Source organism: Neotabrizicola sp. VNH66 (assembly GCF_049445895.1).
In the GTDB taxonomy this organism is placed as follows: Bacteria; Pseudomonadota; Alphaproteobacteria; order Rhodobacterales; family Rhodobacteraceae; genus Pseudogemmobacter.
In genome coordinates, this window is record NZ_JBMSDW010000024.1 from 1 (window position 1) to 52,565 (window position 52,565).

The following is a 52,565-nucleotide window of genomic DNA, read 5'->3' on the forward strand; positions in this document are numbered from 1 at the left end:
CTTACGATACTCATATCATCCCGATCGCAATATAGCCCTCGGGAAACGGCCGCGGGGTGGAGCAGCCCGGTAGCTCGTCAGGCTCATAACCTGAAGGCCGCAGGTTCAAATCCTGCCCCCGCAACCATAATATCCAAACTTATCAAAGACTTAAAAGCCGAGCACAACGCTCGGCTTTTGTCATTCCAAATTCTTGTCAACACCTGGTCAACGTTTTACGAGGCCCCCTTCGACGGTGCGGATAATCGTCGTCTCGACCCTCACAGCACCAACTCATAGTGCGTGCTGCGGCCGCCGCCTTCGCCCTTCCGCAGCAGCCCGAGGTCCAGCAACGCTGCGATGTCGCGGTTCGCGGTGTCCTGTGAGCACTTGGCGATAATGGCCCACTTCGAAGAGGTCATCTTGCCCTCGAACCCATCAAGCAGGCGGTTCAGTACCTTGATCTGGCGTTCGTTCAGCGCCAGTGCCGCTGCGCGTTCCCAGAACTGTCCCTTGGCGACGACTGCCGCCAAGACGCTGTCGGCACCGTGAATCGCGCGGCCGAGGCAGTCGAGGAACCACAGGATCCACGACGTGACGTCCGTGCCACCCTTCTGGGTGCGCTCAAGCTGGTCGTAGTACGCGTTCCGCTCGGTCCTGATCTGCGCGGACATGCTGTAGAACCGCCGCGAGCTTCCCTCCGACCGGGCAAGCGCCAGGTCAGCGATGGCGCGGGCGATGCGGCCATTGCCGTCCTCGAAGGGGTGGATCGTCACAAACCAGAGGTGCGCAAGCGCCGCCTTGATCACAGGGTCGGTGGCCAGGGGCGCGTTGAACCATGTGAGGAAGGCTTCCATCTCCGCCGCGACTCGCGGTGCCGGAGGAGCAGAGTAGTGAACCTTCTCCCGGCCATAGGGCCCGGAAACAACCTGCATCGGGCCGGTGCTGTCATCCCGCCAGTCTCCGACGATGATCTTCGTCATGCCGCTGCGACCGGTGGGGAACAAGGCCGCATGCCATCCGAAAAGGCGCTCTGCAGTGAGCGGGGCCTGAAAGTTTCGCGTTGCGTCCAGCATCACCTCGACGATGCCTTCCACATTGCGATCGGTCGGGGGCAGGGCGCCGATGTCGATGCCAAGCCGTCGGGCGAGGGATGACCGCACCTGATTGGCATCCAGCTGCTCGCCCTCGATCTCGCTTGTCTTGACGACATCCTGCGTCAGAGTCTGCAGGACCGCCTCCTCGCACAGCTTGAAGCCCAGCGCCTCCATCCGGCCGATCAGTCGCCCCTGGTCGTGACGAACAGCTGCCAGGGGCGCAGCAATGCTGCCATCCTGCCACGTCAGCTTCGGCCAGTCTGGTTGCTCCCAGATATACACAACATTCTCCGCGCTAGATGCGGTGATTGTGAGCCGCATTCTCCGCAAGCGCAAGGAAAAACACCGCACAATATGCGGCGAATGTGGGAGCTAATCTCCGCATCTCCGATTTTCCCTGACCATAGGGTGCACTTAACACTGTGATGATCCCTCGGACACTGAGTCATTCTGTCCGAGGTTTTGTAACACAAGGAGCCGTTCCGGACAGCTTGGACATCTGAGCGGCTGCTTCTCCGACAGTCGCCCTGCCATGGTGAGGGTGGTGATCAGCACTGCGTCTGAATGCTGCGCGAGCCGGATCAGATGCTCTCCGCTCGGCCCGCGGTCGCCAGACAGCCAATACTTGGCCGTCCGCTCACTCGCTCCGGTCCAGCGCATCACCGTCTTGATGGCCTGATGCGTCGGTCCCAGTTCGCGGCGCAGGGCATCGGCAATGGCCTTGCGATAGGCGGTCTGATCGGCGTCCAGGTGCACAGTTGTGCCCATTTTCGGCACAGATGTGCCCATCTTGATCCGCATCGCGGCGTCCTCCTCCGTTAAACCTGTGGAGAAGACAACACAGCGGCAGATTCCATTTTGCGCCCCAGCCAATACCCCGGGTCCGACCAGACGGAGACGCCTGCATGAACTGATCGGGAGACGGGAATGGCATGCAGAGAGCTGCCCTCAAGAAAAGAACCGGCGAACTCCCCGCCAAAGCGCCGTGCGGCTGAATATGTCCGCATGTCAACAGATCATCAGAAATACTCGACCGAAAACCAATCGGACGCGATCCGGAAATACGCAGAGGAACGCGGCTTTGAATTGGTCCGCTCCTATGCCGATGCCGGAAAGAGCGGGCTGAGGATCGAGGGTCGCGAGGCGCTGCAACAGCTGATCCAGGATGTGCAGGACGGCACCGCGGATTTCGAGGTGATCCTGGTCTATGACGTCAGCCGATGGGGGCGGTTTCAGGATGCCGATGAATCCGCCTATTACGAATACATCTGCCGTCGCGCCAACAAGCAGGTCGAGTATTGCGCCGAGCAATTCGAAAATGATGGCGGTCCTGTCGCCACGATCGTCAAGAGCGTCAAGCGCGCGATGGCGGGGGAATACAGCCGGGAACTTTCCAACAAGGTCTTCATCGGACAGTGCCGCCTGATCGAACGCGGCTTCCGTCAGGGCGGCGCGGCGGGATTTGGCCTTCGCCGGGTCCTGCTTGACGAACGCGGCGAGGTGAAGGCCGAGCTGAAGCGTGGCGAGCACAAGAGCTTGCAGACAGACCGGGTGATCCTGGTGCCCGGGCCTGAGACCGAAGTAAGAACCGTCCGCTGGATATACAGCCGGTTCCTCAAGCACGGCCGTTCGGAAAGCGAAATCGCCGCAGAACTGAACGAGCGCGGGATACTAACCGATCTCGACCGGGCCTGGACCCGTGCCACCGTCCATCAGATCCTGACCAACGAGAAATACATCGGCAACAACGTCTACAACCGGCGCTCCTTCAAGCTGAAGCAGAAGCGGGTCGCGAATGGCCCGGAGATGTGGATCCGGTCGGAAGGGGCGTTCGATGCCATCGTCGAGCCGAAACAATTTCAGAAGGTGCAGGCGATCATCGCCGCCCGCAACCGACGGTTTTCGGACGAGGAGATGCTGGATCGGCTGACCCGGCTGCTACAGCGCCATGGCTATATTTCTGGCCTCGTGATCGACGAGGCAGACGGCATGCCATCCAGCGGCGCCTATGCCCATCGCTTCGGCAGCCTGATCCGGGCTTACTCCCTCGTCGGCTTCACACCGGACCGGGACTACCACTACATCGAAGTGAACCGATTGCTGCGGCTGTTCCACGGGGAGGAGGTGGAGCGTGTGATCCGCGAGATCACCCGACTCGGCGGCACCGTGACGCGCAATCCGGCGACCGACCTGCTGACGATCAATGGCGAAGTCACCGCCTCCGTCGCTGTCGCTCGCTGCCGCGAAACCTCCACCGGGGGCCTGCGCTGGAAAATCCGTTTCGACACCGGCCTCGTGCCCGACATCACCATCGCCATCCGGATGGACCGAACGAACACCGCCGCGCTCGACTATTACCTGCTGCCCCAATTCGAGATGCGAACAAAACCCCTGGGGCTTGCCGAGGAGAATGGCCTGATGCTGGACGCTTTCCGATTTGAAACGCTGGATTTTTTCTTCGACATGGCCCGCCGAGTTCCGGTTGCCGAGGTGACACCATGGTGAGCGAAGTCGAGATGCGGGACGAAGTGCAGATCATCCCGATTTCCGCCATCACGGTGGAGAACCCGCGCGAACGCTCGGAAAAGACCTTCCGCGCGCTTGTCGACAGTATCGCCAAGGTCGGGCTGAAAAAGCCGATCACCGTCGCCCGGGTTGATGGTGAGGCAGGGGAAGCCTGGCGCCTTGTCTGCGGTCAGGGGAGGATGGAGGCCTATGCTGCCCTTGGCGAAACCCACATCCCGGCCATCGTTGTAGACGCAAGCGAGCCCGAGCGCCTTCTGCGCAGCGTGATCGAGAACATCGCCCGCCGCCAGCAGCGGCCGCTCGAGCTGTTGCAGGACATCGCCATCCTGCGCGACCGGGGCTACTCGGATCATCAGATCGCCGACAAGACGGGGCTTTCCCTCGCCTATGTCCATGAAATCGGTGAGTTGATCGCCAACGGTGAAGAACGCCTGCTGATCGCGGTCGAGACCGGGCAGATGCCGCTCAGCGTCGCGCTCTACATCACGCGGGCCGAGGAGAAGGACGTGCAGAAGGCGCTCGAGGCTGCTTATGCCTCCGGTGAACTGCGCGGAAAGAAACTGCTGGAAGCGCGGCGGCTGGTTGAGTTGCGCCAGCGCCACGGCAAGCAGCGAGGTGGTGCGCGCAACAAACAGCCACGAGCGCGAATGACATCTGCCGCGCTGGTCAAAGCCTATCGCGCCGAGGCCGAGCGACAGCAGGACATGGTCCGCAGGGCGCAGTCGACGCGAAGCAGCCTTCTGTTTCTCGATGCGGCATTTCAGTCTCTGCTGAAGGACGAGAACTTTCTGACGCTGCTCCGTGCCGAGAGCCTCGACAGCCTGCCGCGCATCATCATCGACGGGTTGCGGGAGCCAAGAGCATGACACAGACAGGAAAAATGCCTCCGCCGAAGAGACCGGGATTCGAGGCGAACCTGCTCACCATCCCGATCAATGCGATCCTGCCGGTCAAGCAGTTGCCAGTCACCGTGACCAAGAGTCAGAAATATGGGCAGATCGCCGCGTCGATCCGCGAGGTCGGGCTGATCGAACCGCCCGTGGTCGCCCGCGCGGCTGGGCAGGACGGATCCTTCATCCTTCTGGATGGCCATGTTCGGCTGCATGTTCTGAAGGAAATGGGCGAGACGACCGTCACCTGTCTGGTGGCGACCGACGACGAATCCTTCACCTACAACAAGCGCATCAGCCGCCTCGCCACGATCCAGGAGCATAAGATGATCCTGCGCGCGGTCGAGCGCGGCGTATCGGAGGCCCGCATCGCGGCAGCCTTGAATGTGAACATCGCGTTGATCCGACAGAAGCGGACCCTGCTGAACGGCATCTGTCCGGAGGCGGCCGAACTTCTGAAGGCCCGGCACTGCCCGATTAACAGCTTCCGGTCCCTGCGGAAGATGAAGCCCTTGCGGCAGATTCAGGCGGCGGAACTGATGATCGCGGCGAACAACTACACGGTACCCTATGTCGAGGCGATCCTCGCAGCATCTGACGCCACAGACCTGGTTGACCCGGCTGCAAAGAAGCCACCTGCAGGCGTAACGCGCGAACAAGCCGAGCGAATGAAGGCCGAGATGGCCAACCTGCAGAAGAACATAAAGCTGATCGAAGGCACCCTTGGACCCGATCACCTCCGGCTGGTGGTGGCCGGTCGCTATGTCGAGCGGCTTTTGCAGAATGACCGTCTCGCCCGCTACCTCGACAAGAACCACGGTGAAATCCTCGGCGAGTTTCGACAGATCGTGGCGGGCCTCGTGCAGCCTGCGTCCACGACGGAAGCGAGGAGGATCGAGACCGAGTAGTTCGGCAACTGTCCTTCTTTCGACGATGGGGACCCGGACCCGAAAGCGCGGGGACCGCAGGAGACGCCGGACAGAGGGCCGGATCAAGTGCGGCGGCGGGGATGGCGGCGAACCCGCTCGGAGCCCGCCAGGCTGGTTTGAGTTTTCGCCAGCCCAATGGTCGGTGTCCGGCCATTGAAACAAGCGGGCGCATTCGCCGCCGAAGGTGAATGCGCCCGCTTATCTTGGCGAAGCCCTCAAACTTCTCGTTCCACCGGAACCCGAATCCTCTGAGGCAGACGGACTTGCATTCGCTCAGCTGCCTGGAACTGCTTTCACCGGCACGCGCGCGCCTGATCGCGCATCACGGCGTAGTCGCTGAGCATCCGGACGACGACGGCCCCTTCCGACAGGGCTTCCACCTCGTTGGCGGCGCGGGCCAGATCGGCGGCCGTGTAGTCCACTACCGGCGGGCAGGGCGCGCGGGTGTCAAAACCTGCCGTCGCGCAGCCGGTCAGCCAGAGCACCGCGATCAGCAGGGCGGCGGGCGGCGGCGTCGAGCATCTGGCGGTGGACGGCATCGTTTCTCTCTCTGGCATCAAGCCGTTCGGCGGCGCGCCCAGCGCGTTCGCCTGCGCGGCGAAGATTCAGGAGGAACAGCAGGATCGCTGCTGCGGCGAGGCTCAGGTCCAGCGCCTTGCGCGCCGAGCCATGCGTCAGGAGCCGTCCGATCATCGCTGGCCCCGCTTCCAGTCGTCGAGCCGCGCGTGGATCGTGACGGCGATACCGATCAGCGCGATGGCGATCAGCACCCAGCGGAGCGTGTCGAGGTAGGGCAGCAGCGGTTGGATGGTGGACTGGGTCTCTGCAAGAACGTCCTGCAAAACGTCCACCCCGGCCGCGCCAAAGGTTGCGGCGCCCGCCGCACCCCCGCCTTTCAACGTACGACTTTCAGTCAGAACCTCCCGCGCGGGCGGCAGTTCCGGTGCGAAGGGAACGGGCCGCACCGGGAAGGGCTCGCCCCAGGACCGGCCCGGCCCGAGGTCGATGTGCATGAACCCCGAGCGCGGGTAGTAGCCAAACCCGAGGAACCCGACCGCCCGCGCTGCTGCCTCGAAGGCCACCGGATCGTGGTTCGCCATGGCGATGTCGAAGGCGGTCGCCTGCATGTGCTTCGAGGCCGGGGCCCCGCCGACGGCACGGTTGTGTTCCGGGCTGCGATAGGCCGAGCGGATGATCAGCGGCTTGCCCAGCCGGTCGCGCAGGGCCTGCAGCTTGTCCATGGCCTCGGTGTTGATCTTGATCGCGCCGGTGCCCCGGCAGGCGATTTCAGCGGGGGAGAAGCTGGGCCAACGCCAGGCATTCGCAGGCACGTCGCGCCAGTGGGGGTAGGTCAGGGTCGGCATGGTTTATCCTCCAGATGAACAAAACCCGCGTTTGGGGCGGGTGGGTGGTCGTTCAGGGTTGTCAGGCAGGCAGACAGTCAGTCGCCTCTTCCGCGCTGGAAGGCATCGAAGAGCATGTCGCGCATGGCGCGGATGTCGGTCTCGATGCGGTCGAGGCGGTCGGCATCGGCCTTGCGGTCCTCGGCGCGCTGATGCTCGACGCGATCCCGCTCCTGGGCCAGTTCGCGGTCGAGCCGATCGAGGAGGGCCTCGTTGGTGAAGGCCTTGCGGGTGACGGCGGCGGCCAGCGCCAGGGAGCCGCCGATCAAGGCGGTGAGGGCGGCAGTCAGGCCATGGTCACGGAAGGCTTGCGCCACGCCTTCGAGAAGGCCGGGTCTGTCAGTCATGTCGGGATTCCTTGAAGGGGGAGAGATGGGCAGGTCAGACCGCGGCGAAGCCGGTCCAGATCGCATCGATCTGCGCAACGGTCATCCCGGCGGCTGCGGCGATCATCGCTGTCATCGGATCAAGCCGGTAGGCCATCTGGAAGGCCGCGAAGGTGACACGTGCGTCGGTCTGCTCGGGCTCCGGCAGGGCCGCGAACACGGGCTCCAGCGCGACCGGGACCGTGCCGGTTGCGGCGGCGGCCACGGCCTCGGTGGCGGTGATCAGCCCCAACCGGTGCAGCGCGATGAAGACCTGGCGGCGGGTCAGCGGCGGGATCGCGGCCCGGGGATCCTCGGGCTCCGGATCTGGTTGTTGCTCGGGCACGAAGGGCACGATATCCGGCCGGGCTGAGGCGGAGGCCCAGAGGGCATGGCCCGGTTCGACGATGACGACGTGGCCGGTCTCGTCGGTGAGGGCGAGGATGGTGCGGGCGGCATCGCGCCATTGGGCTTGCATGGTTCAGATCCCGATCAAGGAGCGCTGATCCGCGAGGTAGCGGACGTTGCGGATGAGAGACTCGCTGGTGAAGTCCGTGCCATCGCTGGACCGCCGCCCGGTTGCCCCGAGTCGGAGACAGAGTGTCTGCCCGGCGCTGAGGGTCACATCGAGGCTGCGGGACGTCCAGGTGGTGACACTGGTCGTCCATTCCTGCAGCACCACACCATCGCGGACGACGGCCGCGCGCTGCGTGTTGCTGTCACCTCCGCGCGCCTGATCGAACGCCACGCGGAGCGCGCAGTCGCGCGTGGCAGTCAGGCCCGTTTCCCCGAAGAGCGTCTGATATACCGTTCCGTTGCCGGACTTTGAGAGCGAGATCGCGTCGCTGCCGCCGCCCGAACAGTGCTTGAGAAGGACTGTGTCTGCCGCAGCGGTCGGCGCCATCTGCCCGGCCAGAAGGCTCGCCGGGGCCGAGACCAACGTCGCGATGGCCTGTGCCACCCGCAGGGGTGTCATCAGCGTGGCATTGTCGGTCCCCGCCTGCGCATGGGCGAGGCTCGCGAGGTTCAGGGTAGCCCCGTTGCCAAGCCCGAGGGCGGTGCGCTGCGCCGCCACCGTTGCAGCGGCGATCAGCGCGCGGCCGACTTCGGAACTGCCCGCGAGTTCAAACCCGCCCGGGGCCAGCGTGCCGAGGATGATCCATCCAGTATTCAGGGCATTTCTGACCTTCAGGAGCGGGCTGGCCCCGGAGGCATCGACCCAGAGCTGCCCCGCCGTGGTGGTCGTGGGCGGCGTCGCCCCGAAGGCGCAGGATTGGAGCGCCGCCAAGATGAGGTTCAGCTCGGCGCGGAACTGCGCCCCGGACTGGTTGGCAAGATTGTAATCGACCATCAGGATACCTCTTCCGCATGGATGCGGAGCCTCAGGAGGAGGACGTTGTAATCGGGGCTTGCAGAGATCAGCCGGGCGCGCAGTTCGACCGCACGCACCTCGTCTTCGGAACTGTCCAGTCGCGACCAGTCCGACCAGACGGGCGTGCCAGCCGGATCATCATCGGTGCTGCGGGCCTCGACGATGACGTCGATTTCCGCGCCGTCGGTGTCATCGACATCGAGCCAGCTGTCGATCAGCGCGGTCCGGTCATCGATCAGCCCGCCGAGGTTCAACGCAGCCACGTCGATCTCCGAGCGCAACCGCACGCGCCGAAGCGCGCCGAAGTCCATCCCGGCCGGGAAGGTGAAGCGGCCTTCGCTGCCGATATCGACAAGCCTCAAGGCCCCACCCTCGACCGCGACATTGACCCCGTCGCCAATCCAGCCCGGATCGGTCGTGAGGCTCATCACCGGCGCGAAGGGCAGAACCTGCGCGCCCTTGGTGACGACGCTGGCGACAGGCCCGAGATTGCCGGAGTTGTCGCGCGCCCGGACGAGGTAAGTGCCGGGCTTCAGAGGAACCAGGGCCACGGCGTCGGATCCTGCCACCTCGTCCATGCTGGTCGAGGTGGCCCAGGTCGCGGTCAGGGCCGCGGAATGCCGGATGACGATACGCCCGCCGATCCGCACATCGAGGTCGGCCGAGGGGAGCCACTTCAGGATGGCAAGGCCGCCCGCGGTCTGGATCGTCAGACTCTCGAGCGCGGCAGGGGGCGCGGTCAGCCCGAGGATCTCGATCTCGGCGCTGACGTAGGGCGACGAGACCCCGATCACCGAGAGGGATTTCACGGCGACTTCCCAGCGGCCGGGTTTGACATCGCGGATTTCCCAGGCGGTCTGGTCGGTGCGGCCGAGCGTGATCCAGTCCTCGCCGGTCGGGTTGCCCGCGACGTCCAGAACCCGCCGCGCCCGGACCTGATACTCCCGCACGAAGTCGGAGGGCGCCTCGACCCAAGCGGCCCGGATCAGAGTCCGCACGCCGGTCCCGCCCCGGGTCTCATACATCTCTTCCGTCAGATGCGGCGTGCCGGGCGCGGGCACATCGGCCGATCCCGGCAGGGTCGTACGCGGGGCCGCGGCATAGATCGCCTCTTCCGAGGCCGACCAGTCATAGACGAGGGGCGAGGTCTCGCGCAGGACCAGTTCCGGCAGGAGAAGCGCCCCATCGCCCGCGGCGGTCAGATCAAGACTGACCCCCTGCACTTCGAAGGGTTTGGCCGCAAAGCCCCAGCGGGCATAGGAGAGCATCACCGTCTCGCCCACGCCTGCCCGCCAGGCGGCAAACTTGCCGGTGAGCTTCACGGTCATCTGGCGCCGGGCGCGCTCAAGTTCGATCTTGGCCAGCCGCTGCGCCATGGCGGCGGAGATCGTGAAGGGCAAGGGCAGATCGCGCCATTTCCGCTCGCCGCCGTCCTCGGCCAGATAGACGTCACTGGCGTAAGCCGGGAAGTCGTCCGGTTGCCAGTCGTTCTCCGGGCTTACGAACTGGCCGCGCACGCCGTTGAAGTTCGCCGACTGGCTGATGCGGGTCGCAAGCACCAGCCCGCCCGCGCGCACGTCGTCGGCCGTCAGCGTGACCTCGGGCAGACGCCAGGCCCCGGCATGGATGCGCCAGCTGCCACCCTGCACCGCGACCCGACCCGCCATGGCAGACAACAGCCCCTCGATGATGGTCTTCGGGCTTTCCGCCAGCGACACCACCCCGTCGCAGCTGTAGCGCCGCTCCGTTCCGCCAGAGGCCAGGGGGACCATCTCGTCGCAGATGTTCGCGGCCTCGATCAGGCTCTCGACCTCGATCCCGTCCGCAGCTCCGATCCCGGCCCCGATGCCGAAGGCCGGGTGGGCGAGATAATCGGCAAGGCAGAGGGCAGGGTTCTCGGAATAGACCTGAAGGCCGGTGCGGGGATCGAGGATGTCGTCCTTGCCCTCGATGTCGACGGTGATGTTCGGAATGCCGCCCGGAAAGGCGTCGGCATCATAGGTGAGCCGCAGATAGAGCGCGGCGCAGCCCGCAAGCCGATGCACCGCAGTCCATTTGGTCGGCACATTGGCCATCAGGCTCGCGAAGGCCGTCTGATCCTCGGCCCCGAGGCGCTTCTCGACCGTGATCTTGCCCGCCCAGCGGCCCTGCACGATGCCGCCTGCGCTGACGGCCATTTCGCCATCGAACCAGATCGCCCCGATTGATTTGACCCGGTGCGCAGCCAGAACGATGACCAGATGCAGATACTGGTCCTTCGGCCCCGAGGCATGCAGAAAGGTGATGACGCCACCTTTCCGGGCCCTTCCATAGACCATGTCGCGCGGCACCACCGGTTCGCGCACCGTGACCGTGCGGGCCTGCAGGGCCACCTTGGGCTTCGGCATCAGCGCCTGCGAGGCGTAGGACAAGAGAAGCGTGCCGCCCAGCCGCACCAGCGCCGCGCCGATGCCGCCCGCGGCCAGCACGCCGGAGATCGCCCCGGCGATGGCCGTGACGGCAGAGACGATGAAGGGCATCGCGGATGAGCTTTCGGTCGGAAGAGAGGTCGGGCGGTTTCGTCAGGTGGGCATGCCAGGCGGTTGAGTCAGACGCGCCAGGCCAACGCACAGGCGGAGATCGGCACCAGGACAAGGCCGGAGGGTGCGATCCCCGCGGCCCGGGCGCCGAGGCAAATGCCGAAGCCGAGGCCAGTATCGGCGAGAACCAGATCGCCCCGCTGGGCGAGATGGACCGAGGCCAGCGGTTCGCCAAGAAGATCGCGACCGGCTGCCTCGAGCGAGGTCCAGCCAAGCCGCCGCATCACCCTGACCGCCCCGCGCGCCGTCGTGTAGCGTCCGCGCCAGAGTGCGGCGACGTCGTGCCCGCCCGCAATCGCGCGGCGCAGGTCGAAGGCGAAGGTCGCGCAATCATGGCGGCCCCAGCGGAAGGCGCGCGCGCGGGCGGCCTCGATCGCGTCGACGAGGATGCGTTCCCATCCGAGGCGGCGGTTGGTCCGTGCCACGAGGACTGTCGCGACAACCGCCGCGTTCTCTCCGGCCTCCCTCATCCGCGCCCCCAGGTCACTTCCCGGTCCTGGATGGCCGAGATATATTCAAACCCGAGATCGCCAGGATGGAGCGCCTGCTGGCTTTCGTGGGTGTAGCGCCAGCTGCGGGGCGTATTGAGATCGATCAGGCGGGACTCGTAGCTGATGGTGATCCGGCAGGCCTCCGCATCATCGGTGATTTCCGGCACATCGAGGCGCCCCGCAAAGGCCAGCACCGGATCGGCGATGATCGCACCCTCGGGCGTCAGCAGCCCGAGCCAGACCCGCCCGGGCAGACCTTGTCGGGCTTCCGCGATGGCCATCTGCACGAGACTGGGCGGAATGCCGGAGAGCGAGACCGAGGTGCCGCCTGCCACCACTTCGGAGGTTTCCTCGATCGACCCAAGACCCAGGAGCGCGCCTGCCCCAGACCAGCTTTCCCCGGCCCAGCCGATCTCGCCGAGGCCTGACCAGAGCCGCACCGGTCCCGAGGTGAACTGGCCTTCGAAGAAGATCACGGGCCGCAGATCGCGCTCGGCCAGGGCCGCGGCGAAGTCGGGGGTCAGATCGCGGCTCATAGCGCCTCCCGGGCGGCAAGGGTGAAGAGGAAGCTCTCGGCCCGGCCGATCCGGGTCGGGACCGGCGCGGTCAGGCGCAGAACGACTGCCGGTGCGGCAATCTCGAGGGGCGTGCCATCGGCAGGCGCGGACCGGAGCCGTGGCACAAAGGCAAGCGTGGCCTCGCCCGCCTCGTCGGTGACCACATCCGCCGTCAACTGATGCAGCCGGGTCCGGGCCCCGGAGCCCAGAGAGAAGAAGTCCCCTGCTAAGAGCGGCGTCGAGAACGGTGGCCATCCGGCAGTGACGAGCTGGTTGCCGGTCTGGAACCCGCCAGCCACCTGCGGTGCGAGCAGGCTTCCCGGTTGCCGGATCGTCGGATCGCGGAAGATGAAGCGACCGCGCGGGCCCCCGAGGGCCGAAAGGAAGGCCGAGAGGCGGCGGCCATCGCGCCCCGTCGTCCGCGCCATCTCGATCCCGTAATCCCACCATTCCCCGCCCCAGTCCTGCACCTCCTCGTTCCCGGTGAAGGGCGAGGCCACGACGGCAGTGGCCGTGACCAGACGGCGTTCCAGCGATTGCACCAGCATCAGCGGCAGTTCGAGGATCGCGTCAGGCATGAGGATCGGCTTTCGTCAAAGGGCATGTCCGCGCCGCCGCCCATCGGCGACACTGGCCTTCGCAAGGCGCGCGATCTCCGGGATCGCCGCGCGCAGCTTCGCGTCGATCTGTTCGGCCACGCCCGCCTGCGCGCCGCGGGCATCGATGCTGATCGTGACGCCAGCTGCACCGCCCCCGCCCCGGCCCATGCCAGCCGCGACCTCGGCGCGCGACAGGACCCGCTCGCCCCGCTGCAGGATCGCGGGCACTTCGTCGGGGCGAAGACCGGCCCAGCCGCCGGAATGCATCCGGGGTGCGCCCGCAAAGGCCAGCGCGGGCACCAAGCGGCCGGGACCGGGGGCGCCGACCATGCCGCCTGCGTGCTTTACGGGGGCGAAGATCGAGCCGAGGCCGCCCGAGAGCCAGTTGGCCAGCGGACCCAGGACCGAGTTCTTGAAGGCGAGCGTCGCGAGATCGGCGAGAATCGACGAGATCAGCGACTTGAAGTCGAACTTGCCGGTGGTGACGAAGGTGCGGAAGGCATTCTCGGCCGAGGTGAAGGCGGAGGTCAGGGTCTCGCCGAGGCCCTTGCCCCAATCCATCGCGCCTTTGGCGTAGTCCGCGAGAGATTTGGTGACGGCTTGCCAGCCGGTTGCCGCCTCTTCCGCCGCCTTCTTTGCCGCAGCACCCGCGCCCCCGGCGGCTTGCCCTGCGCCCGCGAACCCGTCCGCCAGCGCATCTGCCGCCGATGTGGCACCGTCGAGCGCGGCCTCGCCTTCGGCCCCGGCACCGCTCACCGCATCCTTCAATGCTTGCCAGGCGGCGAGCGGCCGACCTGCGGCATCGGCCAGCATCCCGGCTGCCTCGCGGTAGCCCTCCGCCCGGGCGCGGGCGTCCTCGGCCATCGCGCCAAGGCCGAGATCGGGCGGTTCAAGATAGCTCCGCGACAATGCCGTGGCAAAGGCATCCGCCGCTGCCGCGCCTGCAGCGGTTGCAGCACCCTCGAACGGATTGCCGATGCGCCCCAGTTCCACCGGCTCGAGCGTGCCGATCCGCACACCGCCATCGCCGGTGGCCCAATCGGGCAGCAGGGCCAGCGCGGCGTTCAGCGTCTCGATGAAGCTGTTGATGCGGGTGACGACGCCGTTCAGCATCGCCTCGACGCCCGAGATCAGCCCGTTCGCGGCCTGGAAGGCGAAGTCGCCGATGGCCCCGGGCAGGCTGCCCCAGATCGCCACGGCCGCGTCATAGGCCCCCTGGAAGATCGCCGCCGTCCGGTCGCCGAAGCTGACCACGCCCGCGACGGTGCCTTCCAGCGCCGACAGTCCCGCGGCCTTTAGCCCCTCCCATCCGGCCGCCATGCGGGCCAGCGCCGCGTCCAGCGACAGGCCGATACGCGACCAGACCTCGCGGGCCAGATCGCCGAGGAGCCGAAAGGCCTCGCCCAGCCCGCCGACGCGCGCCACCAGCTGCGAGACCTGGTAGATCAGCTCGCCCACGCCGACGATCAAGGCGCCAATGCCGGTGCGGATCAGGGCGCCGCGCAGGAACACCAGCGCCGTCGCCAGCCCCCGTACCGACAGGGCCGCGGCGGCAAGGCCCAGAACCCAGCGCCCCGCCATGACGGCAGCGAAGGTCGCGGCATAGGTGGCGAGACGGCCGAGATTGCCGACCAGCGCGTCGATCGCGGTACGCAGGATCCCGCCATCGGAAGCCAGAGCCACGAAGGCCGTGGCCAGTGCCTCGATGGTCGGGGCGACAGCCACGGCGATGCGGTTGCGCAGGCCATCGAACACCAGCGAAACGGTGCCCAGTGCAGCTTGCGTGCGCCGCAGCGCCTCGATCGCATCTCCGTCTAGCACCGCGCCAAGGTCGGCAGCCTGGTCCCCAAGCCGCGCCATCTCGGCCCCACCATTTCGCAGGAGCGGCAGGAGGCGCGTGGCATCCGAGGCCATCGCCTCGAGATAGAAGGTCATCTCCTGCTGGCTGAGGCCCGCCCGTTCCAGCGTGTCGACGTAAAGCTGCAACGCCTCCGGCCCCGAGAGACGCGCGAACTGGTCGGCGGTGACGCCAACGCGCGCAGCGACATTCTCGAAGAAGTCGGCCATCGGCCCACCGCCGGTCTGCAAGAAATCTCCGACCCGGTCGTTCACGTCCTTCAGGATGTCGGCCAGTTTCTCCTGCTCGATCCCCACCGTCTGCGCCCCGGCCGACCAGCGCTGCAGGGCTTGCGGAGCGGCGTTGGCGACCTGCGCGAACTGCCGGATCTGGGCGGCGCTTTCGGCGGTAGAGCGGACGATCAGCCCGAGCGAGGCTGTCGCCGCCGCGGCTGCGGCCCCGAGGGCAAGACCGGCACGGCGCGCGAAAGCAGCCAGCCGGGTGTTCGCCAGTTCCATCTCACGCGACAGGCGGCCAAAGCCGCGCGCCCCGGCCTCGCCCACCCCTTCCAGTTCGGCACGCACGCGTCTTCCGCCCTCCGCCACGAGGCGGACGGAGACCTTCTTTTCAGCCATTCCGGCGTCCTTCCATCTGCTCGTTCAGTTTGCGCACCATCACCGCCTCGATCTCGGGCAGCAGTTCGGCGGCGATCAGCGCGTTGACGCCCAGCGCCTGCGCCAGTGAAAGCGCAGCGCCCATGTCCCATCCGATGACGGCACCCGGCGCGATGCGCAGCTGGCCGCCGAGGCGCTGGGTCAGATCCCAGACCTGCCAGCCTTCGACCGTCTGCGGCCGGTTCAGTCTTGCGGGGCATTCCGGGCAGGGGCCTGCGCAGGCCGCGCAGTAGCCGTCACCCCCGCCGAAAGACCAGTCGGCGAGGGCGCGGAGACGTTTTTTTCCTGATCCAGCATCAGGCCGCGGGCGACGTATTGCGCCTGGAAGGCTTCGAAGACCGGCCAGATTTCCAGAAGGGCGTCGATCCCGGCCGGGCTGACCGGCACGAGGTTGCCCGCTTCGTCACCGACCCCTTCCCATTCCAGCACCGCCCGGCGGGCGACCGCCTTGGCCATGGCCAGCGCCATGTCCTCCTGGCTGGAGGTTTCCGAGAGGTCTTCGATGGCGGGGTCGGCGCGCGCCGAGACCATCAGCGCGGTGGTTAGCGGGGCCACCAGGACGCGCAGACCGGGAAGCAGGTCCAGCCATTCAGGCCGGTTCGACAGGTTCAGGCGGATCATGGTCAGTATCCCGTTACAGTGTTGACGAGGACGGCGGTGCACATGCGGGCGGGGCTGCTAGCCTTGGCCGCCTGCCATTCGAAGGTGGCCTGGATGCCTTGGGGGCCGGGGATCTCGATCCGCGGGACCGGCAGGTGGACGGCGTGCGCTGTGAAGGTGAAGCTGGCGTTCGCCCCGAGGCTGTAGGCGAACTCGAGTTCGCAGGGCGTGCCGTCGATGGCTTGGGTCACCAGTGCAGAGTCGGCGAAGCGCACCTCGATCCGCCCCGTCAGCGCGGCCATTCCCGGATCGGCGCCCTCTATCTTGCCGTCGTTGCGGATGGTCTCGATCCGGTCGAGGCCGTTGGCATAGGTGATCTCGGCTGAGACGACATTGCCCAGCGCCGTGCTGTTGCGCTTCACCACGCCGTTGAAATGGCCGAAGCGCTGCAAGCCCAGCGCAGTCGGCGTGCCCGCGGCCGTGGTGGCCGCGATGGCCTCGCCCTGCGCGATCAGCCGGGCGGTCGCGGTCAGAAGCCCCGACCGGTTCATCTGCCAGCTGAGCTGGTCCATGACGCAGCCCGCATACATCGCGAACCGCGGCACCTCGGGCATCGCGACCTCGATGGCCATGGAGGGCAGGGTCCAGTTCCCCGACTGGAAGGTGTGGGTCTTGGGCGTGGTCCCCGTCGTGGTGGGGGCGCCGAAGGCGGCTTTCAGCCAGAAGCCGAAGTTCTCGACGTCGATCGGCACGACGACATCGCCGTCGGCGGTGACCGCGTCCTTGATCGGTGCCAGCGGGTCGCGCCCCTGGCCCAGAAGCTCCGAGGCGATCAGCGGCTGTTCTGATCCGAGCGTGGTGCTTGCGAATGGCATCAGCCGATAGCCGCTGGCGGGTGGGGTGCCGTAGATGGTTTCAAACGCAAGCGCCATCTGCGCCCGCGCGCCGTGTGCGCGTGCCATGGGGGTCTCCTTGGATGTGGGGTGTCAGGCCAGAGGGCCGGTCGTGGTGTAATGCAGGACGACGGTGATCACCGCCGCCTTCAGGGCCGCAGCGCCTTCGACGGGCAGATCGACTGAGGCCGGGGCCTCGGGCTCGACCCAGTCGCAGAGGCCGCCGAGCGTCCGGTCGGCCTCCAGCGCCGTGCCGATGGCGGCGACCAGGTCGTCGAAGGCGCTGGCCCGGCCGGTGCCCGCCTGAACGATGACCTCCAGCTCGGCCCGGTGCTGGTAGTGATAGCGCAGCGGTGACAGCGTCACCTCTGGCTCGCCCGGCTGGCCATCGCGTAGGATGATCAGCCCGGCCGCGGGGATCCGCTCGGGAAGCACCTCGTCACGCAGGGTGAGGGCGGCAAGCGGTTGCAGCCGCGCGTGCAGCGTGGCGAGGACGGTTTCGCGGGTTGTGGGCATGGCTCAAAGCCTTCCAAACTTCGCCTGAAATACTTGTTCAGTAACGGCTGAAGTAGGTTTCGGCATCGAATTCGACGCTTTGGAGGGCCGTCGCGGCCCCCACGTCTAGAATGGGCGCACTGCGGAGATACCCGGAGCCCTCCCTTTGGTAAAAGCGGCCATCGGGGTCAAGCATGATGTAGGACCGATGCATGTCGACGTTGTCCTCTGGCACGATCTTTCCCGGCACATCTCGATGACGGTTCAGGAAATCAGAGAATTCCTCGTCCGATATCCCTCGGCCCGTAGCGCCATGAATAGGTATTACCCGCAGCGCCTTCCATCGATCCGGCCGCAATTCGCAAAGCAGAGGCGCGAGGTCATCGCCGACGTTCTCACGGCACACAACGGTGTTTATCTTGAGCAAGGTGTTGGGGGAAACTTGCCGGAATGCCCTGAATATATCAGCCATCCGCTCGTAACTGACCTGCGCTCCTCGGTTGTTTCGCCTGCCGATCCTTCGATTCTGTTCATCATCGAAGCTGTCGACACTGAACCCGGCGACCGAGATCATCGGCCCGAATTCCATGATGAAGTCATCCTTTAACAGAGAGCCGTTGCTGATGAAGGAAGGTCGAAGGCCGAGATCGTAAGCGAGTGCAATGGCAGCGCCGAGTTCCTCCTCGAGAAACGGTTCGCCGCCTGCAAAATTGATGCGGACGCTTTCGGCGATGGCGGAGCCACTTTGGAAGTCGACCCTGCAACCATTCAGGGTGCAAAGTTCACGCAAGATTTCCGTGTAGCGACGAGAGAAGATCGACCTTTGGCCGTACTTTGCGTAGCAGAAGTAGCAGTCGTAGTTGCATGCTTCGAGAATGTGCCAGTTTATCGTCAGTCCAGGGATTCGAAGCATCTGCCACCGTTCATCATCAAAAATTCACTGAAACATCAATATCATTGGCCATCAGTCTTCCATCCGCAATAAGGAACCTGAACAGTCGGCCCGACTTAACGGCAGCATAGTCATGATACTCGGCAAAGCGGTCATTGCTCAGGATGAAAGCGCTATTGTCCTGGTCGGCAAGCTTCAGCAGGTATTCGTCGGCCGCCGACTTGGTTGGAGCCACATGCGTGTTGACCGATGTACCAAGCGCGCGCTCAATCCCTTGAGCGTCGGTCTTGAGCATCGCACGGATCGAAGCGTCGAAGACCACCGTGGTCTTGAAACGACCGCCTAGTCCTCGAACCAGAGCGGAGATCGCTCGGAGCCCGATGAACGATTGACCTTCATAGCATGCGTTGTTTCCGTCGATCAAAAGGTGGCCAATGGTTCTCTCCAGCTTCTCGAGCTCTTCCCGGATGCGACGCTCGAGTTTGGGAATATTGTTGTCAAGGCTCCGTATTTTTCCCCTGCGGTCACTGATGACCTCCTTGGGCTTCCCTTTTCCGAACGCTTCCTCGCACGCATTGTGAATCATTTTGCGCTCGTAGCTGTTTGCCGCTGATGACAGTTCTTGCTCGAAGCGGTTCGCTCGCGCGATGTCAGCATTCAGCGTGGCGAGTTCCGACTTCAAGCGATCAAGTTCTTGGGTATGCGGGCGAATCTTGGTCTCGATCCGCAAAAGTTCTGCGTTGTCCGCCGCGTGAGCGGCCCTGAGCCGTTCAATCTCCGGTCCAAGAGACGATAGCCGTGTCTCGGAACTGTTCAGGTCGAAGTTTGCGTGATCCGAAATGCGCTTTCTTGCAGCATTGATGTCCGAACGGACTTTGTCGAGCGACACTTGATCCTTGGACAGCTGCTGCTTGGCCGAAAACAGGTCCGAAGCAAGACGCGAAGCCTCGGAACGGAGAAGCTTTTGATCTGCAGAGAAGTACTTCCAAACCACCAGCGGGCTAACCTTGGCGGCATTTGCGCTGTGAAAGCGGCGGTCCAGGTTTGTTTTGTTGATCTCTTGATCGGCGATCTTCCTGGAAAGGTCTCTTGCGGAGCTCTCTAGGCTGTCGATCTTGCCCTTTTCAATCTCTGGCCGGAAGGCCTTGTAGTCAGCTATCGCGCGCTGAAGCTCATCACGGCCTCTCTCTAGCGCCTTGACCTGATCGGCGAGCCTCTCCAGCCGAGAACGACGCCGTCGAAGCGGCTCGAGAATATCAATCGAGGTCATTCCTGAAACCCGCCTATGCTCGTGGTCCTATGTCATTGATTATCTGCGCTAGGCAGTCTTCGCTAACAAGGGGGGACGGGCAAGAGTCTGGTCGACGGCCAGCACTTTCGGCGGGAGGCTGTTGGCAAAGAGCAGGGGTCTCCAAGCTCTTTCAACTCGAGAGCGGTGCGGCCCACCCCGCCACGATCCGCCCCGGCACGCCGTCGATGGCCCTCTCGGCATCCCGCGCCAGGTCGAGCCGCTTGCGCAGCTTGACCTGCGGCACCAGCAGGAAGATCGGCACGGTGGTCAGCCCACGGCCGGTCTTCGCGCGCGACGCCACAGCCCGGCCTTTCGAATTCAGCCGCCCCTCGGCCACCAGCAGGCTAGGCCCCCTGCGCCGGTAGACAAACCGCAGGCGCAGCCCCGTGCGGCGTTCCCATTCGCCTGGGGTGATCCGGCCCCCGCGCGTGGATTTGCCCGCCGCCGGGGTCGGGATGGCCAGCCAGAACCCGTCGCGCGACCGGATCAGTGGCCCCGCGTCATGCGCACCGACGATGACCGGCGCGTTCGACCAGACCAGCGCAGCCGCGTTCAGGCTTTCGCCGCCCTTGGGATAGGTCGCGAGGCGGATCGAGTTGCCGAGCCGGGTGCCGAGGCCCGCGCCGGTGATCCGGCCGCGCCAGACGGATTTGAGGCCCACGCCTGCCTCGCGCATGGCGGTGGTCACGGCCATTTCACCGGCAGCGATTTCCGCCCGCATCAGGGCGGCGAGGTCGGAGCTGATTTCCAGCTTGAGCCTCATGCTGGCCTCAGATCAAGGGTCCAGATCAGCCGTTCGCGGTCGCGCAGCGGTTCACCCTGGATCAGATGGCTGTCGGCGCCGATGACGATCAGGTCGCCAGGGCGCGGGACGGGCAGGTCGGCCACGCGTACATCCACCATCGTCGTGTCGCTGACGAAGCGACCCGCACCGAAGTCGGTGACGCGGTCGGGGGCGCGGCGGATGATGCGGATCGGGCGTTCCTCGGATGTGGTGGCTGAGATCCAGAGGGCCGGGGCCGCCATGGCAGTATGCATGAAGATGCGGTCCATGGCGGCGGCGAGGACGGACATGACAGATCAGTTCGAGCTGTGGATCCGGACGGCCAGCCTAGGCCGCTTGTTCACCGGCAAGATCGAGGCCTCGGTCATGACGTCGATCCAGCGCCCCTTTTCGTCGAGGTGCTGACGGGCATAGAGCGGCAGGCCGATGGTGTTGGCGGTTTCCAGCAGGTTCGCCGGGCCGCCATAGGTGGTGAAGGTGTCCATCGTGCCCAAGGGGAAAGCGATCCCTTCGTTCGCCGGGACCAGCCGTTCGGTGGCCTTGGTCGAGAGGGTGACCGTGCCCGAATACTCCTCGAACAGGATGCCGCCGAAGGGGAAGTTGCGGCGGACATCCTCGCGCAGCGGCTGGGCGCCGGTCGAGGCGTAGAACTTGTAGGCCTCTTCCGTCTTCGGATGCGCGATCAGCTTGTCGAAGAACTCGCGGCTGACGAGCGCATGGACCGAGGTCATTGCCTCGCCGAGGAGGTTGTCCTCGATGGCGCGCAGCACCTCGCGCACCTTGCCCTGCACGTTGGTGCCCGCGGTGCCGAGGACGAAGTCGACCGAGATCTGCGCCAGGCCGAATTCGGTGAAGTAGTTGTAGAGCGTCGTGCCCGCCCCGTCCTTCACGATGCCGCGGAGCGCGTTCATTTCCATGTATTCGCGGGTCTGGGCATGCTTGCGGCGCATCAGAAGCAGCTTGCGGTTCATCACCTCGACCAGCGGATCGGCCGCGTCGAAGGCGCCCAGCGCGGGGGCGCCTTGGATGTCGGCAGGCAAGACCACGTCGTCATGCGGGATCCACGGCAGGGCGAAGCTGCGCATGGACCGGCCCTCGCGGGTGCCGACGGTGGCGGGGCCGCCGAGGGGGACCGAAGGCAGCAGGCTCAGGACCCCCTCGTACTGTTCGATGATGACCGAGCGCTGGCTGACCCCTTCGAAGCGGAAGAGGCCGATCTGGGCGAGGCGTGTGTAGAGGTTGGGCAGGATGTTGATGGCCTGCGTCATCTCGGCCAGCGAATAGCCGCCAGCGTCGAAGGGATTGCGGACGAGGGTCATGGGGATGCTCCTGGGGAATGAGGGGGATCAGACGCCGTCGCGGGCGATGATGCCTGCGGCGGCCAACTGGCCGATCTTGGTGGTGATCTTCGCCGCGTCATCGACGGTGGCGTCGTAGGCGAGGCCCGCGCGCGAGACGATGGTGGGGCCGCGGGCAACAACGATGCCCACCGCGTCCGCCAGCGTGGCATCGACGGCATAGAGCAGGACGGCCGAGGCGGTCTGCGCGCCATCGGTGCCGCCGCTGGTCGCGAGCTTGTACTTGCCGCTGGCCGTGATGCGGCCGAGGACGGCGCCCACGGGATAGGCTGACCCCGCGAGCAGCGTCACCACCTCGCGGGTGTAGTTCGCGTTGACCTCATATTTGAGGACATCGCCCATGCTGGGCGGTTCCGTCAGGACGGGCATGGTTCAGTCTCCAGGATGTTGGGGGATGGGATGCGCCGGGATCAGCGCGAGGCGGCGGCCGACTTTTTCGCGGCCGCGACGACGGGGCTTTCCTTGGTGCCAGCCGCAGGAACGGTGGCGATGATGCCCGCGGCGTCACTGCGGGCGGCAAGATCGGCAAGGACCTTGGCGCGCAGGGCTTCGGGCTTCACGCCCTTGGCGACCGCATCGGCAGCATCGATCTGGATGCCCAGGCGCGCGGCCTGCGCGCAGACCTGTGCGACCTCGGCCGCCTCGGCCCGGATCGCTTCGGGCGACATCGCGGCCGCCGTGGCTTGCGGCGGCGCGCTTGCCGCGGGCGGGGCCGGTTCCGGCGCAGGACTGGTGGCAGGCGCGGTCGTAGGCTGCGCATGATCTTCGGGGGCGGTGGTCATCATCGGGCCCTTTCCTCTGGGAGTGGTTGTGCCGCGGGGTGCGGCGGCGAAAGCGCGGAAGGCAGTGACGGGATCGGCCACCTCGTCGGCGAGACCGGCGAAGACCGCCGCCTCGCCGCGGAAGACGGCGGCCGCGGTGCCCAGCGCGCGTAGGGTGTCGAGGCGACGGCCGCGCCCTTCGGCGACGGTTTCGGCGAAGAGCTGGCGTAGGTCTTCCAACTCGCCCGCGATCCGGGCGCGGACGGCCTCGGGCAGGGGCTGATAGGGATTGGCATCGACTTTGCGGGCACCCGCATGGATTAGCGTGACGGCGATGCCCTTCTGGTCCAGCGCCCCGCTCATGTCGCTGTGCATGGCCACGACGCCGATGCTGCCGACGGCCCCGGTGCGGGGCAGTATGACCCGGTCGGCTTGGGAAGCGAGGGCGTAGGCGGCCGAGAGGGCGTGGTCGGCGACGAATGCTTGGACCGGCTTCTGCGCCCTTGCCGCGCGGATGCGATCCGCGAGGTCAAAGGCTCCCGCCACTTCGCCGCCGAAGCTGTCGATGTCGAGGGCGATGCCGCGGATCGCCGGATCGGCGACGGCCGCCTGCAGCTGCGCCGCGATCCCCTCGTAGGAGGTCAGACCGGAGGATTGCCCGATCCAGGCGCCGCGATGCACCAGCGTGCCTGCGATTTCGATGACCGCGATCCCATCGACGATTGCGAAGGGCTGGCCGCCGTTTCGCGCCTGGCGGTTGGTCAGGCCGTCGCCAAAGAGCGAAGCGCGGGCGGGCAGGGTGGCGGCATCCCGATCTTCAGCCGCGATTTCCAGCCCCTCGACACTGATCTCCCGCCCGGTGATCCGGGGCCCCAGCCCAGTCAGAAAGGCCAGCGCCTTGGCCGGATCGACCATAAGAGGCGTGTTGAAGACGCGCTGGGCGATCTGGGTGTGGTGCATCATCCCTCCTCCGCGGGCTGGGGTTCCCGGTCCTCGCCGTCGTTGTCCGCGTCCTCTTCTTCATGCTGATCTCGTTGCTGGCCCTCGGCATCACCCGACCCAGCGCCGCCACCCACCGCCTGTGCCGGGGATCCCGGCCGCCGGAAGTCCAAGCCCAACTCCGCCTCGCGTTTCCGTTCTGCCGCGATTTCGCGGTCGACCTGTTCGGCGTCGTAGCCCCGTTCGGCGATGGCCTGCGTGCGGGATTTGAGGCCCGCCTCGATCTGCAGGATCTCGGCCGCGGTATCCTTGGCCGGGTCGATCCAGTCCCATTTCGTGGGGAGCCAGTCACATGCAAGGTATGCGCGCCGGTCGGTTGCGTAACCTGGCAGGTCGATGGCACCTGCCAGCACCGCTGTGTCCATCCAGCGCGTCCAGACCGCGCGGCAGAGCTGGTAGACCATGACCGAATGCTGGAAGGCCGAGATGCGGCGCCGGAAATCCACCAGCGCGATCCGGGTGTTTGAGAAGTTTCCCTTCGCCGTATCGCCAGTCAGATAGCCATAAGGCACGCCCAGCGCCGCGCCGATCTGCAACAGCGTGCGATACTGGAACGGTTCATATGTCGATCCGGAATCCGGTGTCGAAGGCGTGGTGACATCCTCGCCGGGATCCAGCCGCACCACCTGGCCGGGTTCGACCTCGAGATCGTCCTCGGCCGGATCGAGGGCGGTCTCCGGGGCGGGGGAGGTTATGAACATCGCGAACATCGCCGCGGTCTTTTTCCGCTCCAGTTCCGCATCGTCGTAAAGATCGAGGGTGAAGAGCTTCACCACGGCCGCGGCAAAGCGCGACACGCCGCGCAGCTGGCCTGCTTCGACCGGGTCGAGGATATGGATCACCTCGGACGCGGGCACGCGGACGGTTTCGCCGATGAGCCCCGGATCGGTCATGTCGCCCGGATGGCGGCGAAGGAAGTGATAGGCCACCCGCCGCCCGATCCCATCGAATTCGATGCCCTGCCGGATCGACCCCGCGCCGGGCAGCACGCGGGTCATGTCCTGGGGCAGCATTTCCGAGGGCAGCATCTGCAGCTGCAGCGGCACCGTCAGACCATCTTCGCCACGCCGCGTGCGGATGCGCAGGAAGACCTCGCCCGCGAGGAACACCTCCCGCGCCGCCCTGCGCTGGAGGCCGAAGAAGTCGGTCAGACCCTCGGCGTCGGCCTCGTCGGTCCAGGCGAGCCAGAGTTTCTGCAACTCCTCCTTCTTCGCGGCCTCGGCGATCTTCGACGAGGGCTTGATTCCGTCACCTACGACATGGTTCGCGAAGGCGTCGACGGCATTTGCCGCATAGCCGTTGTTGCGCACGAGCCAGCGTCCCCGGGCGGTGATCGTCTCGCCCGAGGCCGCAATCAGCGTGTTCACATGGGCGCGCGTGGCCCGGAACCCCCGCATGCGGCGGTGGGACTGTGCGGCATCGAACCCGCCAATGATGCTGCCGAGGCGTGCCCGGAAGGCGTCGAGCACCATGGTCACAGTCCCTTTGTGGCCACGGTGCCCCAACGACGACGACGCGGGTTTGCCGAGGCGGTAGCAATCCGGCCCTCCAAGTCCCGAATGGCCGTCGCCAGTTCGGCATCCGAGCCGTAGGTCACCGTCTTGCCGTCATAGCTGACGCTGCGCAGCCCGGCGAATCGGGCCTCCTGCAGTGCGGTCAGCAGGGCCTGCATGCGTTCCAGGTCCATCAGTCCCTCATGAAGTTCGGGGTGTAGGCCCGCCGTTTGCGGCGTGGCGTGGTCAGGGTTCCGGCCTTGGGCTGGGCCGGATCAAGTGTGGTTTCGGTCGCCACGGCCGCGGGAATGCGCGTTTCCACGCCCGCCTGCGCCTCGAGCCGCCGCCATGTGGCTTCGTCCCACCGGTCGGCGCCGAGGATCCATGCCGCGGCGCGGGCATAGACCCGGCAGTCCAGCGCCTCGTTCCGCTCGCGCATCTTCTGCCATTCCTGATGGGCATAGCCGCGCTTGTTACGGATGGTGACCAGCTGTTCGGCCACCAACTGCTTCAGCCATTCGGTGTCGGCCCAGCCGGGGATGTGCACGGTCCCCGGCGCATCGAGGACGCCTTGCGCCCGGTCTTCGTCCGAGGGGCGTTCGATCCGGAGGAAGCGGTAGGTTTCCGCCTTGAACGTCGCCGTGGCCACCGACCAGAGCCGCGCGCCGCGCCGCAGGCGTTTGCCGCCGATGGTGGCATCGACATAGGTCGGCCCAGACACGGGTGCCGACCGGTTGAACCCTTCGAGGCCCTTCAGGGGCGCCACCTGTTCGAACCCGACCTTGCGTGACCAGGCATAGACGGCCGCGGCCTCGTAACCGGTGTCGATGCCCAGCCGCGCCACGGTCATGAAGGCGCCGTTGGCATGCTGCCATGACCTGCCGAGAAGGGCGGTCAGCTTGTCCCAGGCGTCCGCATCGTCAGGCCCGCCCGGAATGACGATGTGATCGACGAGCCAGCTTTCCATTCCCCGGCCCCAGGCCCAGATATCGACCTCGATCCGGTCCCTCTGGACGTCGGCACCGGCGGTCAGGAACAGCCCGGCCATCGGCACCGTGCCCGCCTTCCAAGCTTCGCGCCGATCCGCCAGCCGTTGCCATTCCGGCGCATCCCCGCTTTCGACCCATGTCTCGCCCAGAAGCGTGTTGCGCGCGACGCGCAGCGTCTCGTCCGACCCTTGTGCCGCCAGCCATTCCCGCGCGACGTCGGACCAGCTTTTCCACCCGAGCGGCGAATAGAGCGCCGAGAGGTGGAAGCTGATGGCCTTCGGATCCTTCGAAACCGCAGTCGCCCGCCACTCACCCTTGGCCAGCATCTCGGTCTTGTGGTGCTCGGCGATGGGCCGTTCGCAGCCCTCGCAGTGATAAGCGGCGGTTTCCGGCTTCCCCTTTGCCCAGCGCAACCGCTCGAACTGCAGCCATTGCATCGTGCCGCAATGCGGGCAGGGCACGAAGTAGCGCCGCTGGTCGGACGCCTCGAACTCGCGCTCGATGCGCGACAGCCCCCGGATCGTGGGGGTCGAGACCATGAACACCTTGCGCCGGTGCGAGAAGGTGGTGGTCCGAGCTTCTGCCAGCGTGACCGGATCGCCTTCCTCGTCGGCCGAGGCCGGATAGGCGTCGACTTCGTCTAGGAACACATAGCGCGCTGGCATCGACCGCAGGCCGGTGGCCGAGTTGGCGCCCGTCAGCACCAGGATGCCGCCGGGGAATTCCTTCGACAGCATCGAATTCCCGGCATCCCGCGACCGTGCCGGGTTCACCCGTTCGCGAAGGGCCGGGCTATCCGCGATCAGAGGATCAAGGCGGCCCCGCGAGGTCCGCTTCGCCAGTTCCAGGCTCGGGAGCACCGCCAGCATCGGCCCCGGCGCGTGGTGGATGACAAACCCGATCCAGTTGTTGCCCGCCTCGGTCGCGCCCACCTGCGCCGCCTTCATGAAGGTGATGCGCTGGGCGGGATGGCCGGGCGAGAGCGCATCCATGATCTCGCGCAGATAGGGCGCGCGGGCCGTCCGATACCGCCCCGGCTCCGCCGCGCCCCGCGATGACAGCCAGCGATGCTGATCCGCCCATTCCGACACCGTCAGGTTCGGATCGGGCCGCATCCCCTGCCGCCAGACCCGCAGCAGGTCCTCGGCCCCATCGAAGCCGAGGTCGAGACCCGCGGTCAGGTCGTTGTCATCGGCCTCATCATGCAAGCGAGACCCGGAGGTCGGCGAGGGCGTCGAGCTGTTCGCGGACATGGGCTTCCAGCACCCTCTGCATGATCGCGGTCTCGATCATCACCGATGCCCCGGACTGCCGTTCCACCTCCGCCATGATCTGCGCCGCCATCAGCGCGGCTACGCGTCCGGGCCAGGTCACCCAGACATCCCGTTCCTGCCGCGCCAGGCGGAAGACGAGGGTCTCTGCCCGCGCGCGGTCGACCAGCGTGCCCTTCTTCTTCTGGACCGCCAGTTGGCGCTCCTGCGCCGCGTAAACCGTCAGCGCCGTGCGGGCCTTGATGTAGGATGTCGTGTCGCCGGGGCCGCTGGCCAGCCCATCGCCACCAAGAGACCGGCGTTGCTGGTCGGGGTCCGTCATTTCCGCCCGCCGCACATCCGAGGCCGCGGCGTTGATCGACCCGTCGTCATGGACCACCAACCGCCCGTTCTTGCGCGCCTTCTGCACCCCGCCGCGGGACAGGCCGGAATGGGCCGCGTACTCGCGTTCGCTCATGCCTTTCATGGCGCAGATAATCCAATCAAGCCGATGATATCCCTTGGTATTCAGTTGATTAGGGGGCGCGACAGAGCGAATCTGATCGCAAGGAAACGATGCAACTCACCGAAGGACGCCCCGCCATGACCACCCGCCGCGCCGCCCAGAATGACAAGGCACTCGACGCGTTCATCGCCGCCAAGGCCGAGATCGACACCATGCTGGAGCGCCTGAAGGCCCTCAGCGACGACCATTTCGAATTCGATCCGGACGCCATCAACTGGGGTGCCGTCGGATCACTCAACAGCGTTGCCGCTGATCTGCGCAAGATCACCGACTTCCTCTTTGGCGAGGGTGAACACGCCGCCTGACGCGCCCACGCTGCGCCAAAGCCGCCCCGTCCGAAGACGGGGCTTGCCTCCATAGAAGGTGCGCACACCGCGCGCCACAGCGCCCGGAGGCCCCGATGACCACCCCGTCCGACACCCAATCCCTGATCCTCTCCCGCGCCGCGATCCGGCCCGGCAACCTCGCCCTGCCACTGCCCGAGGGGCTGGTCGGCGCCGCTGCCAAGATGGTCGTCGGCAAGATGATCGCCCGCGGCTGGCTCGAGGAAGTCGAGGCCAACCTGAGGCGCAGCGAACCGATGTGGCGCGAGACCGGCGACGGCCACGGCACCACGCTGATCGCCACCGAGGCCGGGCTTGAGGCCATCGGGATCGAGCCAGTGGTGGCCAGCGCTGTCGTCAACGCGCGGAAGGCGAAGCCGAAGCCGGAACCGGTGCAGATGCCCGACGCCGCCGCGAAACCCGTCGCCATCCGCGCTGGCACCAAGCAGGCGCAGATCATCGCCATGCTCCAGCGCACCGAGGGCGCGGCGGTCGCCGAAATGGTCGAGGCCACCGGATGGTTGGCGCATACCGTCCGGGGCTCCATCTCGGGAGCGCTGAAGAGGAAGCTCGGCCTGCCCATCACCGCCGAGAAGGTCGATGGCAGGGGAACTGTTTATCGCATCGTCCGTTAGGCACAGTTTGGGGTCTGAGCCAAACGAGTTTCAGTAACGCGTGCCTATGTGCACAGGCCAGCCCATGGGCGAACATGCCGCCACCACTCCAAAGGTGTAAGAATCCTGATCGGCAATAGCCTCAATTGATCACGCTTCTTGATAATTGTTCGTCGGTCTCTGGTGCAGAAAACATCACATTCGAGGCCGACGGCATTTCCAATCAGCTCCCGATCTGCCTTGTCAGGCAATCGGTTGGTGAATGGAGCATCGATCAAACGCCGCCCGACCACTGAGGCGTATGCGTTTGCTTCGTCTTCAGGGTAGATCAACTCTACTGCGAAGTCTCGCAGCCGCTGGCGATGTTCGGGATCAGGCGTATTGTCAACTTCATCCAGTGTCTTACGGGATGCCATTATCGCCCAATTTGCCCGCCTTCCAACGTAGAAGATGTGCATAAGCGCTTCGATGTCCTCAGCAAGCATTGTGTCTTCGACCTCGGGTAGCGGCTGCTGTTCGAAAATCTGGTCTGGGTAGTTGACGAGCAGGTTCACCACATTCGTGTAGAGAAATATCCGTCCAGGCACTGCCTCATAGGGGTAGGCACTGCAGTCCGCACTGTGTTCGGCCTCACTGCGATACAGTATCCAGCGCTTCCGGGTTTCGTCCCAATGCTCGATGCCCAAATGTGTTTCCCGCTCGACCGATCCTGACGGTGGTCAGAGTAGCATCGGTCAGATATTGCTGCACCATGGAGGTGGACCCTTTGCGAAAATTATCCCATCAACAGGCTGGAACTCTCGGTGAAATGCTTGCCTTGGCGAAGCTGAACACGCTTGGGCTTGCCGCCTACATCAGTCCCGAGGGCGCGCCCGGACACGATCTGATTGTGATCGTCCATGGGGAGGCGAAATCCATCGAGGTAAAGACCCGGCAGTTTCTTGAGCGGCCGACTGAGATCGGTCGCTGGCCCGTCGATCTTAGTACAAAGGGCGAGGCGGACTTTTTTCTTTTTGTCGAACTCGACCTCAGAACAATGACGCCAACCTTCTATCTGCTTAGCAATGCCCAAGCGCGTGCTACGAACCGGATTAGTGCTGGTTCCGGTATGGGTAATTGCTACCCGGCGCATGTGCGAAGACTGATAGCCCCGAATGATTTCTCTCCTCTCCTTGCTGGAATCTGAGCGCGCTCGGTTCGATCAAATCTCCAGCCGTTCTGCTTGTCTCTTCGTCGCCATCTCCCACCTCCGCACGGCGACGTCGCAGTAGACCGGGTCCAGCTCCACCGCACAGCAGCGCCGCCCGGTGCGTTCGGCGGCGATCAGCTGGGTGCCGGAGCCGCAGAAGGGTTCGAACACCAGGTCGCCGGGATCGGTGAAAGCCTCCAGCACCGCCTCCACCAGCGCCACCGGGAAGACGGCGGGGTGCGACCCGGCGGCGCCCAGCCCGCCCTTGTGGCGCATGATGCGGAACACGCTGTCCGGGATACGGTGGGTCTGGATCGCGTTCCCGTAGCCGGTCTTGCGGTGAACCGTGCCGTCGGCCCCGCGCAGGCCGCCCCCGCCGAGGGTTTCGCCCGCGTGTTTGCTTTCCACCGTCTTGTTCGGCTTCCGCGGCTGGCGGTTGAAGTGGAAGATGAACTCGTGCGACGGCGCCAACCGCCCGTTCCAGTCGCCCGGCAGGCCGGGTCCCTGGTCCCAGACATACCAGCCGAAGCGCCGCCAGCCCTGCGCGCGCATCCAGTCGAGCCAGCCTTCCCAATAGGGGATCCACTCGCCATCGCGGTGAACAAGGCCGAGGTTGACCAGCAGCTGGGCATCGGCAGTGACGGGCGCCGCGGCAAAGACGCCCTGCATCAGCGCATCCCAATCGCCGACCTTTTCCTTCGCCGCGCCATAGTCGCGCTGCTGCGCGTAGGGCGGGGAGGTGAACAGGAGCGTGGCCTGCGCCCCGTCCATCAGCCGCGCCACCATGGCCGGGTCGGTCGCATCGCCGCAGATCAGCCGGTGATGCCCGAGCTGCCAGATGTCGCCGGGCTTGGTGATCGGTTCCGCCGGAGCCTCGGGAATGGTGTCGGCGGTGTCGTCGTCGATGGGCGCGCGGTCGTCGGCGTCATGCAGCAGGGCGTCCAACTCGTCCTCGGGGATGCCGATCAGCCCGAGGTCGAAATCCTCGGCCATCAGGCCCCGCAGTTCCTCGAGCAGCAGCGCCTCGTCCCATTCGCCCAGTTCCGTCAGCTTGTTGTCGGCGATCCGGTACGCCCGCCGTTGCGCCTCGGTCAGATGGCCCAGCACGATCACTGGCGCTTCGGCCAGCCCCAGTTGCGTGGCGGCTAGGACCCGGCCATGGCCCGCGATCAACTCCCCATCGGCCGCAACCAGGCAGGGAACGGTCCAGCCGAACTCGGCCATGCTGGCGGCGATCTTGGCCACCTGATCGGCATCGTGGGTCTTGGCATTGCGGGCGTAGGGTCGAAGACGGGCGAGGGGCCAGTGTTCGATCCGGCCGGGCAGGAGGGGCGCGTTCATGCCGCGAGCCGTTTGGCCTTGAGGGCGGCGAAGGTCTCGCCGGTTTCCGCCAGCACGGCCTCCTGACCCGTGAATGACTGCCAGCGCTCGATGGCCACGTCGACATAGGCTGGGTTCAACTCGATCCCGAAGCAGACCCGGCCGGTGGTCTCGGCTGCGATTAGCGTGGTGCCAGATCCCATGAAGGGTTCATAGACCGCCTGGCCGGGGCTGGAATTGTTCAGGATCGGCCGCCCCATGCATTCGACCGGCTTCTGCGTGCCGTGGACCGTATCGGCGTCCTGATCCCGGTTGGCGATCTGCCACAGCGTGGTCTGTTTGCGGTCCCCCGCCCAATGGCCCTTGCCCTTGGCACGCACCGCATACCAGCAAGGTTCGTGCTGCCAGTGGTAATCGCCGCGGCTGAGGACCAGCCGGTCCTTCGCCCAGATGATCTGCGACCGGATGGCGAAGCCCGCAGCGGTCAGGCTGTCGGCCACGGTTGCGGCATGCAGCGCACCGTGCCAGACGTAGGCCACGTCTCCGGGGAACAGCGCCCATGCTTCACGCCAGTCGGCCCGGTCGTCGTTCAGCACCTTGCCGGTGCGTTTCGTCTTGGCCGCGCCCGCGGCGTTGCGCCAGGAGGGGTCATACTCGACGCCATAGGGCGGGTCGGTGACCATCAGCAGGGGCCGCACATCGCCCAGCAGCCGCCCGACCACATTGGCCGCAGTGCTGTCGCCGCAGATCAGTCGATGCGCGCCCAGCTTCCAGAGATCGCCCGACACCGACACCGGTGAGACCGGCAGCTCGGGAACATCCTCCTCGCCCTCGACCGGACCATCGCCGCCCAGCGCCTCGGGATCCCGCAGCAGCGCGTCGAGGTCATCGTCGCTGATGCCGAGCAGGGTCAGGTCGAAATCCTCGGCCAAAAGCCCCGCGATCTCGTCGCGCAGCAGCGCTTCGTCCCATTCGCCCAGTTCGGTCAGCTTGTTGTCAGCGATCCGGTAGGCCCGGCGTTCCGCCTCGTCGAGATGGCTCAGCCGGATCACCGGTACCTCGGTCAGCCCGAGCATGGTCGCGGCCAGCACCCTGCCATGGCCCGCGATCAGTTCGCCGTCGTCGGCCACCATGCAGGGCACGGTCCAGCCAAACTTGGCCATGCTGGCGGCGATCTTCGCCACCTGGTCGTCGCCGTGCATCTTGGCATTGCGGGCATAGGGGCGCAGCCGGGCAATCGGCCAAGATTCAACCTGACTCGGCGCGAAGACGAGGTCCATGGGATGGGGCTCGGGATGTGGGTGAGGGGAAAATGAAAAGCGCCCGCGAGGGGTTTCCTCCGGGCGCAATTCTTCGATGATCAAGGGGTAGGTCAATGGGGGCAGGTCTGTCAACAGGAAAAATGAAGCGGATTCAAGTGCTTTTGTCGATTCCCGGTTTTGGCCTGCCGCGTGGACTCCGGCCCCTGTTATTGTGCCGTGTAGCCGCCATCGACGAGGTGGTAGGAGCCCGTGATGAAGCTGGCCCGTTCCGAAAGCAGGAAGACGATCAGCGCGGCCACCTCTTCTGACCGGCCGAGACGGTTCAGGGCGTGTTTGCCCTCGAGGAACTTCAGCGTGGCCTCATCCAGTGCATCGGCGACCATCGGCGTTTGGATGAAACCGGGACCGACGGAATTGACCCGCACCCCGCCCGCGGCATGTTCGAGGGCCGCGTTCTTGGTCGCGCCGACGACCGCATGCTTGGCACTGACATAGGCCGTGGAATTGGCAAAGCCGACCGAGCCGAGGATGGAGGCCACGTTCACCACCGCGCCACCGCCTGCCTTCTCAATCTCAGGGATGGCAAAGCGCATGCCGTAGAAAACGCCCGACAGGTTGATGTCGATGACCTTCTGCCAGCCCTCGAGGTCATAGCTGCCAGTCGGGGCTGCAGGTCCACCGATTCCGGCGTTGTTGACGATGCCGTAAAGCGCGCCGGTCTTTGCCACGAGGGGAAAAACCGCTGCGCAATCCTGACAATCCCCGCGCAGGCCACCCATCCGGACCTGGCTCGCAACTGGCGGAAAGCTCGCAAAAACTCGGGTTACTGCGCGATTGTTCATGGTTTGTTCGGCACGGCTCATAACCTGAAGGCCGCAGGTTCAAATCCTGCCCCCGCAACCAAATTCCATAACAATATCAGATGCTTAGAGCCCGACGCAAACCGTCGGGTTTTTGCTTGTGGAACTCTTGTCAACACCTGGTCAACGTTTTGCAAGCCCCCCATCGACGGGCAACTTGATCGTGGCCATCACGGTCACAGCACCAACTCATAGTGCGTGCTGCGGCCGCCGCCTTCGCCCTTCCGCAGCAGGCCGAGCTCGACGGTCGAACCCAAGATTGAAGCAACGCGCGTTGCGAGCCAAGTTGTTCTGACAGATCGTTAACTTCCAGTTAACCAATTCAGCCGATAGTGGTTGAGAAGAAACGGACGGCGCGAAATGGAACGGTGGGCATTCAAGACGGGTTGCATTCTGATGGGTTGGAGCCCGGTTGAAGCCGCAATCGAGCTGCGAACGAGCATTGAGACCATCACGAAGCTTGAAAATGGCCCGCTGGACGAGGTCTTGGCAGGCGATGTGGTTGGTCGGGCGAAGAGCATATTTCGAGGCCAGAAACTGGCAATCTATCCTCGTGAAACAGGTCGCAACAGTCCGTCGACGACCAAGATCCAGCACATCGAAACCCGGCCTAGACGTCCGTAAAGTCGCAGACCACCCTCGTGCTGGGACCGTCAGAAGACGGCGTGGCTTGCTGAAGATGTACCCCCAACCGGTAGCATGCCTCGTCGACGATCCTCAGCAGCCGGGAAATCTGCTCCTTCCCGTCAGCGCTGCCATCGAGCCTCGTCAAGACTGATCGGAAAACGATTCGTGCCTGACCGGGTTCCCGCGAGATCAGTCCGCCCGTCTGCTCCACAAAAGAAGCAAGAAGCATCGCAGCTTCTGCGTCGGTCACGGAGCCCCACAGGGTGTCAGTAAATTCATCAGGCCTGTCTTTGCTCCGCCGCAGGAAGAAGTGCGTGTCACCTTGGACTGCCCCCTGCCACGAGAATTCGTCCTGCCGCATGAGCAAGCCACCCGGCATTTCTATCCAACCAGAACTCATGCACGTGCACCCGGGTCGACAAGTTCCAGGACCTTTGCCACGAGTTCCCTTTGAGGCACAATATGCACACGGTCCCAAGGGGCGTCGGATCCTTGCCGTGCAAGTCCAAGGTTCCACTCGAGAGCTGCACGGAAATCGGAGATGAGCCGCCTGGTCGTCCTTTCCCTGACCTGGCTGTCGGTAAAACCCCCGCCATTCTTGAAGGCCGTAAGAATGCGCGGACTTCGCAACAGCGGAAACAAGGTCCGCGGGATGTCGAGAACGATCTCGGCGTGGTTCTTGACGATCAGAACTCCCATCCCGAGTCGCTGGTTGCGGCCCGGCTCCTCCAGGACCGAGACGCTGTCCAGCTCCAGACCGGCGGCCAGCATGTCCTCCTCGCAGGTGCTGCGCGCATCATTATAGTCCGAATGACGGTTCAGGTCGGGGATCACCACGATCAGATGTCGTGGTCGGATTCGCGTAACCACCTCGATTTCGCTGTCCCCGTCGCGACCTTTTGCCCATGTCACCTGACGGGACAACAAGCCGTGATCTTGCGCGCCAAACCGATTGAGAAAGTTCGCCTGATAGCCTGTGGCGATACTGACGGGTCCGGAAATGTTTACGATGGGCAGGCCACCGAAATACTCTGAGAACCGACTTTCCATGGCTTCCAAACCATCCGCGCTGCGGTAGTTCCGCAGGAGTCGATTGCGCAGTTCGCGATGGCTCGGCTCGGAAGACTTGTATTCACTGGTGAAGGCGAAGTTCAGAATGCCGCGTGTTTGGGTGAGATAGAATGGCAGTGACACACGCGACGTCACGAGAATGTACGGCAAGCCTAGCGCGTTCACCGCGCCGAGCTCATAGATGACACTGGGACTTTCGTTGCTGACGTCCACTATGAGCAGATCGCTGTTCTCGATCGCGGACAGTACTGCTCCGACAATGTCGGCTCTGTTGCTGTCCTCCGGCGCACTCACCTCGATGCAGTCCGCGCCTTCAATCTCGCCGATCCGAGCCAGGTCCCTGGCCGCACCTTCTATGATGCGCGCGAGTTGTGATGTGTGCGTTTGTCGGACGTAGCGAGTGTCATCGCGGTCCGCGTCACCGGCTGGCTTCATGTCGCCGAGAGTAAACACTCGCAGATTCTGCATGGTTTTGGACATCTCGCGATGGATCGATAACTTGGCTACTGCAAGGTCATACCAAAAGTGTTGTGGTATTGCTACAGGCGCGGCATTGTCCGGGGAGGGTTCAAGTCGGGGCATTTAGTATGCACGAAACGAAGGCAAATTCCGATCTTGCCAGCAACGAAGGCGACCAAGCTTACTTGCGATTGCAGTACCCCAAGATCGCGGACGTCCTGGTGTGGCCCGAACTGGTTGAAGCGTTTCGTCAGCATGAGGACGCGGCAAAGAGACTGAAGTTAGGCTCCCGCCGAAACTGTCTATTCTCCATCGGCTCCATCGTGCTTTCGCTTGCGACCACACTGGTCGGCACCTCACCGATGTTTGCGCCCCTGGTCTCTGGTCACCCGGCTGGCGCATACGTCGTAGCAGTTGCGTCCTTTCTTCTGCTTGTCTTGGCGCTTCTGTTCGGAAACGGCATTCTCTATGGCCGCAAGCGTGACGACTGGCTGAAGCACCGCCTTATCGCCGAGCGCCTGCGGCATTTCTATTTTCAGACAATTCTTGGGAACCTTTCCTCAATCTGCTGCGGCAGTTCACTTGAGCGGAGGCGCTTCATCGAGGATCGCGGCAGAACGCTTGAGCGCGTCCTGCGGCGCTTGAGAAGCCCTGGCTATCGGCAAGCTGTTCTCGGCGATGAAGCCCTGCAAGAGGCTCGTCTTGTCGACTTTGGTGAAGTGAACGCCGAAGCTATAGACGCAGAATACTTCCAGGAACTGGAGCAGTACTGGATCGAACTCAGATTTAACTGGCAGGGCGAGTATGCGACCCAACAGTTGGCGCGCAAGGCGTCAGCCCTACCCTTTTCCGGCTCCCTTGCAGACCAAGAGCACTCAGTAAGCAGAATCGAGTTTATTACCACTGCAGGAATTGTTGCCCTCCAAGCTCTAGCTGTGGCAGGCATGTTCATTTATGCTCCCGGTTCCCCTGTTATTGAAGGTTCCATGCTTGGAGCAAGTATTCTTGCCATCCTTGTTGTTGGATTGCAGGCGTTCAAGGACGGCTTGGGGCTGACGAATGATCTATCGCGCAACCGCGTCTATGCTTCCTATACGGCAAAACTGCTTCGCGACTTTGTATCTGCGCAAAGAATACCGGATCGTGCGGCTCAAGTCCGCATCATGCAAGAGATGGAGGACCTAGCTTACTTCGAAACGCGCGAGTTCCTCTATACCCACAGCACTGCGCGCTTTTCTCTCTGAATCTTCTGCGCCCGACGACGTTCCAATCGTCGCGGCACCTGCCATCATCCATTTGCAGCGAATCCTTCCTGCCGCTCCTTGACACCGTGAATCTGTGAAACGGGCCGGGCGTGACGCGGCGGTCGATGCGTCTGGCGCTTCCCGCCTGGCACTTGCCCGGCCCGCCTTTCACCGGCAGGCGCGCGCCTGGTCGCGCAGGACGGCGTAGTCTCCCAGCATCTCGACCACGACCGCACTTTCCGGCAGGGCCATGATCTCGTCTGCCGCCCGCGCCTGATCGGCGGCGGTGTAGTCGACAACGGGCGGGCAGGGCGTGATGTCAGAACCTGCCGTCACGCAGGCGGTCAGCCAGAGCATTGCGATCAGCGGGGCGGCGGGCGGCGGCGTCCAGCATCTGGCGTTGGATGTCATGGGTTCTCTCCGATGTTGAAAGGCGCTCTGCCAGCCGCCCCGCGCGTTCGCCCGTGCGGCGCAGGTTCAGAAGGAACAGCAGGATTGCTGTGGCGGCGAGGATCAGGCCCAGCGCCTTGCGCGCCGGGCCGTGGGTCAGGAGCCAGCCGATCACCGCTGGCCCCGTTTCCAGTCGTCGAGTCGCGCGTGGATGGTAACGGCAATACCGATCAGCGCGATGGCGATCAGCGCCCAGCGCAGCGTGTCGAGATAGGGTACCAGCGGCTGGATCGTGGACTGCGTTTCTGCGAGGACATCTTGCAGCAGCTCTACCCCGGCTGCGCCAACGGTCGCTGCACCTGCCGCCCCGCTGCCGCGCAGGGTGCGGCTCTCGGCCAGGACCTCGCGCGCAGGCGGCAGTTCCGGGGCGAAGGGCACGGGCCGCACCGGGAAGGGATCGCCCCAGGACCGGGCGGGCCCGAGATCGATGTGCATGAAGCCCGAGCGCGGGTAATAGCCGAATCCGAGGAACCCGACCGCTCGTGCCGCCGCCTCGAAGGCCGCAGGATCGTGGTTCGCCATGGCGATGTCAAAGGCGGTGCCTTGCATGTGTTTCGAGGCCGGGGCCCCGCCGACGGCACGGTTGTGCTCGGGGCTGCGATAGGCGGATCGGACGATCAGCGGCTTGCCCAGCCGGTCGCGCAGCTCCTGCAGCTTGTCCATCGCCTCTGTGTTGATCTTGATCGAACCAGTACCGCGGCAGGCGATTTCGGCGGGCGAAAAGCTCGGCCAGCGCCACGCCTTCTCAGGAACGTCGCGCCAGGTGGGGAAAGACAGGGTCGGCATGGTGGATCCTCCAAATGGAAAAACCCGCCGAGGGGCGGGCCAGGTGGTCGTTCAGTCTCGATGATGGCGCGGCCCCGTCAGGGGCCGCTGCCGAAGATCTTCAGCTTGAGGGCAATGCCCGCGAGCAGCGCCAGGATGACGCCGGTGGTGATCAGGTGAACGGCACTCTGGACGGCGGTGCGGCGGACAAAGCGGATGGCGTCGAGCAGAGCACGGAGATCGCGAATGTCGAGAGCAGCTTCCTTGCCGTCGAGCCCGACATCGGCCAGCGCGCGCTTTGCCCCTTCTTCGGCTGCGCGCGCGAGAAGTTCCTCGAACTCGGCATCCGGCATGCGGACATGGCCCTCTCCGGAACGGCGCGGGCTCATGCGGACAGGATCCCGACTTCAGCGGGCAGGGTCACGCTCGTCCAGACGCTGCTGTCGGCCGGGTTCAGCGCCCATGTGGAATAGACCGACCTCGGCGCGAGAGACGGCACGGTGACCGGCGCTGCATCATGATTGACACCACCCATGCGCAAGAACCCCGCCGCCGCCTGCGGCCCGACCGTCCCCGCCTGTGCGATCTGCTTCACATGCACGCCCGCGATGGCTGCGACCGCCGCAGGTCCCGTCGGCCCGGTCAGCGAGAAGGACAGCCTCTGCCCGGCCGTGTTGCTGGAAACCCGCGTGCCGACATCCTCGTCTTTCAGCGCATCGATGCTGCCCGCCATCTGGCTGAAGGTCGCGATGGCATTGGGGGTACGCCGCACGAAGCGCCGCCCGATGGTCGACACGCCATCCAGCACAGAGAAATGCGCGTAGTACCAAGTGCGGGTGACGCTGGTGCCGTGCAGCCCGACGTTCGGGAAAACGATCTGAACTGGTTTGCCCTTGGCTTGGGTGTTGGCGGCCGTGGCCGAACTTTGCAAGACGCCGTCGACATAGAAGTCGATGGTGATGCTGGCTCCCACCGCCACGCGCACGTCGATCCATTGCGGCTGGCCATTCGGCGGGGTGTAGCTCGAGTTGCCCTGCACGGTCGTATCGCCGCGTGCGACAGCGTGGTAGCGGTCGGTACTGGCCACCGGTTGTATTTGCGCGACGCGGACCTGGTTCGCATCGAAGAACTCGATGAAACTGGCATTGGCCTCGGTGATGAGGTCGGCATCCCCATTGGGCGGCACGTAGCGGAAGCCGAGCCAGAGATCGCCCGCGGGTGCCGCAAATCCGAGGGAGAACGGCATGGCATAGCTGCGCGAGGCGATGAAGCGGATGCCGTTCACGTCGAGGTTGGCATCGAAGCCAATGGCGGTCGTGTTCAGAAGCCCGGAAATGCCCGAGACGTCGGTCGGCTGATGGCCGAGATGCAGGATATAGCTCATGGCAGTTCCACTTCGATGTAGAGGTTGGCTTGGGTCCAGGTGGCGCCGCGCCCCCCACCGTGCTCGAGGAAGAGCGCGGCATCTGCGGCGGTGAGATGTGCCCCGCCACCCCGGCTGATCCAGAGGGAGGCACCCGCGATGCTGAGGCCAGGGTCCCAGCCGATCTCGAGGAAGGCCGCAGCGTCGAAGAAGCGCAGATCGGGATCGAGATACCCCAACGCCGTCACGCCCGGGGGCACCGGATAGCTGAACTGGGATGGGAGCGAACGGATCGTGCCGCCATCGCCGGGATTGCGCCCCTGGACCTGCGGATAGAAGGCAGGGCTTCCGCCTGCGGTCCATGTGGCCGCGCCGCTCACCGGATCGTCGCGCCAGATTCCGTTCTTGCCGATCCAGAGGCGGCCGAGCGCGGGGTCGAGGACGAACATCAGCACATCATTCGCGCCGAAGGTGGGCAGACCGGTCAGGCGCTGTTCGGCGGTTGCAGTGGCCGAGGACCAGAGCGCGCCGGTGCCGCGCCAGCCGATCGAGCCCAGGGTGATCGGGTTGAGGCCTGCATTGAACTCCTCGCGCTGCGCGGCCGCGACGACGCCCATGTAGCCGTCGAAGGTTGCGGCACCCGGGGCGCAAAGGACTTCCCAATAGCGCCGCCCGTCTGTCGGCAGGATCGCCTTGGCGGTCGGCACCCAACGCAGGTAGTTCGTTCCACCCGAGGTGTTGACGGCGGTCTGGTTGCCGTTCGAGAGCGTGTAGCCGGAGGGGCGGCGGGTGGTGTCCAGCTGCCAGACTGCGCCAATATCGACCGGCGGTGCGGCATCCCCGCCTTGGGCGAGAATGACGCCGCGCAGCATCAGAAGGCTCATGCGACGGCTCCTGCCAGCGCGCCCTGGATGATCCAGGCATCGGCCCCGCGCTTCACGAGGGCGACCCCGGACCATTGGCCGTCGACGGCAACGGAACCGCCCACCACCCCATTAAGCGACACTCCGGCCGCAGCCGCCACGGTCGCGACCCCGGCGCCAACCTGCGTCACGTTGATAAGCGCGCCGAACTCGAAGGGAACAGTCGCCTCGGAGGGAATGGTTACGGTGACAGCCGAGGAACCGGTGGTCTCGAGGATGCTGCCCAGATCGACGGCCTCCAGCGTGTGGCTGGTGGCGGTCAGGGTCCGGATGCGCACGATGCCTGGGCGCGGCACCTCGACCCATGCCCCGGCCGTGAAGCGCACATGCCGCGCCTCGTCGGCAATCCAGATCTGCCAGCCCTCCTGCGGGGTCAGATAGACCCATGCCGCAGCCCCGGCGGGCGACTGATCCCAAAGGGCCAGCGCATTGGCATTGGCCCCGGCTGCGGCAGGCACGATCAGCATCTGCCCCGTGCTGCCTGTCGCAGGCAGCGGCGTGGTGCGGGATGCCGCGCGGGCCTGCACGACGGCCGAGAGGCGACGCAGGTCTTCGCTAAGACTGGTGCCCCAATTGCGCTGGCCGGGATCATAGAAGGCGCGCAGCCCCAATCCCGGCATGATCCGTTCCGGCATGCTCGTCCTCGTTCGTGATGGTGGTCGGTTTGATTGCCGGGGTCAGGTGCCCCAGAGGAAGCCCCAGCCGCGGTCCCATCCGGCGGCAAACGGTGCCGTCAGCCGAAACCAGCGCGCCTCGCGGTCTGTGACCCAGCTTCCCTCGACCAGACGCCGCGAGCGGACGGCCAGTTCGATCTCGGCCGTGCGGTCGGGAGCGCCGAGCTCAGGAATGGCTTCAGGTGCGAGGGACCAGCTGGCAGCACCGCCTGCGTCGATCACCACGCCCGCGGGCAGGATCGCGATGCCGGTATCCGGATCGACCCAGCGCACCTCGATGATGTAGCTGACCCCCGGCTCCGGCCCAATGGAGGCGCCGGTGTGATCGACAATGACGGGGCTGGTCTGGGTCAGTCGGTCCCGATGGGTCCAGGTCAGGCCGAGCGAGCCGGTGACCAGCGCATCAACGTTCGGGGCGTAGCTTCCGTTCCCTTGCACGCGCCCGGGCGGCAGGGGCCGGATGGCGCGGCGGTCCAGCGTCACTGCATCTTCCGGTGCCAGCGCGAAGGCCAGTGTGCCGCGCCCGGTCTCGGGCAAGAGGCGCGCGGCCAGCGTCTCGCCTGCCGCCCAGCTGTCTTCGGTGATCCGTGCCACGTCGTCGAAGAAGATCACCGGCATGCCGGAGGCATGGGCGCGCGGAACGGTGTCGAGACAGCCCCGGCCGACGATGACGCTGCTCGGCGTGATCCCGTCGACGCGGACCAACTCGCCATCGATGCTGGCCAGCGTGCCGATCTCAACCTCGCCGATATCGCGCCAGCCGGTGATAGGGATCAGCCGTTCCTCCGGGCTGTCGGTTACATCCGCAGCGAGCAGTGCCGTTGGGGCGAAAACGACGATACCTTCCTGCGCGGGGCCAGTGCCAGGATCGATCCAGAGCTGGGCCGACAACGCATCGGCGCTGGGGCGTTCGCCAGTGGCGACCAAGGCGCCTGCGTCCGGATCCTCGGCTAGGCGACGGTCGGCCTCGCTGTGGCCCAACTCGCGGACCAGCAGCCAGTACGAGGCTTCCTCGACCATGCGGCGGGACAGTGCCCGCGGCGGTGCAGCGACGCCGGTGCCGGTCGGCATCCGCCCACCCGCGATGGCGGTGGCGCCCAGCGCGAAGACATCTTCGGCGATCTTCAGCCGGATGCCGTTGTCGCGACCGTCGCCTTGTCCGATCTCCGAAATCCGCATCACGACGTCATTGAGACCCAACCGCGTCGAACGTAGCCGGATTACATCGCCGGGGCCGAGACCGGCCCCCTCGCGGTTGACGACGATCTCGCCGGACAGGAGGGGGGCGGACAAGGCACGCAGGTCGCGTTCGGCCACGCGTACCGCGAGCCCCTGATAACGGATGCCGGGATAGTCGAGCGTGGTCGCCAGCACCTCGCCCATCGCCTGGACGCGGGCAGTGTCGGTGACCGAAACCGCGCCAGTGTCGTCGGTCCAGGCATCGGTGAAGCGGACCGTCACGCTGTTCACCAGATCGGAGGGCGACCGGCGGCCCAATCGGCCCCAGTCCACGACATTGGTCTCGTCGAAGAGGGGAAGGCTGGCGGCGGTGTAATCCTCCCGGATCAGCTTCAACTCCCAGAGCCCAGTGCGCCGGTCAATGAAGAGCGTGGCGTCGATATGGTCGAGCACGCTTGCGATGAACTCCTCGATGGACGAGTCCTGTTGCCAAATCAGCGAGAGGCCGAAGCCCTCGGTATAGAGCGCATCCGCAGCCCCCGTGAAACTCGCCCCGATTTCGACGGAGGAATAGCCCAGCCCCCAATCGCGGTTCGTCAGGCATTCGCGGATGATATGGGCCGGGTTCATGTCCGGGCCGTTGCCGAATGCCCCGCGCAAAGAAGCGACCAGTGCCTGCGGGTTGCCGGGCGGGATCACCGGCACGCCGTCCACGGGCGTGTTGTCGATCTGGGCAGTGTAGGACGTGTTCGCAAGCGAGATGTTGAAGCCGAAGATGTCGGCGGGTGGCAGGGTGCGGATGATCGCCAGCGCCGCATCGACCGATGAGACTGGCGATGGCTCGCCATCGGTCACGAAGATGACGATCCGGCGCTTGGACCCACCACCCGCGAAGAAGGCATTTGCTTCCCCGAAGGCCGCGTTGAAGCTGGTTCCACCGTTGGTGAAGTCGGAGATCCCGAGCATCCAGGCCTCAAGCGCGGCATAGTCGTCAGGCCCCATGTTGCGCCGTTCGATCGATCCTGCGACGCCCGCGTTCCAGAGGACGATGCGGATATCGTTTGGCCGGTCGGGGTCCACGCCCGCCGCGATCTCGCGGATGAGGGCGGCCACGCCTGCCTTCTGGGCGGACATGCGGGTTCCGGACATCGAGCCCGAAACGTCGAGGGCGATGTAGATCGCCGCATCCGAGATATTGGCCTCCGGCACGATGGCCGCCTTCTCGGGATACCATTGCACGGCCCCGGCCTCGCCGGTCAGCACGCGCGTGACCCGCACCGCCCATGGCTTGAGATACGGATTGATGCCGAGATAGACCTGCCGCAGCACGAGGCTGCAGAGGCCGCGATAGGCGGGCACGTCCCCACCCATGCGCGCGGTGAGATAGTCGTTCGGCCCTTGGCCCGGTCCGCCCATCAGCACATCGACATCGCCGCGGATACCACCCTCCCGGCTCTCACCGCCGAAGAGGTCGGGTTTGTCGATCCGGATGCGGCCGCCACCCGCCCCGGTATTGCTGGCGCCGGTTGTGGCCTCGAAGACCTCGACCGATTGCGCTGCAAAATTCAGCGCCTCCGGGAGGACCGTCCAGCGCGTGATGTTGGTCGTGGCGTCATAGGTGACGACCTGCAGGGTGATGGTCTGGTTTGAGCCGTTCGCAAGGGCGAGGCGGTAGTCACGCCCGATGCGCACCCCCGCGCGTGTTCCGGGGAAGCTGATGGTCGCGCCAGAGTCGCCTGCCAGCGCGGCAGTGGCGGCCATCCCTGCGACGGTGCCGATGCGCGTCTCGACTGCCGCGCCCCCGCCTCCCGAAGATCCTCCGCCGGTCGTGACGGACCAGGCGGTGCGGCGGTCGACGAGGATCTCTCTGATCGCGTCGACCGGTCCGTGACAGAGCGCCAGATGCACGCCCAGCGAATAGCGGTAGCCGACGGTCTGCGCCTTGTTCCTACCGCCCATAGTCTGCCTCCCGCGTCGCCTCTCTTACCTCAGCCTGCCGGATCACCGGTTCCACCAAGGCGTCGCCCGTGGCGCGGAGCGTCTCGACGTCGATGCCGCCGTCGAGAAACGCCTGCCAGTCCAGCCCATGCCGCCGAAACCACGGCCGCACGCCTGCAAGGCAGTAGCGCGCCGCGCGCAGGTCCTGGATCGTCACGCGGGTCACTTCTTGCCGCCTTTCTTCTGGATGGGATCGACGCGCAGGTCCCCGGCCCAGACGACGTTCGGACCGGTGATCAGAACCGTGCCGAAAACGACCGGGATCGGTCGGCCTTCCTCGGCCGTCGGCAGGGTGAAGTCGTCGAGCCCTGCCGCCTGGGGCTTCTCGACCTTGGGCCGCGGGCTCAGCGCATAGGAAATCGCAGAAAGCACGAGCCCGAGAACGAGCCGCGCAATGAAGGTCCAGACCATGATGGATGCTCAGACGATGGAACTTCCGCCGAACGGGTTGCGGCCTGGGATCTCGGGGAAACCGCCGAAGCTCGGGAGGTTGCCGAACTTGGCCGCGCAGGTTGCCGCGCGCAGGTCGCAACCGGGGGCGATATCGGCGACGATGGGGAGCGGATCGCCGGTCTCGGGGTCGACCTCGGGTGCGGCCAGCGCCGCTGCAACCTCCGGCAATGGCCGCGACAGCGTCAGGGTCGTTCCGATATGGCCGGTGATGAACCCAAGCTGCGCCCCAAACCTCAGCACCCCGCCACGGAACCAGCCATCCGGCTGTCCTGCGGCCTCCGGAATTGTCAGGGCATTGCCCGACGCGGCTGTCACCGTGCCGGTCTGCCAGTGGAACCCTATGTCGAGCCCGCAACCACGGCCATAGAGCGCGTGGCGGCAAAGGCGCTGGTACTTCGCTCTGACCCCGGCCCGACGCAGGGTGCTGAAGACGGATTCGCAGTTTAGCAGGATCCGCACGCCCTCGACCTCGGCACCCACAATCCGCCCCTTCCAGTGCGCGACGGTCTCCCCCAGCACCTGCTCATGGCCGCGGAAGATGGTCAGCGTCACGGGCGTGTTGCCCAAGGGCGCGAGGAACCGGCGCGCAAAAGGGTGCGACATCGGCCAGGTCAGTTCCAGCCGCCCGCGTTCGATCTCGCTCGTTTGCACCACATCGCCATGGGAAATGGCGGCTGCTTCCCAGTTGATCGTCTCGCCCTCGCTGGCGGCACTGGTCCAGTCCGTGGCCCGGCTGGTGAAGCGCCAGACCTGATCGCCTTCGACGAACTGGTAAAGATAGTAGGGGCGGCCCTCGGCGGTCGAGGACTCGATGGTGGCGTAGGTCATTCCGGAACCTCCACGACCGGCAGGGTCACTTCACTGGCCGCGGCGCCGTTCCGGATCTCCACGCGATCCGCATCCGACCGCACCAGTGTCAGGAAATGTACCTTCGTCCCAATGGCCACCGGCTCGCCGAGGCTCGAGGACAGTGTCAGCCGATGATCCGCGCCTTCCGCCACAGCAGCGTTGATCGTCCGGAACCGGAAGTCGCTTGGCATCTCGAGCAGGATGGCGCGACCGACATAGGCCGCCAGTTCCGCAACGGGCGCCACGCGCATCAGCGTGGAACCGGAGGTCATGGCCGCACGCAACTGCAGTTCGCGACCCCAGGTCGGCAACCAGAAGCTGGTTTGCCTGCCGCGCAGCGACCACAGCCAGCAGCGCAAGGCCCAACGTTCCGCCGCGCCCTGCGCCTTTAGGTTGATCGCCTCCCCCCTCTCAAACAGATCGCGCAGCGGTTCCGCCACGACCGGCCCGAAGCCGTTGTCGACGTATTCGACGGCACGGCGCAGGCTGGCGGTGATCGGCGAACGGGTCAGGCTCGGGTCGGTCTGGACCGGGCGGCCGAGGTAGCTGGGCAGAACCGGTGCGGTAAGATCCGGAGCATCGCGCAGCAGGAAGGTCGCGGTGACCATGCCGTCATTCTGGCGACGACGCGCGATCTCGACGGGGGCAGACAGAACGCCCGCTCGCACCGGCGCAACGGTGATGCGCGCCGCTGCCACAATGGCCCCCGGCAGCTGCGCGCCCGGCGGTTCCACCAGGATTACCCGATCCGCCTCGATGCTGGTGATCTCCGCCAAGGAAGCCTCGGCTCCATCCACCGCGATGGCAACAGCGTCCCCCACCCGGAAATCCGCCACTGTGGTGTCGACAGCGATCTCTGTTGCTCCCTGAGCAACATCCGCCGTCGGCTGCACCGCCATGTGCCACAGCGGCACCTGCCAATCCCTGGCGAACCCCGTCCGCGCTAGTTCTGACGCCCTTGCTATGCCCAGCGCGTCGCATCGATGCTGGAAGGTAACGATTTCTCGCGGGGTGGACCGGAGAGCGATGCGCTGTTCGCCCGCTTGGGACTGCAGCACATCGGTGCGCCATTCCAGAACCTCGGTGATCTCCTGCGCGGCCGGAAAGGGCCAGAGTTCAGGCATTGATGGCGCCCCGGTTGCGGCGGATGACGTTCAGGATGGCCCGCTCGCCCGAGGGCGTGGCAAGATAGTCCCCGACGACAGACGGGTCGAGCACGTTGATGATGCGCGTCGACATCGATGATGCAGCAGCCGCGCTATCGCCATTCATCTCGACGCCAAGCCTGCCGCCCTTGCCACGACGCAGGGGAAGGATGGCCTCTGGCCCTGCCTCGCCCATGAGGCCCACGCCTTTGGCGAAGGGAAACACCGTCGGCCGGTTCACCACACCACCCCGCGCGAAGGCGGTCAGTTCCGCGCCACCGGCAAAGACCCCACCCTTGGCAAAACCGAAGAGGCTGGCGAGGATCCCGCCGCCGCCGCCGGCACCTCCACCAGTGAAGGCGTTGATCAGCGCGTTCTCGATTGGCTTGAAGGCCAGATCGATCAGCCGGGTGGCGAGGTTCTGCGCGATCCGAGAAATCGCTCCGGAGAAGGTCTCCCAAGTAAACTCGCCCGAGGTCAGGGCCTCCTTGATCGGGCCAGTGATGTCCTGCGCGAGGCCTTGGGCGATCTCGCGCGACTTCTCCTGCGCCTTGCGCACCGCCTCGGCTGTGGCCTCCCAGGCATTCTTGGCAACGTCGGCCCCTTCCCGCAGCGCGTTGCCTGCGCCGCGCCCGGAACTGCCAGCGGCTTCCGCAGCCTCGCCCGCCCCCTGCAGGGCGGTGCCAAGACCTGTTGCCGCCGTGCGCGCGTCCTCGAGCCCAGCTGCAGCCTCGGTGCCCGAAGCCGAAACCGCATCCCGCAGGGCGGCCACGGATTGCAGAGGAGCGGTGGCGGCTGTCGCGACCTCGCCCATCATGTCGCGCAAACGTGCAGCCTCGCCCCGCGCCGCCTCGGCTGCAGCGGTCAGGCCCAGATCGGGCGGCGCGATGGGATCGCTGCTGAAGGCCGCCTCGAAAGCCGCTCGTGCTTCTGCCCCGGCATTGGCCGCAGCCCCCTCAAACGGGTTCTCGATCCCGCCAAGCTCGATGGTGCCGATCAGCGGCACCCGTTTCTCGATGCCCAGCACATCGAGACCGGCATTGATGCCTTCCAGGAATCCGTCGATCCGGGCCGCCACGCCGTTCAGCATGGCCTCGACCCCGCCGATCAGCGCGTTGGCCGCACCGTAGGCGAACTCGCCAATGGTGGCAGGCAGGGCCGACCAGAGCACCTTCACCGCCTCCATCGCCCCCTGAAACGTATTCAGCGTTGCGTTGCCGAAGCTCACGACCGCCTCGAGCCCGGTCTGCAAGGCGGCAGTGATGCCCGCGCTGATCTCTGCCCAGCCCGCCATGATCGAGAGGCCCAGTGCCACCATGCCAAGCTTCATTCGATCCCAGACCTCGCGGGCCACCTCGCCCAGAAGGCCCAGCGCGGCGCCAACGCTGCCGGTGCCTTGCACCAGCCGCCCGAACTGTAAAATCAACTCGCCCACGCCGACGATCAGCGCCCCGATGCCGGTGCGGATCAGCGCGCCGCGCAGGACGACGAGCGCCGTTGCGAGCCCCCGGACAGAAAGTGCTGCGGCAGCCAACCCCGCGACCCAGCGCCCGGCCATGACGCCCACAAAGGCCGCGGCATAGGAGGCCATGCGCCCCAGGTTCTCGCCCAGCACATCGAGTGCCGTCCGAAGCGCGCCGCCTTCGGAGGCCAGCGCCACGAAAGCCTCGGCAAGCCAGGTGACGGCAGGCGCCACAGCGACGGCGATCTGGTTGCGGATCCCGTCAAAGACCATGCCGAGACTGCCCAGCGCGATCTGGGTCTGGCGCAGCGAGGACAGCGCCTCACCATCAAGGATCGCGCCAACCGAGCGGGCCTGATCGCCAAAGCGGGTCATCTCGGCCCCGCCATCACGCAAAAGCGGCAGAAGGCGTGTAGCGTCCGAGGCCATGGCCTCGAGATAGAAAGTCATCTCCTGCTGGCTGAGGCCCGCCTTCTCGAGTGACGTCACATAGAGCTGCAGGGCTTCCGGCCCCGAGAGGCGTGCGAACTCTTCGGCCGTGACGCCCACGCGCGGGGCGATCTGTTCGAAGAAATCCTTCATCGGCCCGCCGCCGGTCTGCAGGAAATCCCCGACCCGGTCGTTCACGTCCTTGAGGATATCGGCCAGCTTTTCCTGCTCGACCCCGACCGTGCGTGCCCCCGCCGCCCAGCGCTGGAAGCTCTCGGGTGTGGCATTGGCGACTTGCGCGAACTGCCGGATCTGGTCGGCGCTCTGAGCCGCATTGCGCACGATGATGCCAAGCCCGGCCGTAGCAGCAGAGGCGGCCGCAGCCATGGCGATCCCGGCGCGCCGGGCAAAGGCGGCAAGCCGGGTGTTCGCTGCCTCCATCTCGCGTGACAGGCGACCGAAGCCGCGTGTCCCGGCCTCGCCGATCCCTTCCAGTTCGGCGCGAACTTGGCGACCGCCGACAGCCGCGAGGCGGACAGAGACCCTTTTCTCAGCCATCGCGGCGACCTTCTCTCTCTTCGTTCAACTTGCGCACCATCACGGCCTCGATCACCGGCAGCAGCTCGACGACGGCACGCGGGGAAATGCTCATGGCGGAGGCCATGGCTAGTGCTGCCGTCATGTCCCAGCCGAGGACAGCGCCGGGGATAGCCCGGATCTGGCCACCCATGCGCTGCGCCAGATCCCAGACCTGCCAGCCCTCACGGCTCAGGGGGGCGTTCAGGATTTGCGGGCAGTCCGGGCAGCGCCCTTCACAGGCCTGGCAGTAGCCGTCGCCCCCACCGAAGACCCAGTCGGCGAGGGCGGTGAGACGTTTTTTTCCGCCTCGAGCTCCAGACCCTTGGCGACATAGGCCGTCTGGAACTTCTCGAAGATTGGCCAGAGATCGAGAAGCGCGTCGATGGCGTCAGAGCTGACCGGGATCGGGGTGCCATCAGTATCACCCACACCGTCCCAATCGACGATGGCGCGAGCAGCAATGGCCTTGGCGAAGATGACCGCGATGCTGTCATCCGGCGTGCCGGGGGCGATGGCGCGGACGGCCGGGTCGGTGCGGGCCGCGACCATGATGGCCGTGGTCAGGGGTTCGACCTTCACGCGCACGCCCAGCGCAAGGTCGAGCCAGCAGGCTTCACGGGCTAGGTTCAGGCGCAGCATGATCAGTATTCCTCGATGTCGTTGACGAGCGTGGCGGTGCACATCCGCCCCAAGTTGGCATCCCGCGCGGCCTGCCAGTCGAAGGTGGCCTGGATGCCCTGCGGGCCCGGGATCTCGATCCGGGGGCGCGGGAGGTAGACGGCGTGTGCGGTGAAAGTGAAGCTCTCACCGGAGGGCAGGACATAGGCGAATGTGAGGGCGCAGGGATCGCCTGCGATTGCCTGGTTCACCAGGACCTCGTCGGCGAAGCGCACCTCGATCTTTCCGGTTAGCGCGGCGATGGACGGGTCTGCCCCGTCGATTCGACCGTCCGAGCGGATCGTCTCCACCCGGTCGAGGTTGTTGGCATAGGTGATCTCGGCCGAGATGATGTTGCCAAGCGGCTGGCCGTTGCGCGTGATCGCCCCGTTGAAATGGCCGAAGCGCTGGAGCTCAAGGTCGGCCAGTGTGCCTGCGGCGGTGGTGCTGGCGATGGACTCGCCCTGTGCCACGAGGCTTGCCGTAGCTGTCAGCAGCCCAGAGCGCTGCATCTGCCAGCTGAGGCTGTCGAGGACGCAGCCGGAATACATGGCATAGCGCGGCACCTCGGGCATGCCGGTCTCGATGGACATCGACGGCAAGGACCAGGCGCCGGAGCGGAACTCATGCGTGAAAGGGCCCGGTGAAGCGCCGGTCGTGACTGACATCCCGAACGCCGCCTTCAGCCAGAAGCCGAAGGCCGCGGCATCGATCGGGACGACCACGTTGCCATCGGCCGTGACCGCATCCTTGATCGGCGCGAGCGGATCGCGACCGTAGCCCAGCAGTTCGCTGTTGAGGAGCGGCTGTTCCGACCCCAGCGTGGTGCTGGCGAACGGCATCTTCGTAAAGCCGCCCGTGGGCGGGGTGCCGTAACTGGTCTCGAACGCAAGCGCCATCTGCGCCCGCGCGCCTTGCGCACGTGCCATCTTTTTTTCATCCTTTCAGGTTGTTGACTGCGGATTCAAGGGTTGCCCTCGGTCCTCGCCAAAGGCATCGTCCGCAGATGATCTACCGCTTCATTCTCATGTTTTTCGTCGCCGTTGCCGGGCCTGTCGTTCTATCCGACCGCTCGGTCGCCGTCGCCGAGCAGGCGTCGGTTCTCGAGTCCCGTGTCAGCAAAGTGCTCGATGGTGATACGTTCACCCTCAAAGGTCAGTCGCGCAGGATCCGGGTCTGGGGGCTTGATGCGCCCGAATGGGATCACGCAGGCGGTTCAGCGGCCACGGCGACAATGCGTGGGCTGATTGCAGGCCAGACCCTGCGGTGCCAGGTGCGCGACATGGATCGCTATGGCCGTTTCGTCGCCCAGTGCTTCTTGCCGGATGGCCGGGACATCGCCGCCGAGATGATCCGCTCCGGCGCCGCCCGCGAGTATTGTCGGTATTCCGGAGGGTATTATGGAACCTGCCGGTGACTTCCGGGTCGACTTCCAGCACCCCATAGCTGGGTTCGCGGCGTGATGGAGGGTATCTTCGCCCTGCTCTTCGGCCTCGCAGCCCTTTGGTTCACGCTGTGGCTGTTCATCCTTTTGCCCGCCCGGATGGCAGAAGCGCGCGGACGAAGTGCCATCGCTTGGGTGCTTCTGAGCCTCATCTTCTCGCCGTTCTTCTCGATCTTCTTTCTGTGGCTCCTCGGCGATGCCGGGAACCGAAGAGCCTGACGGACTTCGGTCGACGCTCTGTGGAACTCGGTCGACATGGGCATCCGGCGATTCACACCTCAGGCCAGCGGCCCGGTCGTGGTGTAGTGCAGGACGACGGTGATCACCGCTGCCTTCAGCGCCGCGGCGCCCTCGACGGGGAGATCAATCGAGGCCGGGGCCTCCGGTTCGACCCAGTCGCAGAGGCCCCCGAGCGTGCGGTCAGCCTCCACCGCCGAACCTATGGCGGCGATCAGGTCATCGAAGGCGCTGGCCCGACCGGTGCCAGCCTGGACGACGACCTCCAGTTCGGCCCGATGCTGGTAGTGGTATCGTAGCGGCGACAGCGTCACCTCCGGCTCGCCGGGCTGGCCATCGCGCAGGATGATCAGTCCGGCCGCGGGGATCCGCTCCGGCAGGACCTCGTCACGCAGGGTGAGGGCGGCAAGCGGCTGCAGCCGCGCGTGCAGCGCGGCGAGGACGGTTTCGCGGGTGGTGGGCATGATCTTGCGTCGCTTCGCGGAAAGCTTAAGAATTGATGGCGAGAGGTTCGATCAGAGATAGTGGCTACCGTTATCTTTGACTGAAATTGCAAATCTGTAAGTAGGTTCGAAGCATGCTTGAAGAACTTGCCCAATCCTTCAATATGGCTGATCTAGTCGTCTCAATTGCAGAGGGGCTCGCAGGGAACTTCGTTTCTGCCGGTCTAATTGCCCCAATAATCGCGCTGTTTGTGGTAAAATGGCGTCGGGCACGGTGGCGTAAGTTTCGAGGATACCTGGCGAGCCTTGTCGAAAAGAACCATATCGATCTTTGTGCAGATCTTGAGAAAACGCAACGATATATGCAGAAGCTCTCCAGATTTGACCCACAGGAAGTTGCGGAAATTGACGATGTTGAATTCCGCCAGCATAGAGATTTGCTCGCAGATTCGCTTCGGCGAATGGAGGAAATTGGGTCAAACTTCCACTTTGCGATGGAGCCTCATATGCTTGAGGCGTGGGCCGACTATCATGCTGAGGCATGGCAGTTGCTTCGTGAACCAAACGATTTGATGTGGCGCAATGCAGAAGGTGTTGTTGCTGGAGTGAAGCGTGGATACGACGGCTTTGTGCAGAATCCATCGATGTTCGAAGATGTGTTTTCGGGCCCAATGCTGCGCGCAGCTGAGAAGATTTCCAAAATTGACACAAAAAGACTGTCGGATCGGAAAGATGCTTTCGTCTCTGTTTTGAATTAGGAAAATTGAGATTGTGCGACATTCTATAGGATGGGCGTTGTTGCGTTAATCGGATGGAGGCCAAGGTGACCCTTTCCCGCTCTGCGTTCAGCGAACGGCTGTGATCTCGGCGGTGCCGAGGGCGTTGTATCTGTTCATGATGGCGATGCGGATCTGGAT

60 protein-coding genes and 1 tRNA gene are annotated in these 52,565 nt (G+C 65.3%); 11 read left to right on the plus strand and 50 right to left on the minus strand.

Annotation, left to right across the window (positions count from 1 at the left end):
- The first annotated feature begins 50 nt into the window (after nucleotides 1-50).
- Nucleotides 51-127 (plus strand) — tRNA-Met (locus ACO2Q5_RS21525).
- Between the two features lie 133 nt (nucleotides 128-260).
- On the opposite strand, the gene ACO2Q5_RS21530 is transcribed toward ACO2Q5_RS21525, so the two are convergent.
- Complete coding sequence (locus ACO2Q5_RS21530; RefSeq protein WP_423294902.1) at nucleotides 261-1,358, minus strand: Fic family protein; 1,098 nt, start codon at nucleotides 1,356-1,358, stop codon at nucleotides 261-263.
- A gap of 132 nt (nucleotides 1,359-1,490) precedes the next feature.
- The gene (locus ACO2Q5_RS21535; RefSeq protein WP_423294904.1) at nucleotides 1,491-1,877 is read right to left on the minus strand and encodes an XRE family transcriptional regulator; all 387 of its coding nucleotides are present in this window, start codon (nucleotides 1,875-1,877) and stop codon (nucleotides 1,491-1,493) included.
- Between the two features lie 126 nt (nucleotides 1,878-2,003).
- On the opposite strand from ACO2Q5_RS21535, the gene ACO2Q5_RS21540 reads away from it, so the two are divergent.
- Genes ACO2Q5_RS21540 through ACO2Q5_RS21550 form a run of 3 tightly spaced genes read left to right on the plus strand, consistent with a single transcriptional unit; the run spans nucleotide 2,004 to nucleotide 5,400 of the window.
- Nucleotides 2,004-3,581, plus strand: a complete 1,578-nt coding sequence (locus ACO2Q5_RS21540; protein WP_423294906.1) for a recombinase family protein — start codon at nucleotides 2,004-2,006, stop codon at nucleotides 3,579-3,581.
- Nucleotides 3,575-4,468, plus strand: coding sequence for a ParB/RepB/Spo0J family partition protein (locus tag ACO2Q5_RS21545; protein WP_423294908.1), 894 nt, complete (start codon nucleotides 3,575-3,577; stop codon nucleotides 4,466-4,468). Before ACO2Q5_RS21540 ends, ACO2Q5_RS21545 begins: the two co-directional genes overlap by 7 nt.
- Complete coding sequence (locus ACO2Q5_RS21550) at nucleotides 4,465-5,400, plus strand: plasmid partitioning protein RepB C-terminal domain-containing protein (protein ID WP_423294910.1); 936 nt, start codon at nucleotides 4,465-4,467, stop codon at nucleotides 5,398-5,400. The genes ACO2Q5_RS21545 and ACO2Q5_RS21550 overlap by 4 nt, the downstream gene beginning before the upstream one ends.
- Before the next feature lie 314 nt (nucleotides 5,401-5,714).
- Here the strand turns inward: ACO2Q5_RS21550 and ACO2Q5_RS21555 are convergent, their stop codons facing one another.
- The 26 genes from ACO2Q5_RS21555 to ACO2Q5_RS21680 form a co-directional block, all read right to left on the minus strand.
- Nucleotides 5,715-5,843 (minus strand): hypothetical protein, encoded by a 129-nt coding sequence (locus ACO2Q5_RS21555; RefSeq protein ID WP_423294912.1) that lies wholly within the window; start codon nucleotides 5,841-5,843, stop codon nucleotides 5,715-5,717.
- A gap of 25 nt (nucleotides 5,844-5,868) precedes the next feature.
- The gene (locus tag ACO2Q5_RS21560) at nucleotides 5,869-6,114 is read right to left on the minus strand and encodes a hypothetical protein (protein WP_423294914.1); all 246 of its coding nucleotides are present in this window, start codon (nucleotides 6,112-6,114) and stop codon (nucleotides 5,869-5,871) included.
- A complete protein-coding gene (locus ACO2Q5_RS21565; RefSeq protein WP_423294916.1) occupies nucleotides 6,111-6,785 on the minus strand; it encodes a YcbK family protein in 675 nt (224 codons plus the stop codon). Before ACO2Q5_RS21565 ends, ACO2Q5_RS21560 begins: the two co-directional genes overlap by 4 nt.
- Before the next feature lie 77 nt (nucleotides 6,786-6,862).
- The gene (locus ACO2Q5_RS21570) at nucleotides 6,863-7,171 is read right to left on the minus strand and encodes a hypothetical protein (protein ID WP_423294918.1); all 309 of its coding nucleotides are present in this window, start codon (nucleotides 7,169-7,171) and stop codon (nucleotides 6,863-6,865) included.
- A gap of 34 nt (nucleotides 7,172-7,205) precedes the next feature.
- Nucleotides 7,206-7,667: a hypothetical protein gene (locus tag ACO2Q5_RS21575; protein WP_423294920.1), complete on the minus strand. Its 462-nt coding sequence runs from the start codon at nucleotides 7,665-7,667 to the stop codon at nucleotides 7,206-7,208.
- Nucleotides 7,668-7,670: 3 nt separating this feature from the next.
- Nucleotides 7,671-8,540 (minus strand): hypothetical protein, encoded by an 870-nt coding sequence (locus ACO2Q5_RS21580; protein WP_423294923.1) that lies wholly within the window; start codon nucleotides 8,538-8,540, stop codon nucleotides 7,671-7,673.
- Entirely contained in the window at nucleotides 8,540-11,080 is a 2,541-nt protein-coding gene (locus tag ACO2Q5_RS21585; protein WP_423294925.1) for a phage tail protein, read from the minus strand. Before ACO2Q5_RS21585 ends, ACO2Q5_RS21580 begins: the two co-directional genes overlap by 1 nt.
- A 68-nt stretch (nucleotides 11,081-11,148) precedes the next feature.
- A complete protein-coding gene (locus tag ACO2Q5_RS21590) occupies nucleotides 11,149-11,610 on the minus strand; it encodes a DUF6950 family protein (RefSeq protein WP_423294927.1) in 462 nt (153 codons plus the stop codon).
- Nucleotides 11,607-12,167: a hypothetical protein gene (locus ACO2Q5_RS21595; RefSeq protein WP_423294929.1), complete on the minus strand. Its 561-nt coding sequence runs from the start codon at nucleotides 12,165-12,167 to the stop codon at nucleotides 11,607-11,609. Before ACO2Q5_RS21595 ends, ACO2Q5_RS21590 begins: the two co-directional genes overlap by 4 nt.
- Complete coding sequence (locus tag ACO2Q5_RS21600; protein ID WP_423294931.1) at nucleotides 12,164-12,766, minus strand: hypothetical protein; 603 nt, start codon at nucleotides 12,764-12,766, stop codon at nucleotides 12,164-12,166. Before ACO2Q5_RS21600 ends, ACO2Q5_RS21595 begins: the two co-directional genes overlap by 4 nt.
- A 15-nt stretch (nucleotides 12,767-12,781) precedes the next feature.
- Nucleotides 12,782-15,259 carry a phage tail tape measure C-terminal domain-containing protein gene (locus ACO2Q5_RS21605; RefSeq protein ID WP_423294932.1) on the minus strand — a complete coding sequence of 826 codons (2,478 nt, stop codon included), beginning with the start codon at nucleotides 15,257-15,259 and terminating at the stop codon, nucleotides 12,782-12,784.
- On the minus strand, nucleotides 15,252-15,485 hold the full coding sequence (locus tag ACO2Q5_RS21610; protein ID WP_423294992.1) for a DUF7697 family protein: 234 nt from the start codon (nucleotides 15,483-15,485) through the stop codon (nucleotides 15,252-15,254). Before ACO2Q5_RS21610 ends, ACO2Q5_RS21605 begins: the two co-directional genes overlap by 8 nt.
- Nucleotides 15,482-15,919, minus strand: coding sequence for a hypothetical protein (locus tag ACO2Q5_RS21615; RefSeq protein ID WP_423294934.1), 438 nt, complete (start codon nucleotides 15,917-15,919; stop codon nucleotides 15,482-15,484). The genes ACO2Q5_RS21610 and ACO2Q5_RS21615 overlap by 4 nt, the downstream gene beginning before the upstream one ends.
- Before the next feature lie 2 nt (nucleotides 15,920-15,921).
- Nucleotides 15,922-16,860, minus strand: a complete 939-nt coding sequence (locus tag ACO2Q5_RS21620; RefSeq protein ID WP_423294935.1) for a phage tail tube protein — start codon at nucleotides 16,858-16,860, stop codon at nucleotides 15,922-15,924.
- A gap of 24 nt (nucleotides 16,861-16,884) precedes the next feature.
- Nucleotides 16,885-17,307 carry an acyl-CoA transferase gene (locus tag ACO2Q5_RS21625; protein WP_423294936.1) on the minus strand — a complete coding sequence of 141 codons (423 nt, stop codon included), beginning with the start codon at nucleotides 17,305-17,307 and terminating at the stop codon, nucleotides 16,885-16,887.
- Nucleotides 17,308-17,344: 37 nt separating this feature from the next.
- Entirely contained in the window at nucleotides 17,345-18,199 is an 855-nt protein-coding gene (locus tag ACO2Q5_RS21630) for a viperin family antiviral radical SAM protein (protein WP_423294937.1), read from the minus strand.
- Nucleotides 18,200-18,215: 16 nt separating this feature from the next.
- Entirely contained in the window at nucleotides 18,216-19,448 is a 1,233-nt protein-coding gene (locus tag ACO2Q5_RS21635) for a hypothetical protein (RefSeq protein ID WP_423294938.1), read from the minus strand.
- Between the two features lie 151 nt (nucleotides 19,449-19,599).
- Nucleotides 19,600-20,232 (minus strand): DUF6441 family protein, encoded by a 633-nt coding sequence (locus ACO2Q5_RS21640; RefSeq protein ID WP_423294939.1) that lies wholly within the window; start codon nucleotides 20,230-20,232, stop codon nucleotides 19,600-19,602.
- On the minus strand, nucleotides 20,229-20,543 hold the full coding sequence (locus ACO2Q5_RS21645; RefSeq protein WP_423294940.1) for a head-tail joining protein: 315 nt from the start codon (nucleotides 20,541-20,543) through the stop codon (nucleotides 20,229-20,231). Before ACO2Q5_RS21645 ends, ACO2Q5_RS21640 begins: the two co-directional genes overlap by 4 nt.
- A gap of 6 nt (nucleotides 20,544-20,549) precedes the next feature.
- A complete protein-coding gene (locus ACO2Q5_RS21650; protein WP_423294941.1) occupies nucleotides 20,550-21,572 on the minus strand; it encodes a major capsid protein in 1,023 nt (340 codons plus the stop codon).
- Between the two features lie 27 nt (nucleotides 21,573-21,599).
- Nucleotides 21,600-21,980 carry a head decoration protein gene (locus ACO2Q5_RS21655; protein ID WP_423294943.1) on the minus strand — a complete coding sequence of 127 codons (381 nt, stop codon included), beginning with the start codon at nucleotides 21,978-21,980 and terminating at the stop codon, nucleotides 21,600-21,602.
- Nucleotides 21,981-22,021: 41 nt separating this feature from the next.
- Nucleotides 22,022-23,332 carry a S49 family peptidase gene (locus ACO2Q5_RS21660; RefSeq protein ID WP_423294994.1) on the minus strand — a complete coding sequence of 437 codons (1,311 nt, stop codon included), beginning with the start codon at nucleotides 23,330-23,332 and terminating at the stop codon, nucleotides 22,022-22,024.
- The gene (locus ACO2Q5_RS21665) at nucleotides 23,332-24,843 is read right to left on the minus strand and encodes a phage portal protein (protein WP_423294944.1); all 1,512 of its coding nucleotides are present in this window, start codon (nucleotides 24,841-24,843) and stop codon (nucleotides 23,332-23,334) included. The genes ACO2Q5_RS21660 and ACO2Q5_RS21665 overlap by 1 nt, the downstream gene beginning before the upstream one ends.
- 2 nt (nucleotides 24,844-24,845) lie before the next feature.
- Entirely contained in the window at nucleotides 24,846-25,058 is a 213-nt protein-coding gene (locus ACO2Q5_RS21670; RefSeq protein WP_423294945.1) for a phage head-tail joining protein, read from the minus strand.
- Nucleotides 25,058-27,106, minus strand: a complete 2,049-nt coding sequence (locus ACO2Q5_RS21675) for a phage terminase large subunit family protein (protein WP_423294946.1) — start codon at nucleotides 27,104-27,106, stop codon at nucleotides 25,058-25,060. Before ACO2Q5_RS21675 ends, ACO2Q5_RS21670 begins: the two co-directional genes overlap by 1 nt.
- Nucleotides 27,054-27,590, minus strand: coding sequence for a hypothetical protein (locus ACO2Q5_RS21680; protein WP_423294947.1), 537 nt, complete (start codon nucleotides 27,588-27,590; stop codon nucleotides 27,054-27,056). The genes ACO2Q5_RS21675 and ACO2Q5_RS21680 overlap by 53 nt, the downstream gene beginning before the upstream one ends.
- A 116-nt stretch (nucleotides 27,591-27,706) precedes the next feature.
- Here ACO2Q5_RS21680 and ACO2Q5_RS21685 point away from each other — a divergent pair, with 116 nt between their 5' ends.
- Entirely contained in the window at nucleotides 27,707-27,934 is a 228-nt protein-coding gene (locus tag ACO2Q5_RS21685) for a hypothetical protein (protein ID WP_423294948.1), read from the plus strand.
- A 95-nt stretch (nucleotides 27,935-28,029) separates the two neighbouring features.
- Nucleotides 28,030-28,587 carry a DUF3489 domain-containing protein gene (locus ACO2Q5_RS21690; protein WP_423294949.1) on the plus strand — a complete coding sequence of 186 codons (558 nt, stop codon included), beginning with the start codon at nucleotides 28,030-28,032 and terminating at the stop codon, nucleotides 28,585-28,587.
- Nucleotides 28,588-28,631: 44 nt separating this feature from the next.
- Here the strand turns inward: ACO2Q5_RS21690 and ACO2Q5_RS21695 are convergent, their stop codons facing one another.
- Nucleotides 28,632-29,252, minus strand: a complete 621-nt coding sequence (locus tag ACO2Q5_RS21695) for a hypothetical protein (RefSeq protein WP_423294950.1) — start codon at nucleotides 29,250-29,252, stop codon at nucleotides 28,632-28,634.
- Between the two features lie 65 nt (nucleotides 29,253-29,317).
- On the opposite strand from ACO2Q5_RS21695, the gene ACO2Q5_RS21700 reads away from it, so the two are divergent.
- On the plus strand, nucleotides 29,318-29,752 hold the full coding sequence (locus tag ACO2Q5_RS21700) for a hypothetical protein (RefSeq protein ID WP_423294951.1): 435 nt from the start codon (nucleotides 29,318-29,320) through the stop codon (nucleotides 29,750-29,752).
- 15 nt (nucleotides 29,753-29,767) lie between these two features.
- On the opposite strand, the gene ACO2Q5_RS21705 is transcribed toward ACO2Q5_RS21700, so the two are convergent.
- The 4 genes from ACO2Q5_RS21705 to ACO2Q5_RS21720 all read right to left on the minus strand — a co-directional run bounded on the left by ACO2Q5_RS21705 (nucleotide 29,768) and on the right by ACO2Q5_RS21720 (nucleotide 35,477).
- The gene (locus ACO2Q5_RS21705) at nucleotides 29,768-31,096 is read right to left on the minus strand and encodes a site-specific DNA-methyltransferase (RefSeq protein ID WP_423294952.1); all 1,329 of its coding nucleotides are present in this window, start codon (nucleotides 31,094-31,096) and stop codon (nucleotides 29,768-29,770) included.
- Nucleotides 31,093-32,355 carry a site-specific DNA-methyltransferase gene (locus tag ACO2Q5_RS21710; RefSeq protein WP_423294954.1) on the minus strand — a complete coding sequence of 421 codons (1,263 nt, stop codon included), beginning with the start codon at nucleotides 32,353-32,355 and terminating at the stop codon, nucleotides 31,093-31,095. The genes ACO2Q5_RS21705 and ACO2Q5_RS21710 overlap by 4 nt, the downstream gene beginning before the upstream one ends.
- A 188-nt stretch (nucleotides 32,356-32,543) precedes the next feature.
- The gene (locus ACO2Q5_RS21715) at nucleotides 32,544-33,200 is read right to left on the minus strand and encodes an SDR family NAD(P)-dependent oxidoreductase (protein ID WP_423294955.1); all 657 of its coding nucleotides are present in this window, start codon (nucleotides 33,198-33,200) and stop codon (nucleotides 32,544-32,546) included.
- A 1,020-nt stretch (nucleotides 33,201-34,220) separates the two neighbouring features.
- The gene (locus tag ACO2Q5_RS21720) at nucleotides 34,221-35,477 is read right to left on the minus strand and encodes an STING domain-containing protein (protein WP_423294957.1); all 1,257 of its coding nucleotides are present in this window, start codon (nucleotides 35,475-35,477) and stop codon (nucleotides 34,221-34,223) included.
- A gap of 5 nt (nucleotides 35,478-35,482) precedes the next feature.
- Here ACO2Q5_RS21720 and ACO2Q5_RS21725 point away from each other — a divergent pair, with 5 nt between their 5' ends.
- Nucleotides 35,483-36,598, plus strand: coding sequence for a hypothetical protein (locus ACO2Q5_RS21725; RefSeq protein ID WP_423294959.1), 1,116 nt, complete (start codon nucleotides 35,483-35,485; stop codon nucleotides 36,596-36,598).
- 168 nt (nucleotides 36,599-36,766) lie between these two features.
- Here the strand turns inward: ACO2Q5_RS21725 and ACO2Q5_RS21730 are convergent, their stop codons facing one another.
- The 16 genes from ACO2Q5_RS21730 to ACO2Q5_RS21805 all read right to left on the minus strand — a co-directional run bounded on the left by ACO2Q5_RS21730 (nucleotide 36,767) and on the right by ACO2Q5_RS21805 (nucleotide 50,453).
- Complete coding sequence (locus ACO2Q5_RS21730) at nucleotides 36,767-36,934, minus strand: hypothetical protein (protein WP_423294961.1); 168 nt, start codon at nucleotides 36,932-36,934, stop codon at nucleotides 36,767-36,769.
- On the minus strand, nucleotides 36,918-37,160 hold the full coding sequence (locus ACO2Q5_RS21735) for a hypothetical protein (RefSeq protein ID WP_423294996.1): 243 nt from the start codon (nucleotides 37,158-37,160) through the stop codon (nucleotides 36,918-36,920). Before ACO2Q5_RS21735 ends, ACO2Q5_RS21730 begins: the two co-directional genes overlap by 17 nt.
- Nucleotides 37,160-37,834 (minus strand): YcbK family protein, encoded by a 675-nt coding sequence (locus ACO2Q5_RS21740; protein WP_423294962.1) that lies wholly within the window; start codon nucleotides 37,832-37,834, stop codon nucleotides 37,160-37,162. Before ACO2Q5_RS21740 ends, ACO2Q5_RS21735 begins: the two co-directional genes overlap by 1 nt.
- Nucleotides 37,835-37,911: 77 nt before the next feature.
- The gene (locus ACO2Q5_RS21745; RefSeq protein ID WP_126976337.1) at nucleotides 37,912-38,202 is read right to left on the minus strand and encodes a DUF6127 family protein; all 291 of its coding nucleotides are present in this window, start codon (nucleotides 38,200-38,202) and stop codon (nucleotides 37,912-37,914) included.
- Nucleotides 38,199-39,197, minus strand: a complete 999-nt coding sequence (locus ACO2Q5_RS21750) for an FscB (protein ID WP_423294964.1) — start codon at nucleotides 39,195-39,197, stop codon at nucleotides 38,199-38,201. Before ACO2Q5_RS21750 ends, ACO2Q5_RS21745 begins: the two co-directional genes overlap by 4 nt.
- A complete protein-coding gene (locus tag ACO2Q5_RS21755; protein ID WP_423294966.1) occupies nucleotides 39,194-40,060 on the minus strand; it encodes a hypothetical protein in 867 nt (288 codons plus the stop codon). The genes ACO2Q5_RS21750 and ACO2Q5_RS21755 overlap by 4 nt, the downstream gene beginning before the upstream one ends.
- Nucleotides 40,057-40,734: a DUF2793 domain-containing protein gene (locus ACO2Q5_RS21760; RefSeq protein WP_423294968.1), complete on the minus strand. Its 678-nt coding sequence runs from the start codon at nucleotides 40,732-40,734 to the stop codon at nucleotides 40,057-40,059. Before ACO2Q5_RS21760 ends, ACO2Q5_RS21755 begins: the two co-directional genes overlap by 4 nt.
- Before the next feature lie 42 nt (nucleotides 40,735-40,776).
- Nucleotides 40,777-43,911, minus strand: a complete 3,135-nt coding sequence (locus ACO2Q5_RS21765; RefSeq protein WP_423294970.1) for a phage tail protein — start codon at nucleotides 43,909-43,911, stop codon at nucleotides 40,777-40,779.
- Nucleotides 43,901-44,107 carry a hypothetical protein gene (locus ACO2Q5_RS21770; protein ID WP_423294972.1) on the minus strand — a complete coding sequence of 69 codons (207 nt, stop codon included), beginning with the start codon at nucleotides 44,105-44,107 and terminating at the stop codon, nucleotides 43,901-43,903. Before ACO2Q5_RS21770 ends, ACO2Q5_RS21765 begins: the two co-directional genes overlap by 11 nt.
- Nucleotides 44,108-44,112: 5 nt before the next feature.
- A complete protein-coding gene (locus tag ACO2Q5_RS21775; protein WP_101923142.1) occupies nucleotides 44,113-44,361 on the minus strand; it encodes a hypothetical protein in 249 nt (82 codons plus the stop codon).
- A 9-nt stretch (nucleotides 44,362-44,370) separates the two neighbouring features.
- Nucleotides 44,371-45,231, minus strand: coding sequence for a phage BR0599 family protein (locus ACO2Q5_RS21780; protein ID WP_423294974.1), 861 nt, complete (start codon nucleotides 45,229-45,231; stop codon nucleotides 44,371-44,373).
- Nucleotides 45,228-46,376, minus strand: a complete 1,149-nt coding sequence (locus tag ACO2Q5_RS21785) for a hypothetical protein (protein WP_423294976.1) — start codon at nucleotides 46,374-46,376, stop codon at nucleotides 45,228-45,230. Before ACO2Q5_RS21785 ends, ACO2Q5_RS21780 begins: the two co-directional genes overlap by 4 nt.
- On the minus strand, nucleotides 46,369-48,846 hold the full coding sequence (locus tag ACO2Q5_RS21790; RefSeq protein ID WP_423294978.1) for a phage tail tape measure protein: 2,478 nt from the start codon (nucleotides 48,844-48,846) through the stop codon (nucleotides 46,369-46,371). Before ACO2Q5_RS21790 ends, ACO2Q5_RS21785 begins: the two co-directional genes overlap by 8 nt.
- Complete coding sequence (locus ACO2Q5_RS21795; protein ID WP_423294980.1) at nucleotides 48,839-49,018, minus strand: DUF7697 family protein; 180 nt, start codon at nucleotides 49,016-49,018, stop codon at nucleotides 48,839-48,841. The genes ACO2Q5_RS21790 and ACO2Q5_RS21795 overlap by 8 nt, the downstream gene beginning before the upstream one ends.
- A 50-nt stretch (nucleotides 49,019-49,068) precedes the next feature.
- Nucleotides 49,069-49,506, minus strand: coding sequence for a hypothetical protein (locus tag ACO2Q5_RS21800; RefSeq protein ID WP_423294982.1), 438 nt, complete (start codon nucleotides 49,504-49,506; stop codon nucleotides 49,069-49,071).
- Between the two features lie 2 nt (nucleotides 49,507-49,508).
- A complete protein-coding gene (locus ACO2Q5_RS21805; RefSeq protein ID WP_423294984.1) occupies nucleotides 49,509-50,453 on the minus strand; it encodes a phage tail tube protein in 945 nt (314 codons plus the stop codon).
- Nucleotides 50,454-50,530: 77 nt separating this feature from the next.
- Between ACO2Q5_RS21805 and ACO2Q5_RS21810 the strand changes: the two genes are divergently transcribed.
- Entirely contained in the window at nucleotides 50,531-50,941 is a 411-nt protein-coding gene (locus tag ACO2Q5_RS21810) for a thermonuclease family protein (protein WP_423294986.1), read from the plus strand.
- 45 nt (nucleotides 50,942-50,986) lie between these two features.
- The gene (locus ACO2Q5_RS21815) at nucleotides 50,987-51,187 is read left to right on the plus strand and encodes a hypothetical protein (RefSeq protein WP_423294997.1); all 201 of its coding nucleotides are present in this window, start codon (nucleotides 50,987-50,989) and stop codon (nucleotides 51,185-51,187) included.
- A 59-nt stretch (nucleotides 51,188-51,246) separates the two neighbouring features.
- On the opposite strand, the gene ACO2Q5_RS21820 is transcribed toward ACO2Q5_RS21815, so the two are convergent.
- Nucleotides 51,247-51,669, minus strand: coding sequence for an acyl-CoA transferase (locus ACO2Q5_RS21820; RefSeq protein WP_423294988.1), 423 nt, complete (start codon nucleotides 51,667-51,669; stop codon nucleotides 51,247-51,249).
- 113 nt (nucleotides 51,670-51,782) lie between these two features.
- Here ACO2Q5_RS21820 and ACO2Q5_RS21825 point away from each other — a divergent pair, with 113 nt between their 5' ends.
- Nucleotides 51,783-52,406, plus strand: a complete 624-nt coding sequence (locus tag ACO2Q5_RS21825; protein ID WP_423294990.1) for a hypothetical protein — start codon at nucleotides 51,783-51,785, stop codon at nucleotides 52,404-52,406.
- Nucleotides 52,407-52,565 lie beyond the last annotated feature (159 nt).

Bases quoted from the DNA above. Each gene is read 5' to 3' on its own strand.
- ACO2Q5_RS21535 (WP_423294904.1), bottom strand. From the start codon at position 1,877: ATGCGGATCAAGATGGGCACATCTGTGCCGAAAATGGGCACAACTGTG.
- ACO2Q5_RS21540 (WP_423294906.1), top strand. From the start codon at position 2,004: ATGGCATGCAGAGAGCTGCCCTCAAGAAAAGAACCGGCGAACTCCCCG.
- ACO2Q5_RS21545 (WP_423294908.1), top strand. From the start codon at position 3,575: ATGGTGAGCGAAGTCGAGATGCGGGACGAAGTGCAGATCATCCCGATT.
- ACO2Q5_RS21550 (WP_423294910.1), top strand. From the start codon at position 4,465: ATGACACAGACAGGAAAAATGCCTCCGCCGAAGAGACCGGGATTCGAG.
- ACO2Q5_RS21560 (WP_423294914.1), bottom strand. From the start codon at position 6,114: ATGATCGGACGGCTCCTGACGCATGGCTCGGCGCGCAAGGCGCTGGAC.
- ACO2Q5_RS21565 (WP_423294916.1), bottom strand. From the start codon at position 6,785: ATGCCGACCCTGACCTACCCCCACTGGCGCGACGTGCCTGCGAATGCC.
- ACO2Q5_RS21570 (WP_423294918.1), bottom strand. From the start codon at position 7,171: ATGACTGACAGACCCGGCCTTCTCGAAGGCGTGGCGCAAGCCTTCCGT.
- ACO2Q5_RS21575 (WP_423294920.1), bottom strand. From the start codon at position 7,667: ATGCAAGCCCAATGGCGCGATGCCGCCCGCACCATCCTCGCCCTCACC.
- ACO2Q5_RS21580 (WP_423294923.1), bottom strand. From the start codon at position 8,540: ATGGTCGATTACAATCTTGCCAACCAGTCCGGGGCGCAGTTCCGCGCC.
- ACO2Q5_RS21585 (WP_423294925.1), bottom strand. From the start codon at position 11,080: ATGCCCTTCATCGTCTCTGCCGTCACGGCCATCGCCGGGGCGATCTCC.
- ACO2Q5_RS21590 (WP_423294927.1), bottom strand. From the start codon at position 11,610: ATGAGGGAGGCCGGAGAGAACGCGGCGGTTGTCGCGACAGTCCTCGTG.
- ACO2Q5_RS21595 (WP_423294929.1), bottom strand. From the start codon at position 12,167: ATGAGCCGCGATCTGACCCCCGACTTCGCCGCGGCCCTGGCCGAGCGC.
- ACO2Q5_RS21600 (WP_423294931.1), bottom strand. From the start codon at position 12,766: ATGCCTGACGCGATCCTCGAACTGCCGCTGATGCTGGTGCAATCGCTG.
- ACO2Q5_RS21605 (WP_423294932.1), bottom strand. From the start codon at position 15,259: ATGGCTGAAAAGAAGGTCTCCGTCCGCCTCGTGGCGGAGGGCGGAAGA.
- ACO2Q5_RS21615 (WP_423294934.1), bottom strand. From the start codon at position 15,919: ATGATCCGCCTGAACCTGTCGAACCGGCCTGAATGGCTGGACCTGCTT.
- ACO2Q5_RS21620 (WP_423294935.1), bottom strand. From the start codon at position 16,860: ATGGCACGCGCACACGGCGCGCGGGCGCAGATGGCGCTTGCGTTTGAA.
- ACO2Q5_RS21625 (WP_423294936.1), bottom strand. From the start codon at position 17,307: ATGCCCACAACCCGCGAAACCGTCCTCGCCACGCTGCACGCGCGGCTG.
- ACO2Q5_RS21630 (WP_423294937.1), bottom strand. From the start codon at position 18,199: ATGCTTCGAATCCCTGGACTGACGATAAACTGGCACATTCTCGAAGCA.
- ACO2Q5_RS21635 (WP_423294938.1), bottom strand. From the start codon at position 19,448: ATGACCTCGATTGATATTCTCGAGCCGCTTCGACGGCGTCGTTCTCGG.
- ACO2Q5_RS21640 (WP_423294939.1), bottom strand. From the start codon at position 20,232: ATGAGGCTCAAGCTGGAAATCAGCTCCGACCTCGCCGCCCTGATGCGG.
- ACO2Q5_RS21645 (WP_423294940.1), bottom strand. From the start codon at position 20,543: ATGTCCGTCCTCGCCGCCGCCATGGACCGCATCTTCATGCATACTGCC.
- ACO2Q5_RS21650 (WP_423294941.1), bottom strand. From the start codon at position 21,572: ATGACCCTCGTCCGCAATCCCTTCGACGCTGGCGGCTATTCGCTGGCC.
- ACO2Q5_RS21655 (WP_423294943.1), bottom strand. From the start codon at position 21,980: ATGCCCGTCCTGACGGAACCGCCCAGCATGGGCGATGTCCTCAAATAT.
- ACO2Q5_RS21660 (WP_423294994.1), bottom strand. From the start codon at position 23,332: ATGCACCACACCCAGATCGCCCAGCGCGTCTTCAACACGCCTCTTATG.
- ACO2Q5_RS21665 (WP_423294944.1), bottom strand. From the start codon at position 24,843: ATGGTGCTCGACGCCTTCCGGGCACGCCTCGGCAGCATCATTGGCGGG.
- ACO2Q5_RS21670 (WP_423294945.1), bottom strand. From the start codon at position 25,058: ATGGACCTGGAACGCATGCAGGCCCTGCTGACCGCACTGCAGGAGGCC.
- ACO2Q5_RS21675 (WP_423294946.1), bottom strand. From the start codon at position 27,106: ATGTCCGCGAACAGCTCGACGCCCTCGCCGACCTCCGGGTCTCGCTTG.
- ACO2Q5_RS21680 (WP_423294947.1), bottom strand. From the start codon at position 27,590: ATGAAAGGCATGAGCGAACGCGAGTACGCGGCCCATTCCGGCCTGTCC.
- ACO2Q5_RS21685 (WP_423294948.1), top strand. From the start codon at position 27,707: ATGACCACCCGCCGCGCCGCCCAGAATGACAAGGCACTCGACGCGTTC.
- ACO2Q5_RS21690 (WP_423294949.1), top strand. From the start codon at position 28,030: ATGACCACCCCGTCCGACACCCAATCCCTGATCCTCTCCCGCGCCGCG.
- ACO2Q5_RS21700 (WP_423294951.1), top strand. From the start codon at position 29,318: ATGGAGGTGGACCCTTTGCGAAAATTATCCCATCAACAGGCTGGAACT.
- ACO2Q5_RS21705 (WP_423294952.1), bottom strand. From the start codon at position 31,096: ATGAACGCGCCCCTCCTGCCCGGCCGGATCGAACACTGGCCCCTCGCC.
- ACO2Q5_RS21710 (WP_423294954.1), bottom strand. From the start codon at position 32,355: ATGGACCTCGTCTTCGCGCCGAGTCAGGTTGAATCTTGGCCGATTGCC.
- ACO2Q5_RS21715 (WP_423294955.1), bottom strand. From the start codon at position 33,200: ATGAGCCGTGCCGAACAAACCATGAACAATCGCGCAGTAACCCGAGTT.
- ACO2Q5_RS21720 (WP_423294957.1), bottom strand. From the start codon at position 35,477: ATGCCCCGACTTGAACCCTCCCCGGACAATGCCGCGCCTGTAGCAATA.
- ACO2Q5_RS21725 (WP_423294959.1), top strand. From the start codon at position 35,483: ATGCACGAAACGAAGGCAAATTCCGATCTTGCCAGCAACGAAGGCGAC.
- ACO2Q5_RS21740 (WP_423294962.1), bottom strand. From the start codon at position 37,834: ATGCCGACCCTGTCTTTCCCCACCTGGCGCGACGTTCCTGAGAAGGCG.
- ACO2Q5_RS21745 (WP_126976337.1), bottom strand. From the start codon at position 38,202: ATGAGCCCGCGCCGTTCCGGAGAGGGCCATGTCCGCATGCCGGATGCC.
- ACO2Q5_RS21750 (WP_423294964.1), bottom strand. From the start codon at position 39,197: ATGAGCTATATCCTGCATCTCGGCCATCAGCCGACCGACGTCTCGGGC.
- ACO2Q5_RS21755 (WP_423294966.1), bottom strand. From the start codon at position 40,060: ATGAGCCTTCTGATGCTGCGCGGCGTCATTCTCGCCCAAGGCGGGGAT.
- ACO2Q5_RS21760 (WP_423294968.1), bottom strand. From the start codon at position 40,734: ATGCCGGAACGGATCATGCCGGGATTGGGGCTGCGCGCCTTCTATGAT.
- ACO2Q5_RS21765 (WP_423294970.1), bottom strand. From the start codon at position 43,911: ATGGGCGGTAGGAACAAGGCGCAGACCGTCGGCTACCGCTATTCGCTG.
- ACO2Q5_RS21775 (WP_101923142.1), bottom strand. From the start codon at position 44,361: ATGGTCTGGACCTTCATTGCGCGGCTCGTTCTCGGGCTCGTGCTTTCT.
- ACO2Q5_RS21780 (WP_423294974.1), bottom strand. From the start codon at position 45,231: ATGACCTACGCCACCATCGAGTCCTCGACCGCCGAGGGCCGCCCCTAC.
- ACO2Q5_RS21785 (WP_423294976.1), bottom strand. From the start codon at position 46,376: ATGCCTGAACTCTGGCCCTTTCCGGCCGCGCAGGAGATCACCGAGGTT.
- ACO2Q5_RS21790 (WP_423294978.1), bottom strand. From the start codon at position 48,846: ATGGCTGAGAAAAGGGTCTCTGTCCGCCTCGCGGCTGTCGGCGGTCGC.
- ACO2Q5_RS21795 (WP_423294980.1), bottom strand. From the start codon at position 49,018: ATGGGTGGCCAGATCCGGGCTATCCCCGGCGCTGTCCTCGGCTGGGAC.
- ACO2Q5_RS21800 (WP_423294982.1), bottom strand. From the start codon at position 49,506: ATGCTGCGCCTGAACCTAGCCCGTGAAGCCTGCTGGCTCGACCTTGCG.
- ACO2Q5_RS21805 (WP_423294984.1), bottom strand. From the start codon at position 50,453: ATGGCACGTGCGCAAGGCGCGCGGGCGCAGATGGCGCTTGCGTTCGAG.
- ACO2Q5_RS21810 (WP_423294986.1), top strand. From the start codon at position 50,531: ATGATCTACCGCTTCATTCTCATGTTTTTCGTCGCCGTTGCCGGGCCT.
- ACO2Q5_RS21815 (WP_423294997.1), top strand. From the start codon at position 50,987: ATGGAGGGTATCTTCGCCCTGCTCTTCGGCCTCGCAGCCCTTTGGTTC.
- ACO2Q5_RS21820 (WP_423294988.1), bottom strand. From the start codon at position 51,669: ATGCCCACCACCCGCGAAACCGTCCTCGCCGCGCTGCACGCGCGGCTG.
- ACO2Q5_RS21825 (WP_423294990.1), top strand. From the start codon at position 51,783: ATGCTTGAAGAACTTGCCCAATCCTTCAATATGGCTGATCTAGTCGTC.